The sequence below is a fragment of the Alteromonas sp. G5_S2_22_S1 genome, assembly GCF_054968525.1.
Genome location: NZ_JBQKUJ010000011.1, coordinates 115,344 through 162,399, shown reverse-complemented (window position 1 = coordinate 162,399; position 47,056 = coordinate 115,344). Strand labels below are relative to the sequence as shown.

At 44.6% G+C, this 47,056-nt stretch carries 38 protein-coding genes and 1 tRNA gene (1 of these 39 running past the window's edge); 26 read left to right on the top strand and 13 right to left on the bottom strand.

The genetic code is table 11. From position 1 onward, the window contains the following. Window positions 1–38: 38 nt before the first annotated feature. The 4 genes from ACTRWF_RS13185 to ACTRWF_RS13170 form a co-directional block, all read right to left on the bottom strand. On the bottom strand, window positions 39–638 hold the full coding sequence (locus ACTRWF_RS13185) for a PEP-CTERM sorting domain-containing protein (protein ID WP_012518813.1): 600 nt from the start codon (window positions 636–638) through the stop codon (window positions 39–41). A 16-nt stretch (window positions 639–654) separates the two neighbouring features. Beyond that, window positions 655–4,695 (bottom strand): ExeM/NucH family extracellular endonuclease, encoded by a 4,041-nt coding sequence (locus ACTRWF_RS13180; protein ID WP_462835681.1) that lies wholly within the window; start codon window positions 4,693–4,695, stop codon window positions 655–657. Between the two features lie 416 nt (window positions 4,696–5,111). Next, the gene (locus ACTRWF_RS13175) at window positions 5,112–7,031 is read right to left on the bottom strand and encodes a Cache 3/Cache 2 fusion domain-containing protein (protein WP_462835680.1); all 1,920 of its coding nucleotides are present in this window, start codon (window positions 7,029–7,031) and stop codon (window positions 5,112–5,114) included. Between the two features lie 197 nt (window positions 7,032–7,228). Then, on the bottom strand, window positions 7,229–7,480 hold the full coding sequence (locus ACTRWF_RS13170; RefSeq protein ID WP_462835679.1) for a hypothetical protein: 252 nt from the start codon (window positions 7,478–7,480) through the stop codon (window positions 7,229–7,231). 156 nt (window positions 7,481–7,636) lie between these two features. On the opposite strand from ACTRWF_RS13170, the gene ACTRWF_RS13165 reads away from it, so the two are divergent. After that, on the top strand, window positions 7,637–8,041 hold the full coding sequence (locus ACTRWF_RS13165; protein ID WP_012518817.1) for a type 2 periplasmic-binding domain-containing protein: 405 nt from the start codon (window positions 7,637–7,639) through the stop codon (window positions 8,039–8,041). A 66-nt stretch (window positions 8,042–8,107) separates the two neighbouring features. Here ACTRWF_RS13165 and ACTRWF_RS13160 read toward each other — a convergent pair whose 3' ends face one another. Beyond that, window positions 8,108–9,016, bottom strand: coding sequence for a LysR substrate-binding domain-containing protein (locus tag ACTRWF_RS13160; RefSeq protein WP_462835678.1), 909 nt, complete (start codon window positions 9,014–9,016; stop codon window positions 8,108–8,110). Between the two features lie 132 nt (window positions 9,017–9,148). Between ACTRWF_RS13160 and ACTRWF_RS13155 the strand changes: the two genes are divergently transcribed. Both ACTRWF_RS13155 and ACTRWF_RS13150 read left to right on the top strand, forming a co-directional pair. Continuing rightward, window positions 9,149–10,303 (top strand): iron-containing alcohol dehydrogenase, encoded by a 1,155-nt coding sequence (locus tag ACTRWF_RS13155; protein ID WP_012518819.1) that lies wholly within the window; start codon window positions 9,149–9,151, stop codon window positions 10,301–10,303. Between the two features lie 198 nt (window positions 10,304–10,501). Beyond that, on the top strand, window positions 10,502–12,394 hold the full coding sequence (locus ACTRWF_RS13150) for an EAL domain-containing protein (protein ID WP_462835677.1): 1,893 nt from the start codon (window positions 10,502–10,504) through the stop codon (window positions 12,392–12,394). A gap of 55 nt (window positions 12,395–12,449) precedes the next feature. On the opposite strand, the gene ACTRWF_RS13145 is transcribed toward ACTRWF_RS13150, so the two are convergent. Beyond that, the gene (locus ACTRWF_RS13145; protein ID WP_012518821.1) at window positions 12,450–13,121 is read right to left on the bottom strand and encodes a nitroreductase; all 672 of its coding nucleotides are present in this window, start codon (window positions 13,119–13,121) and stop codon (window positions 12,450–12,452) included. Between the two features lie 323 nt (window positions 13,122–13,444). On the opposite strand from ACTRWF_RS13145, the gene ACTRWF_RS13140 reads away from it, so the two are divergent. The 10 genes from ACTRWF_RS13140 (at window position 13,445) to ACTRWF_RS13095 (ending at window position 25,058) form a co-directional block, all read left to right on the top strand. Next, window positions 13,445–14,974: a DUF3369 domain-containing protein gene (locus ACTRWF_RS13140; RefSeq protein ID WP_462835676.1), complete on the top strand. Its 1,530-nt coding sequence runs from the start codon at window positions 13,445–13,447 to the stop codon at window positions 14,972–14,974. Continuing rightward, window positions 14,971–16,323, top strand: coding sequence for a GAF domain-containing sensor histidine kinase (locus ACTRWF_RS13135; protein ID WP_012518823.1), 1,353 nt, complete (start codon window positions 14,971–14,973; stop codon window positions 16,321–16,323). The genes ACTRWF_RS13140 and ACTRWF_RS13135 overlap by 4 nt, the downstream gene beginning before the upstream one ends. Window positions 16,324–16,445: 122 nt before the next feature. After that, window positions 16,446–16,682, top strand: a complete 237-nt coding sequence (locus tag ACTRWF_RS13130) for an alpha/beta fold hydrolase (protein ID WP_012518824.1) — start codon at window positions 16,446–16,448, stop codon at window positions 16,680–16,682. A 189-nt stretch (window positions 16,683–16,871) separates the two neighbouring features. Further along, window positions 16,872–17,768: a tyrosine-type recombinase/integrase gene (locus tag ACTRWF_RS13125; RefSeq protein WP_012518825.1), complete on the top strand. Its 897-nt coding sequence runs from the start codon at window positions 16,872–16,874 to the stop codon at window positions 17,766–17,768. A 138-nt stretch (window positions 17,769–17,906) separates the two neighbouring features. Then, window positions 17,907–18,167: a hypothetical protein gene (locus ACTRWF_RS13120; protein WP_012518826.1), complete on the top strand. Its 261-nt coding sequence runs from the start codon at window positions 17,907–17,909 to the stop codon at window positions 18,165–18,167. 375 nt (window positions 18,168–18,542) lie between these two features. Next, entirely contained in the window at window positions 18,543–19,409 is an 867-nt protein-coding gene (locus ACTRWF_RS13115; RefSeq protein WP_012518828.1) for a hypothetical protein, read from the top strand. 440 nt (window positions 19,410–19,849) lie between these two features. Then, window positions 19,850–20,701: an AbiJ-NTD4 domain-containing protein gene (locus tag ACTRWF_RS13110; protein ID WP_012518829.1), complete on the top strand. Its 852-nt coding sequence runs from the start codon at window positions 19,850–19,852 to the stop codon at window positions 20,699–20,701. A gap of 398 nt (window positions 20,702–21,099) precedes the next feature. Then, entirely contained in the window at window positions 21,100–21,684 is a 585-nt protein-coding gene (locus tag ACTRWF_RS13105; RefSeq protein WP_012518830.1) for a recombinase family protein, read from the top strand. A gap of 618 nt (window positions 21,685–22,302) precedes the next feature. Then, on the top strand, window positions 22,303–23,550 hold the full coding sequence (locus ACTRWF_RS13100) for a hypothetical protein (protein ID WP_250245376.1): 1,248 nt from the start codon (window positions 22,303–22,305) through the stop codon (window positions 23,548–23,550). A 101-nt stretch (window positions 23,551–23,651) separates the two neighbouring features. After that, window positions 23,652–25,058 carry an SNIPE associated domain-containing protein gene (locus ACTRWF_RS13095; RefSeq protein WP_023559752.1) on the top strand — a complete coding sequence of 469 codons (1,407 nt, stop codon included), beginning with the start codon at window positions 23,652–23,654 and terminating at the stop codon, window positions 25,056–25,058. A gap of 210 nt (window positions 25,059–25,268) precedes the next feature. Here ACTRWF_RS13095 and ACTRWF_RS13090 read toward each other — a convergent pair. The 4 genes from ACTRWF_RS13090 to apbC all read right to left on the bottom strand — a co-directional run bounded on the left by ACTRWF_RS13090 (window position 25,269) and on the right by apbC (window position 28,948). Then, window positions 25,269–25,345 (bottom strand) — tRNA-Pro (locus ACTRWF_RS13090). A 140-nt stretch (window positions 25,346–25,485) separates the two neighbouring features. Next, window positions 25,486–26,922, bottom strand: a complete 1,437-nt coding sequence (locus tag ACTRWF_RS13085) for an SLC13 family permease (RefSeq protein ID WP_012518478.1) — start codon at window positions 26,920–26,922, stop codon at window positions 25,486–25,488. A 169-nt stretch (window positions 26,923–27,091) separates the two neighbouring features. Further along, window positions 27,092–27,685 (bottom strand): dCTP deaminase, encoded by a 594-nt coding sequence (dcd, locus tag ACTRWF_RS13080; protein ID WP_012518477.1) that lies wholly within the window; start codon window positions 27,683–27,685, stop codon window positions 27,092–27,094. Window positions 27,686–27,841: 156 nt separating this feature from the next. Then, a complete protein-coding gene (apbC, locus tag ACTRWF_RS13075; protein WP_015067501.1) occupies window positions 27,842–28,948 on the bottom strand; it encodes an iron-sulfur cluster carrier protein ApbC in 1,107 nt (368 codons plus the stop codon). Between the two features lie 108 nt (window positions 28,949–29,056). Between apbC and metG the strand changes: the two genes are divergently transcribed. Together metG and ACTRWF_RS13065 are read left to right on the top strand one after the other, a co-directional pair. Continuing rightward, the gene (gene metG, locus ACTRWF_RS13070; protein WP_462835675.1) at window positions 29,057–31,084 is read left to right on the top strand and encodes a methionine--tRNA ligase; all 2,028 of its coding nucleotides are present in this window, start codon (window positions 29,057–29,059) and stop codon (window positions 31,082–31,084) included. A 345-nt stretch (window positions 31,085–31,429) separates the two neighbouring features. Continuing rightward, the gene (locus ACTRWF_RS13065; protein ID WP_012518474.1) at window positions 31,430–32,269 is read left to right on the top strand and encodes a mechanosensitive ion channel family protein; all 840 of its coding nucleotides are present in this window, start codon (window positions 31,430–31,432) and stop codon (window positions 32,267–32,269) included. Window positions 32,270–32,448: 179 nt separating this feature from the next. Here ACTRWF_RS13065 and ACTRWF_RS13060 read toward each other — a convergent pair whose 3' ends face one another. After that, a complete protein-coding gene (locus ACTRWF_RS13060; protein WP_462835682.1) occupies window positions 32,449–33,306 on the bottom strand; it encodes a methyltransferase domain-containing protein in 858 nt (285 codons plus the stop codon). A gap of 84 nt (window positions 33,307–33,390) precedes the next feature. Between ACTRWF_RS13060 and gloB the strand changes: the two genes are divergently transcribed. From gloB to ACTRWF_RS13040, 4 genes are all read left to right on the top strand, one after another. Next, window positions 33,391–34,182 carry a hydroxyacylglutathione hydrolase gene (gene gloB / locus ACTRWF_RS13055; RefSeq protein WP_012518472.1) on the top strand — a complete coding sequence of 264 codons (792 nt, stop codon included), beginning with the start codon at window positions 33,391–33,393 and terminating at the stop codon, window positions 34,180–34,182. A gap of 64 nt (window positions 34,183–34,246) precedes the next feature. After that, the gene (locus tag ACTRWF_RS13050; protein ID WP_020743832.1) at window positions 34,247–35,911 is read left to right on the top strand and encodes a lytic transglycosylase; all 1,665 of its coding nucleotides are present in this window, start codon (window positions 34,247–34,249) and stop codon (window positions 35,909–35,911) included. A 34-nt stretch (window positions 35,912–35,945) separates the two neighbouring features. Next, window positions 35,946–36,977: a hypothetical protein gene (locus ACTRWF_RS13045; protein WP_012518470.1), complete on the top strand. Its 1,032-nt coding sequence runs from the start codon at window positions 35,946–35,948 to the stop codon at window positions 36,975–36,977. Window positions 36,978–37,097: 120 nt separating this feature from the next. Then, on the top strand, window positions 37,098–37,523 hold the full coding sequence (locus tag ACTRWF_RS13040; RefSeq protein ID WP_231129113.1) for a halomucin: 426 nt from the start codon (window positions 37,098–37,100) through the stop codon (window positions 37,521–37,523). A 313-nt stretch (window positions 37,524–37,836) separates the two neighbouring features. Here the strand turns inward: ACTRWF_RS13040 and cysS are convergent, their stop codons facing one another. After that, complete coding sequence (cysS, locus tag ACTRWF_RS13035; RefSeq protein WP_012518466.1) at window positions 37,837–39,219, bottom strand: cysteine--tRNA ligase; 1,383 nt, start codon at window positions 39,217–39,219, stop codon at window positions 37,837–37,839. Between the two features lie 163 nt (window positions 39,220–39,382). On the opposite strand from cysS, the gene ACTRWF_RS13030 reads away from it, so the two are divergent. From ACTRWF_RS13030 to gtfA, 6 genes are all read left to right on the top strand, one after another. Continuing rightward, window positions 39,383–39,874, top strand: coding sequence for a peptidylprolyl isomerase (locus ACTRWF_RS13030; RefSeq protein WP_012518465.1), 492 nt, complete (start codon window positions 39,383–39,385; stop codon window positions 39,872–39,874). A 128-nt stretch (window positions 39,875–40,002) separates the two neighbouring features. Continuing rightward, window positions 40,003–40,728, top strand: coding sequence for a UDP-2,3-diacylglucosamine diphosphatase (lpxH, locus tag ACTRWF_RS13025; protein ID WP_012518464.1), 726 nt, complete (start codon window positions 40,003–40,005; stop codon window positions 40,726–40,728). A gap of 232 nt (window positions 40,729–40,960) precedes the next feature. After that, window positions 40,961–41,575: an OB-fold-containig protein gene (locus tag ACTRWF_RS13020; protein WP_015067511.1), complete on the top strand. Its 615-nt coding sequence runs from the start codon at window positions 40,961–40,963 to the stop codon at window positions 41,573–41,575. A gap of 19 nt (window positions 41,576–41,594) precedes the next feature. Further along, window positions 41,595–43,364, top strand: a complete 1,770-nt coding sequence (locus tag ACTRWF_RS13015; RefSeq protein ID WP_462835674.1) for a flotillin domain-containing protein — start codon at window positions 41,595–41,597, stop codon at window positions 43,362–43,364. Between the two features lie 108 nt (window positions 43,365–43,472). Continuing rightward, entirely contained in the window at window positions 43,473–43,658 is a 186-nt protein-coding gene (locus ACTRWF_RS13010; protein WP_278385575.1) for an oxidoreductase-like domain-containing protein, read from the top strand. Between the two features lie 309 nt (window positions 43,659–43,967). Next, window positions 43,968–45,464, top strand: coding sequence for a sucrose phosphorylase (gtfA, locus tag ACTRWF_RS13005; RefSeq protein ID WP_012518460.1), 1,497 nt, complete (start codon window positions 43,968–43,970; stop codon window positions 45,462–45,464). A gap of 102 nt (window positions 45,465–45,566) precedes the next feature. Here the strand turns inward: gtfA and ACTRWF_RS13000 are convergent, their stop codons facing one another. Further along, on the bottom strand, window positions 45,567–45,989 hold the full coding sequence (locus ACTRWF_RS13000) for a winged helix-turn-helix transcriptional regulator (RefSeq protein WP_462835673.1): 423 nt from the start codon (window positions 45,987–45,989) through the stop codon (window positions 45,567–45,569). A 174-nt stretch (window positions 45,990–46,163) separates the two neighbouring features. On the opposite strand from ACTRWF_RS13000, the gene ACTRWF_RS12995 reads away from it, so the two are divergent. After that, window positions 46,164–47,056 carry the 5' portion of a YhdH/YhfP family quinone oxidoreductase gene (locus ACTRWF_RS12995; RefSeq protein ID WP_278385574.1) on the top strand. Its footprint extends 97 nt past the window's final position, so 893 of the gene's 990 nt are visible here — the first part of the coding sequence; its start codon is at window positions 46,164–46,166; its stop codon lies beyond the right edge, outside the window.

Below are 47,056 nucleotides of genomic sequence, written 5' to 3'. Positions count from 1 at the left end.
CAGCACTTGGCTGGGCTTAGCTTTTAAGTATTTAAGGTTTACTGCTTTGCACGTTTGCGTGCGAAAACCATACCGCCTAGAGCTAAAAGAGATAGCGCAAAGGTACCTGGTGCAGGTACTTGGGCGATTTCAAAGCTTGTGCTCTCAGTTGAAACGTTTGGTAAAGCAACCCCGCCGTTATTGGTTATCACCGAACTTACAGGTGATAACTCTACAATGCCAGCATTAAGCGCTAGTAAATTGAACGAAAACAGTTCGACAGTACTTTTACCATTTTGCGCAAATTCAGCACCTTCAAATAAAGGAACTATCGCGGCAAGAAATGATTCAATTGAGATAATACTTAAAGTACTTTCGGTGCTTCCATTAGTACCTACAACTGGCTGATTACCTAATGCGCCTAAGTCAAAGATAGACGAAACATCAAGGCTTAAAAGTGTACTATCGAAATTAAAAAGTGCGTTATAGCCATAAAAGTAAGTCTGAACGGCGTTATCGTCGATCAACTCAGTTGCACTTACCGTGGCCATTATTGTTTCGCCAACGCTATAAGTGTCTTTATCTGTTGTAATCGAAATTAGTGCTGCGTTTGCGTTGAAAGTAGCGACAGCCATTATTAGTAAAAAGAATTTTTTCATTGTTATTTTCCTAAAATTAAATTGCACAGTTAGCGCGTGTACACATCGCCATTAATGCTTGAATATCGAAGAAGCTGATTTGGCCGTCGCCGTTAAAATCGTAGCTTTCAGCCGTCGCTTGCCCTTGTAAAAACAGTTGATAGAAGGCCATGATATCGTTGTAATCGACATCGTTATCACCATCAAAGTCTCCTACTGTCACTTCTTCTGGGAAGTTAAGCACAACCACTACCGGGTCATGATCTGACGAGCGATAAGCATCCGCGCCATAATAGCTAGAAAGCTGAGTTTCTGATTTGAATTCAACGTTATAGTCGAACACGCGAGGTTCATCGGCATTGATGTGCCATACCGTTGCGTCTACCACATATTCAGTTAACGATGGACTTGATAAAGCGTGGTCGAGATATCCCATTTCGCCGCCGAAGCTATACGAATAAGCACTATCGCCATCAAAGAAGTTAACTAAGTTACTGTAGCCAGCCTCTTCAAGCGCAAGGATAGGCTCTTCCTTCGCATAGGCATTTAAATCACCCATTACGATAACGCGGTCAGACAAAATATCGCTGTTTTGCTCAACAAGTGAAATAATGCCTTGTGCTGCTTGAGTACGCAGTTCGTTCCAGCAGCCTTGGCCGTCACCTAAATCGGCATTGTTACCCGTAGCACTGCCACAGCTTCCTTTCGACTTGAAGTGGTTTATCGCTAAGGTAAAGTCTTCGCCATTGCTGTTCACACTAAAGCTTTGTAGTAAAGGCTGACGGTTACCATAGTCAAACGGTGCGTTAGATGAAGTAACAGGGTTACCCTGAAGTGAAACTACCGCTGGCTTATAGATAATGCCTACAGCTATTTCATCTCCGCCTAGTTGAGACTCTAATGCAACATAGCTGTACTCATCGCTGCCTAGTTCAGCGTTAACGCTGTCAACTAATGTCGCAATCGCCGATTCACTGCTATAGCCATCGTTTTCAATTTCAACAAGGCCAAGTACATCGGCATTCATCGCTACAATAGCAGCAATGGTTTTCACTTTCTGACGTTCGAACTCGGCAACTGAATCTGCGCCGCGAGGGGTCGGGAACTCAGGGCCATTGAAGTAATTGAGCACATTAAAGCTAGCCACTTTTACATCACCGATAGCATTTAGCTGTGGTGCAGCAATTCGTGGATTAGTGCGCACGGTTTGAATATCACCAACAGGGATGAGGTTGTAAGCACCAAAGGCATAATGTAATACACCTTCTAAGGCCTCAACACTGTCTCCCAAACGCAGTGGGTTGTTATGCGATAATCCGCCAACAGGGAAAGGAATATCATCCAAATTCTGTGATGTTTTTCCGTCATCAACCAATAAGGTGTTTCGTGCATTGGCTTCAGCTAGCGCCAACGCTTCTTGTGAACCTGCTACAAACTGGTTAGTAGGAATCATTAAGCGCTGAGACGACACGTTGAACTGACCGTAGCGACCAAGATTGTAGATATCAGAGACTTTGAGCGTTTGCTCAAAACTAATATGCATGCCCTCTAGTGCTTCTAAATCAGTACCCGGGCTAAACGGCATAGCAACTGACGTGTAAAGCACGCTGCTACCAGACCCCGTAACCTCTACATCCGCAGATAAAGCGATTTGAGTTACACCAAAGCGCTCACCTACTGTACCTTGTAAACGCACCGCATCGCCCGCTACAGGTAGGCTAAATGAACCTGCGTAAACAAACACACCCTCAGATGTTGATGTATTGTCATCCGAATCAGCTGCTTCTTCCTGAACGAAAAACCCGCTCATATCAGGCACCACTTTTGTGACGACCGCTTCAACAATGACATCACTGCCAATAAGTGCCGACTCCTCGCCGTCGCCTTGAATTGCGCTGATGAGTACCACTTCAGGAGTGGGATCCGTTGGGTCGGTTGGGTAGGTTGGGTCTGTCGGGTCTGTCGGGTCGGTTGGGTCAGTAGGTTCACTTACTGAACCGTTATGGGAGCCAAAATTACTTAGCGTATCCTTAGGAAAGCTATCCCACTCATCAGTAGTAAAAGCAGGGTTTCGGTTAGCGTTTCCGCCTGTCACGGAACTCTTACGCACTAACGTGACGTCTTTACCCCAATTAGTCCTAACGCCGTAAGTACCTAGTGCATCTACCACTTGGCCGTTGTATACCAACTCAACGTAATCGTCGCCGTTAAAATTTATTACGAAGCTGCTAAGGGTAGAACCACTTGTCAGTAAGGCATCGGCATCTGCATGAGCAAATGTTGCCACACCACCTGCAGGAATTTCGCCTTCTAGCGCTAAAACTTTACGGTCTGCATCGGCGGTATCGCCGTTTGAAAGTAGTACCAACTCATAGCCAGATAGGCTTACAGGCTGAGTAGAACTATTGAAAAGCTCTATCGCTTTGTTAAAGCTACCACCCTCAATATACTCTGAAATGTAAACGCTATTGGTTGATGGTGCTGTGTCGCCTCCTGTATCGCCACCTGTGTCACCACCGGTATCACCACCTGTGTCACCACCGGTATCACCACCGGTATCACCACCTGTGTCACCGCCCGAGTCTCCGCCTGTGCCATCGCAGCTTTCGTTGAAGATAAGCGAGGCCAGTTCCGGCTTGTCAATAAACGGGTTTCGATTACCTTGGAATTCATAAACGCGTTCATTACGGCGACGTTCGAATTCATCTACTGGGTCGCTTTCATGCCACTGAAGCAAAACACAAAGCTTGCCGAAGGCCGCTTCGTCAGTAGTGGTTAAGCGATTCAGCAAGACTAAGTCTTCTTCCGTATCACCCGCGGTATTGCCATCGTATCGCACATCCATGTAAAGCATAGAGCGCGCAACGTCACCTTTTACCGCGTCACGTGGTTCAAACGAATCACTGTCTACGCGGTTTGCTGGCGCTTCATTAAGTTCGTTATCGCTGAAGTCAAAATCTAGATTCCCGCGTGAGCTGTTAACTGAAATGTCAGTAGGACGTAGGTGCAGGATGTCGCTATAAGCCGTTAAACTTGTGCTTGAGAAGCCATGACTTTTCGCCCAAACATGCTCGCGGTTCCAATTGTCTTGGTTAGTACTTTGACTACCGCTTCCGTTAGTAAATTTATCTTGCGATATGCCCTTGTAAAACAAAATGACGTTTTCAGTATTTGAAGGGTCTTCATCAGTGTAAGTTAACGCGGTCCACACCTCTGAATACGATAGCGTACGATGGCCATTTTCAATGATTGTGTGCGTTGTTTCTTTTAATGTTTGTGCACTTTCACCATTGGCAATGGCCGTATCGAGCGTGGCGTAATAGTCTGAAGCAACAAAGTCGCTCGCTAAATTAATCGCTTCTAGATCTGGACAGTTAAAACAGGTGCCGCTTAAGAAAAGCAGTTCGCCTGAAGGTTCACCGCCCTCGTCAGGTGTATCGCCGCCGTCTGTCGCCCCAGACGAGCTAACTGAAATGCTTTCAAGGTTGAGATACTCGGTTCCTGCGTTGTTTGCCATAGCAACTTTAAGAACAAGGCTGTTCCCGCTGCCAATAGCAGCCGAAACGTTGCCGTTCTCAAAATCGTCTTTTACTGTGTGGGCACTACCAGCAATAGGCGCAATAAGTTCAAACGCCCCACCGTCGATGGAATAGAAAACGTCAATATAGTCAGCCTCCTCCATGGTACCGCTTTTAGATAACAAAGCGTCGATAATAATGTCACCCTGACCAGTTATGTCTATAGACTCACTTTGCCACACCACTTCGCCATCAACATCACGCGCTTGCATTGCGCCATTTGCTACGCGAAACCAGTCTGACGTTGCCGTTAATTCACCCGTGGAAACATCAATTGACCAGCGACTGACATCTTCAATAGTGACATTAGTTCCTATTTCGATGGGGCCAGTGGCGCCCTTGCCTTGCAGCTCACTGGCTTCGAAATCTTCTTGCCATAGCGTATCTGCACCTGCGTTTAGCGATATTACGCCCAAGGATAATGCCCCGGCTAATAGTGCATTAACCACTTTTGCTGATTTTCTCAGCGTGTACTTTTGTGTGTTACCCTCATTAATCATTTTGCTTTCCGCTTTTTGTATAAGGAAGGTATAAATTCATATACATACGTATACACAGCAAGCAGTTAACGAAAATAATAATATAAACGTCACACTTCAATAAATTCATAAACTTAAGCGTTTAAAATAAGTTTACTTGTTTATTAACTCTACTGAACCTTGGTACAGGGGAAGTTGATTTGTCACATATCTAAAATGTTTCAAAATTGAAACATTTAAATGGTTTATCGTGGTGCATATTACCGTTTTATGCACAAAAAAAGAGCGCACATCAGGCGCTCTTTTTGGCGTTATTTATTAAATAGTTAAGACGAGGCTGCCTTTACCATACCTTTATTTTAATGCTCAGAATGTAAGAAGCTCCCAACGATTTTTTGAGACGCAAGTTTCCGCCCCATACATTGCTGCGCTATCACTTAAAAGTGATAACGGCGCAGCTGCATTTGCATTTCTTTTATTTGCTGAACTAGGGCGTCACAGTTATCAACCACTTCTTTTGCGTAATCACTATTCGCGTTGCCTACAAGCTGAATACTATTTAACCCTTTGTTTACATCATCAGCCACCGAGGTTTGGCCTTCTGCCATCGTCGAGGCATCTTGGTTAAGTGCGGTAATGCGCGCGACCGCGTCTAGCGCTTGCTTTAACGAATCACCGGCGTTTTTAGTCGTTTCCACGGTTTTAAACGCTGTTTCTTTGTTTTGCTGCATTTTTTCAGAGGCCACACGGCTGCCCTGCTGTAACCGTTCGATCATAATACGAATTTCTTCGGTCGAGGATTGCGTTCTACTGGCCAAAGAGCGTACTTCATCGGCCACGACCGCAAACCCCCTTCCCTGCTCACCCGCCCGTGCGGCTTCTATCGCAGCGTTTAACGCGAGAAGATTCGTTTGTTCGGCAATATTTCTAATTACTTCCATTACACCGCTAATTTCTTCGCTTGCCTGCGCTAACTCGGCTATCACCTGCACAGAAGCGTCTACATCATTCGCTTGCGATTGAATATCATTAATGGTTTCAGCCAACACGCTCACGCTACTTCTTGTATCTTGATCGGCCGCGTGCGCAGCTTCACTTGAACTGCGTATTGTCGAAGACACGGTTCTTGCGTTTTCTTGCATTAACGAAATAGCATTGTCTATTGAGTCAGATTCCTGACTAAGCTGAGAGACAGACTCTTGTGAACGCATGGCGGTAATATTGAGAGCTTCTGACTTGGCCAACATATGGTCAGTGGCCACATCGACACTTTGTAGCGTGTCTTGCAGTTGACTTAAAAGGCCATTAAATGCGCGGGCCATGATGCCAAATTCATCACTCCGGGAGGCTTGAAAACGAAAGGTTAAATCTCCTTCGCCTGAAGAAAGGTTATTCACTACACCAATAAACTCATCTAGAGGCCGTCCGACAATATATTTCACTAAAAGCCAAATGGTAATAAGCACACCAGCACTGGCTAGTACTATCTTAAAAACCACGCTAAGAACGGCATTTCTTACCATTGCAGATTTTTCCGCGGTAGAAGCCGTGAGAATGATGTCATAGCCCCATGGAGAAAAAGGAACCTCCGTCACCATCCAGTTGTCATTGTTCGCTAGCGCATTAGCAACTTCTTTACTATCCACGTGGGATGAATGCATTCGAATATTGCCCTTGGCATCGCGTAGCGCTACAAACCCCTCTTTTAATACGTGACTTTGCTTTATTGCTTGCTCGAGCACCTGCAAATCGGCGGAATACCCGACGTACCAAATACCAATAACCTCGCCGGCGTCATTAAACATGGGCTCATAACCGGTAAGATAGGGACTGCCAAGTATATCGACTGCACCGTAGTAAGCCTGTTGTTGGTTTATTTTCTTAATGGCTTTGCCATTTGGCGCTAACTTTGTGCCTATGGCACGTTCGCCATTTTTTATCACGTTAGTGCTAATGCGAATATAATCGTCACCAGTCTTACTGAAAATGGTAGCCGTGCCGCCCATAACCTCGGTTAAGCTATCCACTAAATCGAAAGAGTTGGCCTGAGGGGCCGAACCTAATCGCACCTGGCGCGCCTGTGTATTCTTCACACTTACATAGTCACCTTGATTTGGCACGCCAAGCGCGTCTGCGCGCAGTTTAAGCAGCGACATACTGCTTTTTACACGCTCCAGCATTATGGCATCGGTGATCGTGAGAATATTTACCAGCCTATCCGCAGTATTGGATTTTTGTTCTTGGACCTGATCAGATATAGTTGACGACCTTGTTATGACCGTCGCCGTAGCGACTATTAACGCGAGCAAAGCAATGACAGCAGAGATAGAAAATAAAAACTTTCTTTGAATAGACATGTATGTTCTCAGTTTAACAAGGTTTAAAACTCTTCACTCCTTTGAGTAGCACTAAATCCAACGACCTAATAAAAAGCCAGTATTACACGCAAAATTGCCTTTATTGAATTTAGGCTATTTTGACATTAAGGCAAATTATCCAATCGTTTATAATTTCATGAAAAATTGAGAATTTGACAGCCTATTAACGTCTACAACTACTTCATGTGAACTTTCCCACCCACGATTTTAAATGCCTGCGCGCCCCGAATCATTGCGTTTCTAGCAAACTGCCCTTTGCAGGACGGGCAAATACCCTCTTTTTTGGTGTAATCCTCAACAATGCGCTCTTTGAAACATTTAACTAAGGCCCCTTTGCCGCCTTTACGATACTTAAACAACTGAAACTTACACTTAGCGCAATAAATTTGTACGGTTCTTACGGGACCTTTTGGGTTAGGTTTTGCCATAGCTAACTTAGTTGCTCCATTTTTAAATTTCATCTTTTGTCGAAGTGCGACAAATTACTAATCTTGGTTATACTCTATATTGGGTAGTCCGCCCTAGTGTAACAACGACTCCTCAACACAGCATCCGTTGTCGAGTAGCGAATGAAGGTAATATCAATGAAGATAATTGCAGCCCTGTGTTTTTTGTTGTCAGCCCCACTCTATGCCGGTACCGCAGTAATTGTTAACGCTAACAATAATTCTGGAATAGACATCGATACGGTAAAGAAAATCTATTTAGGTAAGGTAAAAGCGTTTCCTGACGGCAGCCGTGCTATTCCGCTTACATTTGAACAAGGCAATAACACAAGAAACGCATTCAATAATAATGTACTGGGTAAATCTGAGTCTCAATACTCTGCATTTTGGTCAAAGCTTGTTTTTACGGGTAGGGGTACACCACCAGAGATGATAGCGACCGAAGACGAAATGCTTAACCTTGTTGCTACTAACCCAAATACCATCGGCTTTATTGACGAAAGTAAAGTGGACAGTAACGTCAAAGTAGTGGGTACATTTTAGGTAGTTTCACATTTGCAGTAAAAGCGACGCCACATTATTTATTCGCGTCGCTTCGATTCTGCTTATTCAATCGGGGTAGTTAGCGAAATGATTGATGTTGGCAAATGCCATAATCACGTCTTTAGCAAAATCTACCCTAGGATTGCCTAACGCCCCTTTCTTCCACACAAGATAAATTTCATTTTCAGGCCCGCTTTTACCAAGCGGTGTTAACTCGCCTTTCGCTATCCCTTCTTTACACAGATAGTCTGGTAACACTGAGTAACCAATACCGGCTTTTACAATGCTGCTTATTGCACGAATATCTGGGCATACAGCAGCAACCGGCGACTCGCATGGCGCGTTAAAAACCTCTGAAAAATAACGGCGAATCAGTGGAAGTTGCTCGTCGTAGGTTACAAGTTTATGCTGATTTAATAGCGCTGCGGTTATTTCTTCATCTTTGAGAAGTTTTCCTTGAACTCGATTCATAACCAGAATTAAACGCTCTTTATCTAACATTTGGTATTCATACATTGCATCCGTCGGTTCTGATGCGGTGATAGCAAGTTCGGCAACATCATTTTCCAGTAACGCATAGGTGTTTTTTTTATTGCCTGTATGAATAACTAAGTTCACCTTATCGGCCTGTAGTAGGTTAGCGAGCGCTGGCCCCGCTACCGAACTTAGATATTCTGCCGGCCCGGCGAGATGTAATGTGCCGTGGTCGGTGGATGCTCTACTGCGTATAGACGCTACTTTTTGCTCTAACGTATCAATATGACTGGCCACCTGAAGGGCTAAATCGTCGGCAATTGGTGTAGGCTCCACTCCCCGCGCTTTTCTCACAAAAAGCTCTTTGCCAACAATATTCTCCATGGCTTGGATGTGTGATGTCACTGCCGGCTGTGACATATGCAGGCGCGATGCAGCACGTGTAATATTCCCACTTCGATATACTTCTACGAAGGTTTTAAGCTGAGTTAAATAAGACATTACTCATTACCCATCAGATTTTTGATGACTCATACTAATTTATCTGACTTCTGCATTTAAGCCAATCACTCTAAGATGCCATCAAATTCTATACACAGCGAAATTCGCTAAATAATTAAGGACAGGCAACATATGCTTAATTTTACATTTAAAAATCAAACCGAAATTTTATTCGGCAAAGGCCAGCTTAGTGAAGTGTCTTTGCGCCTGCCGGCAAAAGCAAAAGTTCTGTTTTTATACGGCGGTGGCTCTATAAAAAAGAATGGTATTTACGACAAAGTTAATACCGCACTGGAAGGTGCCGACGTTATAGAGTTTCAAGGCGTTGAGCCCAATCCTGAGTTCGAAACCCTTATGAAAGCGGTTCAGGTTGCTCGCGAAAACGACGTAAACTTTATCTTAGCGGTTGGCGGCGGTAGCGTTATTGACGGCGCTAAATTCATTGCCGCGGCGGTAAATTTTGAAGGCGATCCGTGGGACATATTGATAAAAGGCGCGGCATTTGAAAACCCATTACCAGTGGGCGCAGTATTAACACTTCCTGCAACGGGCTCAGAGAGCAACGGCAATTCAGTAGTAAACCGTAAAGAAACCTCGCAAAAACGCGCTTTTTCTTCAGAAACAGTACAACCTGTTTTTGCGGTTCTTGACCCAGAATTCACGTATTCACTGCCACCGCGCCAGGTATCGAACGGTGTGGTTGATGCCTTCGTTCACGTAATTGAGCAGTACCTTACATACCCTGTGAATGCGCCGCTTCAGGACCGTTTTGCTGAAGGTATTTTACAAACACTGGTTCAGGAAGGGCCTAAAGCGCTGGCTACGCCAGAAGATTACGATGTACGTGCAAACGTCATGTGGTCAGCCACAATGGCGCTTAACGGGCTAATTGGCAAGGGCGTACCACAAGATTGGGGCACGCACATGATTGGTCACGAACTTACTGCGCTGCATGGTCTTGATCACGCGGTAACCCTAGCAATTGTCTTGCCTTCACTGATGTTCGTGCAGCGCGACAAGAAACAAGAAAAAATCTTGCAGTTAGGTGAGCGCGTATTTGGTATTAAAGAAGATGACAAAGACAAAGCTATCGACCTAACCATAAAAGCCGTACAGGACTTCTTCGAATCTATGCAGATTAAAACTCGTCTATCAGACTACGACATTGAAAAGTCTGCCATTGATGGGCTTGTTGAAAATCTAGAGCGCAATGGTTTGACTGCCCTTGGTGAACACGGCGACATTGACCTGGTAAAAGCCCGTGAAATCCTAACACTAGCCGCCTAAATAACGAGTTAAGTTGTAGTAGCGTGTGAAACTACGCACCTCGTTAAGACAGCAAAGCCTACGAGCTTTGCTGTCTTTTTTTTAACCTTGCACTTAGGTGTTTTTAATTGCCCTGCTGTCGCCCCCAGCCTGCTTCGACACTTGCTTTTTTGTAAGTTACGATTACAGTTGGTTAGAGCCTAGTTTACAAATGGAAGAATGCAGGTTATTAACTTATTCCCCTCCACAGTGAATATCACTGATCTACTCTCAATTCGCAGACAACGTGTTATTCAGATAAGCGTTGTAACCGGCTGTGGGCTATTTGCGTCACTACTTGCAGCGAGAGGGATAACCTTCGACATCTTTCTTGTGGGTATATTATCTTTATTACTTAGTGCAGTTCTCGCTTACAAGCGTTATGTGGCCACCAGCAGTTACCTTCTTCTAAGCGCCATGTCATCAATGTTGTTCGCGCTTTCAGCAACGGGAGCCGGCGTGTTTGATATAGCCATGCTTGGCTACCCTGGCGTAATTATTTTTGCGGCATTGTTAGGCGGCGTAGCGCTATTTGGCACAGTTCTCTCGCTGGTCCTGCTGCAATGTATCGGGCTTACTTGGCTAATTATGCACGGTGTAGTGGCCCCCCATCCTCCTGTACTCTCGTGGTCTCATCTGCTTTTCGTCATCGTTATCTTTGTTGTAACGGGCTTTAGCGTATTTGTTTTAGTTCAGGATATACGACGGCTAATGGCTTCGCTGCAGCGGGAGTACACAAAAGTCGAGCAGAATAGAGCCCATATTCAACACCTTGCGCACCACGACCCACTAACCAATTTACCAAATAGGGTTATGGGGGAACGTTTGTTTAACGAAAAACTGCGCGAGAGCGAAGAAAGTGGTTTGCAGCTTGCGGTATTGTTTATCGATTTAGATAATTTTAAGCCCGTCAACGACGCATTAGGCCATGCCGCCGGAGACCGTTTTTTACAAAAAATATCTCAAACTATTACCGACAACCTGTCAGCGAACGAATGCCTTATTCGGTTTGGTGGTGACGAATTTATTGTTCTCGCGGCACAGATAAAGACGCGCTCTCAAATTGAAAATTTGTGTCAGAACTTAATTCAATGGTGTTCGTCGGAATTTGAAGTACTACAAACAAAAATCGTTGTATCGGGCTCTATAGGCGTAGCGCAAGCGCCTTACGATGGCGTCAAGTTTAAGCAGTTATGCCGAAAGGCCGATATCGCCATGTATGAGGCTAAACGCAATGGCAGAAATCGCTTTGAGTTTTACGATGTGCGTTTTGACGAAGAAAGTGATGAAAAGTTTTCGCTAATTCAACGATTGCGCCCTGCAGTTCAAGCAAATGCGTTAGCGGTGTATTACCAGCCCCTCATCGATTTAAAGACGGGTAACATATGTGCACTTGAAGCCTTGCTGCGCTGGCCTCAAGAAGATGGCTCTATGATCTTCCCCGATAGATTTATCCCGCTAGCTGAAAGCAGCGGTCTCATAGACACGCTAGGTGCATGGGTTTTAAACCAAGCCTGTATGTTTTGCGCTAAGCAACAACAAAATGGTAATAGCGAGTTATCCATTGCGGTGAATTTATCATTTGCACAGTTCAAAGACGGTAATCTGCCACAAATCGTAAAGGGTGCGTTAGAAACTTCCCAGCTAGCTCCAGAACATTTAGAGCTTGAGCTAACAGAATCTATTTTGGCCGACGACAATGGCAATGTTATTCAACAGCTTGAGCAAATAAAAAGCCTTGGCGTTACGTTCGCAATTGATGATTTTGGTACTGGGTATTCCAATCTTAATTACCTTCGTACATTCAGTGCCCAAAAATTAAAAATAGATCGTATTTTTATCAATACATTGGGCTTTGACGAAAAAGATGTGCCCTTAGTCACAGCAATAATAAGTATCGCTGAAAGTTTAGGTATGGCAACCGTGGCAGAGGGTATTGAGAATGAAGCTGCGCTAAAAAAGATTACTGAAATGGGCTGTGACATTGGTCAAGGATACTATTGGAGTAAGCCTGTACCAGCGGAACAAATTGAAAGGCTAATTGAAGCGCAATCCCCCACTAACCAGCGGTAAAAAGTTATTAGGCTACGCCGGCTAGTGATATTGGAGCGTTGCTTTTACTGCCTATTTAAAAGCCATGATAAGTTACAAACTCTTCGTTATCGGCGCGGGTAGAGCGCACGTCATTAGCAGGAAAATCAGGGTCGGGATAGCCTAAAGCAATACAAATCATAATGGCTTCATCATCTGGAATGTTAGCGCACTGGTGTACCACTTCAGACTGCATGATACCCTGACCGTTTATCACACAACCTAACCCTAAATCCCACGCTGCTAGAACAATGCCATACGCTAGTGACCCTAGGCCAAATTGGGTTATTCCAGCGGGCTCTAGAGACCTATCATATGTGAGAACCAGCGAAACGGGTGCATCAAACTGCCTGAAGCCTCGCATCATCCAATCCATACGCTTTTCTTTGTCTTCACGCGATATTCCCATCACGTCGAACAATTGAATAGCCACATCAATTTGGCGCTGACGATGAATACCTTCGTAGTCTTCCTTATAAGGAAAGTCACGAACGTGCGGCTTACCTTCAAGCGTATTTTTGGTGTTGCCTTCGCGAATTCTATCGAGGACATCGCCAGTTACCGCATGAATTTTCCATGTTTGTGTGTTGTAAGATGACGGCGCCCACTTTGCGGCGTTGATAATTGCGTCTACCGTTTCTTTTGTAACGGGCTGTTTTGTGAACCCTCGTACACTTTTTCTCGATGCTGCAAATTCCGCAAAATTCATGAACGTCCTTAAACCCTATGTTTTTCAAGCCAAATTGTTAAAATAGAGTAAACAGTAGGACTTGAGTGTTCAATAGCGTCAGCACCTTATTAAGATTGTTTGTTTTTATAGATGTATATTCAACAACTCAAATTAAGGTGGCTTTCCCTTTTTAACGCATTGAAGAATCTACAACTGTCTTCGACATTCTATTTGCTTCCCTCGATTAACGCTCTCGGACGACAGAGAAAAGTTAAACTTTCGATTAAATCGGGCTTTGGCAATTTGCGATAATCGCATTCGTAGCATACGTTTAAACTAAAAATAAGCCTTGTTGTTTACGTATGTCCCTATTTAAGAAATCAAAAACTGAACAATCCGCTCCGCGTCTAGCCCCTTGGAAAATAGCGATTATCGACGATGAAGAGGGAATACATGAAATTACCAAGTTAACGCTGCGCAAATTTACTTTTGAAAAGCGTGGCGTAGAGTTTTTATCTGCCCACAGTGGAGAAGAAGGTTTAGCCCTCTTCAAAGCACACCCCGACATCGCGCTGGCGTTTGTAGATGTAGTGATGGAAACCGACGATGCTGGGTTAAAACTGGTAGACGCCATTCGAAACGAGCTTAATAACCATGTTAGCCGCCTTATATTACGAACTGGTCAGCCCGGCCAAGCCCCAGAAGAAGATGTTATCCGTCGGTACGATATTAATGATTACAAAGCAAAGACTGAGCTTTCTTCTTTAAAACTGAAATCCTGTGTTTACACCGCCATTCGCTCTTATCGTGATATCCAGACCATAGAGCAAGGTAAACGTGGAATGGAGGACGTGCTTAAATCCTCTTCATCTGTATTGGCCAGCCAGTCTTTGGCCCAATTTGGGACAGCGGTGCTTAAACAAACGCTGACCCTTTTAAATTTAAATAATTCAGTGCTCTACCTGTCTACCCAGCACACTGACCTCTATGGTGATACCACTATGACGGTGTTAGGGGCCAGTGGCGATTTAATTGGGCTGTGTGAGCCCGGCATCTCAAAGCAAATTCCAGAAAGCATTGCTGATGAAGTCAACCAAGTTCTGTTAAGCAAAACGCACCTTCAAACGAAAGACCGTTTTATTGGTTATTACCCTACAGGGGAAGACAGCCACAACATTTTGTATGTGAAGCTTAATGAACCGTTAGACGCCCTTCAACGCAAAACCTTGGAAATGTTTGCATCTAACGTGGCTATCATTTTTCAAAATCTCACACAAAAAGAAGATATCCAGCAAACCCAGAAAGAGCTAATCATGGTGCTTAGCGACGCCATTGAAATGCGAAGCAAAGAAACCGGCGGCCACGTTAGGCGGGTTATTTTAATGACTGAGTTTTTGTCAGAAAAACTCCACATGAGTAGAGAGTTTATTGACACCATTCGATACTCAGCGGCGCTTCACGACGTGGGTAAAATCAGTATTCCTGAAACCATTTTGCACAAGCCGGGCAAGCTTGACCCAGAAGAATGGGAGATTATGAAAACCCATGCGCAAAAAGGCTATGATTTGCTTGCCGACTCGGATCGCATTGTTGCAAAAATGGGGGCCATCATTGCCAAGACTCACCACGAACGATGGGACGGCAATGGCTATCCCGAAGGTTTATCGGGCGATGATATTCCCATTGAGGGCCGAATTATGGCCATTGTTGATGTGGTTGACGCCCTACTATCTAAGCGCTGTTACAAGCCCGCCTGGAGCGAGGAAGACGTAAAAGCTTACCTTGAGGAAAACGCAGGCAAACAGTTTGACCCACTAATTACCCATATCATGCTTGAACATTTCGACAGAATACTAGAAATACGCGCGCTAGAACCGGACGAAGATGAATGAAAGAAGCATTAGAGTTAATTTTACTACGTGTTAGCCAAAGCGAAGATATTGATAAAGGTGAATTGAATGTTGCGTCACGGCTTATTATCAACTCGGTCTGCGAAGGGTTGAAAATTACGCGAGCAGGTATTTGGCTATACGACCAACTGCAAACACTTGTTCAGTGTACCTTATTAATCGATAAAGGGAACGACCTAGATAGCGAAAGCTTGGTGCTCACCCGTAAAGATTTCCCACACTATTTCGAAGCCCTAGATTCAGGGAGAACCATAGCCGCTCACAACGCGCTAACAGATGTTGCCACGTTTGAGTTTGCTGACGTCTACCTCGGCCCTTTAAATATTAGCTCAATGCTTGATGTTCCTATTCGACACAGAGGTAAAATGATAGGAATAATTTGCTGTGAGCATCAAGGTGAAGCGCGACACTGGGAGGCTGATGAGATGGTATTTGCCGCCTCTTTGGCCGACTTATATGGCCGCGCGGTAAGCGCTAATGAACGCGCTGATTATGAAGCGCAACTACTCGAAGCGAATCAAACGTTAGAACAAAAAGTAAAAGATCGCACAGCAGAGCTCGAGGCCGCCCAAGAAAAACTTATCGAGTCAGAAAAAATGGCCGCCTTAGGTAACCTTGTAGCTGGCATCGCTCACGAAGTTAACACACCTTTAGGTATCGCACTCACCTCTGTCAGTAACTGCAAAGAAGAGCTAAAAGACATTTATCGAGACTTTGAAAATGATGAATTGACTGAACAAGGCTTTAAAGATTTTGAAGCAATATGCTCTGAAGGATTAACTCTAGCGGAAACAAGCCTGGTGCGGGCCGCGCACTTAGTTCAAGACTTTAAGCGAACCTCTGCCGATCAAACCTCGCTGGAAATTGAGGAAATTGCGCTGGATGAATATATTCCACGGGTTTGTAATCCATTAAAACCCATGCTTCGCAAGGAGCAAATCGAGCTTTCTATAGACGTCACGCCCAAATTAGTAATTACCACTTGTCCGGGCATTATTGCCCAGCTATTAACGAACTTAATATCGAACGCGCAGCGTCACGCCTTTGGTCCGTCAGTAGACAACGATATAAACAAAGTTGCTGTAAGCTGTAGCCAAAATGACAAAGGTGTTGTAATAAGCGTTCAAGACAATGGAAAAGGCATTCCTGAAGAGCTTCATACAAAAGTGTTCGAGCCGTTTTATACAACTGCACGCGATAAAGGTGGCACGGGTTTAGGCTTGAATATTTTATACAATCTTGTTCGACAGAAGTTTAACGGAGAAATTGACTTAATCTCAGCCCCAGGGGAAGGAACTACGTTGACGGTTTGTATACCTGTTGAAAGTTAGTGCTATTTTACTTTATAAACCATTTGCGTTGATTGAACCAAAACAAGAAGCGCGGCATAGTTTAAATGTCGTGCTTACGACAGACCTATGGCCACCAATACATGTAGTTGCTTTTGGGCTATATGAAACAAAGAAAACAATACCGAGAGCATTGGGTAGTTGCACTTCAAAATGCCGACGTTCCGGTTCGACTAACTGCTGGCATGATAGATCCTATTTCTGGCGCACACATGATGGCCAGATACAAAGCACTTATTCCAAACGCTGACGTGGTTGAGGTTACTGATATTGGGCATTACCCGCAGATTGAAAGTGCTGAGTTGGTTTTAGAATCAATTTTTGGATTTATTGAAGATTAGGTGCGTGGGTGTCGCTTCTTAGAGAGAGAAGTTGGTCGGTGTGAGAGGATTTGAACCTCCGACCCCTGACACCCCATGCCCACCCGCGCGATAACGCTGCGAACTCTACGCGCACCTCCCAAAGTCAATACTGGCAAGGGCTCAAGAATTTCACTTCCATTAACCTTTAAGTATTTTGGAGTGAACGAAGTGGCAACTATCCGTCAATTAAAATCAGGCAACTGGAACGTACAGATTCGTGAGCAAGGTAAGCGAATCTCTAAGACTTTTCCAACTCAACAAGAAGCAGAACGTTTCGCCTTAATGGGCTCAAATGAATTGTCTTTTCACGAGGTCTGCGACAAATATCTTGAGCACATGGGCGATTCTGTGCGTTACCGTGTGCGATGCTTGAAGAAAAACTTTAAGTCGCCTCCTACCCTAGCAGAAATCGAAGCATTTAAGCGTCAGAGACTCAAAGAAGTAAAGAGCAGTACCGCGAGATTAGACTTACAGATGCTGTCTCGCATCGTTAAGTTTGGCATTAAACACTTCGAGTTAGATTGGCCATTTCCTTTCAACGACTTCAAATATCCTCCTGAATGCCAACCACGAGACAGAGTAGTAACACAGAAAGAGTTAAAGCTATTGCTTGAAGATTTACCTCCATTAGTTGCATCTGCTGCTGAACTCTCTTACGAGACTGCTATGCGTAGAGGAGAAATTGTAAAGATACAAAAGCAACATATAGAGTTTCACCAAAACAGACTTTATGTTCCTGAAGCCAAGAATGGCTATTCACGCTACGTTCCGTTAAACGCAAAGGCAACTCAGATTTTAAAAGACAGGCTTGTGTCATGTAATAATCATCAAATCCTCTACAACGTTACAGCAGAAAGTCTCTCGAAGGCTTTTAGACGAGCATGTAAACGCCTAGAAATAACCGGACTATCGTTTCATTCAATGAGGCATTCAGCTATCACTAAGTACGCTCAAAGAGGCCTTTCGGTTAACCAATTAAAAGTTATTTCAGGGCACCGTTCAACTGAGATGCTGGAGCGATACACACACCTTGGGGTTAAGGACGTGGTTTCTCTGATGGACTGAGTAGTGAAAGTGGCAAAGTTCTATTCATTGTCACTCATTCTGGGAAATAACCACAACTAACCATTACTCACAAACGACCATTAAGTTGCTGATTTTATTACAATAAATTACCATTCAGATGAATAACTGGAGCGTGTAATGAGTAAAACAGTAGAAAAGAGAGTTTCCTTAACCCAAGGACAACTAAATAAACTCGGCAACTTAAAAATCAAGAGCGGTGACACTATTAATTCTATTGTCGGAAAAGCAATTGATGAATACCGCTTCACACCCGATGACGCAGAAGTAAGTAAACACGTCAGAGTGGTGTTGTCAGTCCTTAATAGTTTGGAGATCGAATCTCACCTGAAGGCGAAGGTTATTAAAAGCCTTATGAGTGAGTTGGCATGGATGATTTAGAGCCTCTTATTATTCTGTATGAAGAACATGAGCTTTGTAGAAAAAGCAACGTCTTGCAGTATCTCATGCGCTCCAACGGAATCGAGTACCTTAAAATAACTGTAGGAAATAATTGGGTGAGCAAAAACCAACGCAAATACAAACTACCGACAATGTTCATGGGTAAGGTGCATTTTGGCTCGCTACAACAATTTAAGGACTTTTTGAATCGTTAGCTACTGCAAACCCTCTTTACGAGACTTTAACAGCGATTATAACTTTTACAAAATAAACGAGAAGCTTAATTGTACCACCTAAGAGTACTACCTTATCAAGATGTCTTGCCCTCAAGATTGAGCATTGTAAACTGAACAGAATACTTAGACAGGAAGCCTGATGACAACAAGAGTACTTGTAGATAACTGTATTTTCAGTGATGCGAACATGCTTCAAGGAGCAAAGCTAACTACATATAAGGATAGAGAACAAACCGAAGTCTCTTCGTTTATCGTGGGTTATATAAGAAAACCTCCTTTACCGGAAAAACAAGCTCGACGTCAAAATGAAATTGATTGGTTTCCTACTATTGCTCAGCTCTCTGAATATGAACATATAAAGCTTTTTACTTATGATGAGCTTAATTTTGAGAGTTGGTTCAGGTCTGTAGATTCAAAGATTGGTAACGTTTTCAGCGAGAGTAGTGTGACGTTTGTAGAACCCGCAATATCAAGAAGCCACTTTCGCCAAGGAGATTTGCTGGAGCAAATTCGTTCTGAAAATAAAGTAGATTTTTTCGAAAGCCTCCTAAAGTGGACGCCAGACCTTTTTCAGTCAACTGAGTTTGAAAGTTATTTACCGAAATTGACTCTAGATTCCATTAAAAATATAGACCGCTTTAAAAAAATAGCTGAAGCCCTGACTGCTGAACAATTGCAAGATGCTTTTCATCTATGGACAGCTGAAGTGAATGATATTCCCTACTTTCTAACCATTGACTTCAAGTTTATTAATGCAATTCGTAATAAAGCCAAATCAAAGAAGAAGCCATTCGATATGGTTTGTGAACCCATCACACCACAGGAATTAAGCAAGAAACTAGGCATAAAAACTCCTTATGCTTACAAGTATTCCCATGACGAATTTATCGGTTATGGCGGTGGCACTTTTAAAATTGAAGACTACGGCAAGCCTCGCCGTAAAGAAAATGGACTGCATCGGTTATTTAAATGGGTGCGGCAAAGAGTTTTCACTACAAAACTCTGAAAGGACAAATCGTCAGTGACGAAGTCCCTACTCCCCCTAGGGCGTTTCTGCACATTGCGGAAAACCGGATATACAACCTTCAAACCAGTCGTAACGTTCATTTGAACAAACACGAAGATAATGCAAGGTCGTCAAAGTCTACAAGACATGCTTACTCTCGTTTAGAGGTCACTTTGCGACAGCACTAGAACAAATTGGTAGTCCTGAAGACATCGCTACGAAACTAGCAGGACACAAGCAGTTGTCCTTGACGTATAACTTGTATAGTAAGTATAAGAACAAGGACGAACTGTGGCAGTATGTCGAGAGGATTCACGAGGCTGACTGCTTGAGATTGCTCAGTTAGAAACGTAATTACAATCAAGCTATGCACTTGACTAATTCTTTACTCACACAGAAACTACCAAGCCACTGTATCCGATGGAAGGTTTAATAACAGGATGAAATTTAGTCAGCGAATAGGTATTACCCCAGTTGAGACAGCACTTCAAACTGATGGTATGACACCAGAACTCAGAAATACGCTGTGGAATATACTCGATTTACATGTCTGGTCATCTGTCGGATTTATGCGCTCAAATAGTGGACATCCAAAAATTATGAGTTTGGGGAAGGTGCTATGGTTTGCCTACTTCAAAATGCCCATAGACAATATGCCGAACAACCCGCACGCAACTCTCGCTTATATCAGAAAGCAGTTCTTTGGCTGCCTGTGGTACCAAGTATATGACATGCTGGAGTTTTTATTCAGTGCGCTCAAGACACTAGTCTCTGAAAGGATAAATAATGAGCTGGTGAGTAATTTGAATACAGTGCTCGAAAAAGAACTTTCAGGGTTTCGAGTCATAAATTTAAAATTTGTGCAAGTCACTGATGAAGTAGAGTTGGAGTCCTTGCGGTATGCATTATCGGAGAGTCCGTTCAAAGGCGTTGAAGTTCACATGAAAAGCGCACTAGAGCATTTGTCTAGAAGAGGGAACCCTGATTATCGCAATTCTATTAAAGAATCAATTTCAGCCGTAGAGAGCATTGCAAAAGAAATTACAGATAATCCTAAAGCAACATTAGGTGCTGCCCTCAGTAAATTAGAGCGCGACCAAAAATTGCATCCAGCTTTAAAACAAGGATTTTCAAATATATACGGTTACACTAATGATGAGGGTGGAATTAGGCATGCCATGCTAGAGGAGCCCAACTTGACCGCTTCAGACGCCAAGTTCTTTCTTGTCTCCTGCGCCTCTTTCATTAACTATCTCAAGTCAAAGGTAATACAAGGTACAAACGTCGATTAAACAGTTGCCTTACTTCAGGTGTTGGCTCATCGAACATCACGAATTAAGATAAGTTTTCACTACATACAAAAATCTGAGAGGCCAAATCGACTATGATGAAGCCTCAACTCCCCCCCATAGGGTGCCTCTACGCACCACAGGAACACCGCTAAGACAATCTTCAACCCAGTCGCAACGTTCATCTTGACCAAACACGAAGACAACGCACAGGCTCTGCTGGTGGCTCAATGTCCTCACTCCGGAAATTTGCGGACTGACTACGAGACCGGAAATATCAGGTTTCGTAACCGTCCACCAAAGTAAACTTTTTTGAACTTACCTATTGACCGTTCACTTACCGTTCATTATCTTATTGGTCACTTAACCTTTAGACTTTATTGAACAGGATGGATTTAATCATGACAGGTCAACTTATCGGTTACGCACGAGTATCAACCACGGGTCAGAAGCTAGACGTACAGCTAGACGCATTGAAGGCGAAAGGCTGCGCTAAGATTTACCAAGAGAAGCGCTCAGGTAAGACAGCAGACCGCCCAGAGCTAGAGAAGATGCTTGATTACGTGCGTGAAGGTGAAGCCATTGTTGTGACCAAGTTAGACCGTTTAGGTCGTTCTGTGGCTGACCTAGCGAACATCTCGAAGTTACTCGATGATAAAGGCGTAGGTCTCATTGTGATTGACCAAGGCATCGACACGACAACGCCACACGGTAAGCTAATGTTCCACATGATTGCTGCTGTAGCTGAGTTCGAGTTGTCTCTACGTTACGAAAGACAGATGGAAGGTATTGCTAAGGCGCAAGAGAAAGGCGTTAAGTTCGGGCGTAAGAAGTCTGTAGACCGTGAGAGAGTCCACCAGCTACGAGAGGAAGGCTTGAGCATGGCTAAGATTGCTGAAGAATTAAGCTGTAGTAAGGGAGCGGTGCATAAGATAATCAATGAGTTCATTAAGCAAAATAATAAACCGAGTAAATTCGAATTATAAAGCCAAGGATTCATGTGGTCTACTACTCCTCTGTTAGACATCTTCAGCACTATCACATCGGAGTCTCACGCTTAACTGTTTGAGGCTCTGTAAAGCTTTCTCAGATCGAGTTAACTTACCCAATGCAATCGTATTAATTGTACCCAGAAAAGCTCATAGAAAGCCGTTGTCGATCTGTAATGATGCTTTGTATCCGCACTTCTCGCTTATCAGTTGTCTAGAGCTAACAACCTTAAAGCTCTTCAGATTTTTTAGATTTACCTAATATTCACTAAAGCCAATAAAATCAAGGGATACACGACTCCCTGACATAAGGGAGAAGCCATATAGAAACTGAAATAGTTTGTCTATCCGTTTCTCATACCCTGTTTTTATCAAATTAAAGCAGACAGTAGTCGACTAACACGTAGTTGCTACATTTCATTCAATTTACTTCCCTTCTTAAACTGTGCCACCTTGAAGATTCGATTCAGACGCACTCAATTGTATTTACTCACTAGCTAACCAGTAATGATAACTTGGTTGGTTATTGGTAAATGGACATTAGAGAACGACTTAGCGACAGACGAGGAGACCACCAGCAGCACTATAGGGGGGAATAAGACAAGGAGAACACTTATGAACCAACTTATGGTTACACCGCAAGAAAACTTCCAGTGGACACAAACCCTCAAGGGGAAGTCCAATACGCCAAATGCAAACCCAATATTCACCTTCCCACTGAGAACCCATAAGGGAGTAGATTCAAAGTTTACCGACTGGCTCACCGAACAGCTGACACAAGGGCGACAACGTATTACCAAGCCAACCATCCAAGCGGTTAAGTGTATAGCTGTCAATCTTGCCTGTGCGATGAACTTAGGCACCGATACAGGTTTCGTATACTCGCTAGGTAAGCGCCTAAAAGCTATCCCGAAGAGATTTCGTAGGGAGCCGTACAGCAGAGACACGATGAACACCTTGCTGGCGCAAGGAGAACAGCTAGGCTTGATTAAGATTGAGCGAGGATTCAAAAGCGAGAACTACACGTCTGGCATTCCGTCACTTATTCTTCCGACTGAGACCTGTATCAATCAAGCTCGCCTTCTGGAAGCAATTGAGGTAACTGACATCTCTGTTCCTATTGACCCGCTCATTCTTCGCAACAATCCTTATGATTACGTTAACTACAGCGACGAACCAAGCACTCTTCGCATGAGAAAGTCGATAATGGAACATAATGAGGTACGCACAAGTTACAACTGGGTATATACATCTGAAGACAACAGAACCATTCAACTATCGCAGTCTGACCTCTCATGCAGACGGATATTCAAAGGGCAATGGTGCATTGGTGGCAGGTTTTACTGTGATGCGCAGAACCTACCTCAAGTTGTCAGAAGCAACATTACGATTAATGGAGAGCCTTGTGTTGAACTTGACTACAAGTCGATGCACCCTCGCCTTCTGTATCATTTATCAGGCGCAGAAGCTCCGAGTGATTGCTACGACATCGAAGGAGTAACAAGAGACAAAGTTAAAAAGATAGCCTTGATTGCGACCAGTACCAGCAGCAAAAACCAAGCAGTCAGAGCGGTATCTTTCCATCTTAAAGTCAACGCTAAAAAGGCGGGTAGCCTTCTAGGGATGTTTGAAGCCAGACATAAGGCTATTTCAGACTTACTTTACCGCAATGCTTGGCAAACACTTCAAAATATCGATAGCAAGATTGCAAATGATGTTATGGATTCATTAACGCAAGAAGCTATTCCTGTGATACCTGTTCATGACAGCTTTATAGTTCCTGAGTCAAAAGCTCATCAGTTACGACAAGCTATGCACGAACAGTATGAAATAAATACGGGGATGGAGGCATCTATAGCCTGATAACACCAAAGGGAAAGGACTCCCAATAATGACTTGATTTTGTATTGAATGAGCACTTGTTATAATGTTGTCAGAAGGATTAGCAGACACGGATTACAGTTATGGGCTCGATTGAAGCTCTTCCAAGTGATTATGGACATATCATTACCTACGCTTTGATTTTCGCAGTCATATCGTTGCTAGTGTTTTCACTATTAAAATCTCGCGAGCTAAAGTCAGAGCTCAACAAAGTCAAATCTCACCTTCAAGACTCGAAGCAAAGAACGACAGAGCTGCTTGAGAAGTACCAACCGATAAGCTCTATTGAAGCTCGTGTGACGGAGCTTAACGCCGAGTCAGAAGCAATCACATCAAACATCCAGACGCTTCGGGCGTCTTATGCGACTAAACGAAAGCTATTTGATGAACTTGAAAGAGAGCTGGCTGTATTTGATGAAAAAATTGAGTTGTCTACATTGGGGTACTATGAACCTCACTTCGACTTTGGAACGTCAGATAGATTCAAAGCTGAAATCACTGCTGTGCGAGAGCAGCAGAAAGATATGCTGAAAGCCAAACAAGCGGCCGTTTGCCATACTGAGTGGAAAGTTAATAACAGTGCCAGAGAAGGTCAGACGATGACAAACCGAGCACTTAAACTAACGCTGAGAGCTTTCAATAACGAATGTGATGCAGCAGTATCAAACGTAAGATGGAATAATATCCGCAGAATGGAAGAGCGCTTATCTAAAGCGAGAGATGCAATAGACAAGCTCAATAAGTCTAACAACATCCAAATCACAGAACCCTATTTCCAACTCAAGTTGCAAGAGCTCAGGCTAACTTATGAATATGCTGAGAAGCTCAGACAAGAGAAGGAAGAACGAGCAGAAGCGAAGCGCCAACTCAGAGAAGAACAACAGCTAATAAAGGAACAAGAGGCAGCGGCAAGAGAACAGCATAAATACGAAGAGCTTGTTGCTAAGGCCAATGCTAAAGCCAATAAAGCTACTGGTGACGAGCTGGAGCGCTTAAAGTCTGAACTTGAAGAACTTGAGGCACAACTAAACGAGGCCAGAGCAAAATCAGAACGGGCTCTATCGATGGCACAACAAACCAAATCTGGTTACGTCTATATCATCAGTAACATCGGTTCATTTGGTGATGGGGTATTCAAAATTGGGATGACCAGAAGGCTGGAGCCCCTAGACCGTGTGCGTGAGCTTGGGGATGCCAGTGTACCATTCACATTTGACGTCCATGCTCTTATTTACTCCGAGGATGCGCCTGCACTTGAAGCTGAACTGCATCGTCATTTCAATGAACATCGACTCAACTTAGTCAACAACCGTAAGGAATTTTTCAGAGTAGATTTAGCTGAACTGAAGGGCAAGCTTGAGGAGTTAAAGCCTGATGTAGATTTTCTGACTGATGCTGAAGCTCAGGACTATCATCAAAGTCTATTAATCACTCAAGACAAAATCAAAGAAGACAACACTGTCAACCGAAAGCTACCTGAAGAAATTTGAAGGAACTCCCGAAGTCAGCAATCGGGCAACTTCACGATTACTTGATACTCTGAACGTATTTAGCAAGTGTGAACAAGATTGTGAACGTTCACAAATTTGACTATCATTGAGCCGAAAGTGAAGTTTGTGTGCAGTCTTGAAGATTGATTTTAAGAAATGCTGTAGAGTACGCCAGATAAGGCTTTAGGGTGTCGCTTCGAAGAGAGAAGTTGGTCGGTGTGAGAGGATTTGAACCTCCGACCCCTGACACCCCATGACAGTGCGCTACCAGGCTGCGCTACACACCGACCGAAAGAGCGAGTAAGTCTACTCAATTTTACTCACAATGCAACGAGAATTAGCAATTAGACGGTTCAAGCGCTCAATTGCTAACCACCTTGTTAAATATCCCCGTAAAACACAGCGTTACAAATGCCGCTAATAGGTGCTAAGCCAATGTCACGTAGCACACTGCGGTAACAACCAAGGCCACCAACACGTTCAGCATCACACCTTCTCTCGCCATGGTTTTTATATCGAACTTTTCGGTTGAATAAGCAATGGCGTTTGGCGCTGTGGCTACGGGTAGCATAAACGCACAGCTTGCGCTTATGGCTGCGGGTATCATTAGCAATTTCGGGTCAACCCCAACCGCCATTCCTGCTGCAGCTAAAATAGGCATAAGCAATGTGGATGTTGCCGTGTTAGACGTGATTTCCGTTAAAAACGTAACGAACAAGCAAATACCAAGCACTATTAAGATAACAGGTAACGTAGCTAGCCCCGTTAGCCAAGACCCCATTAGAACGCTTAGCCCCGATGCCATAAACGCCTTAGCAATACAAATACCGCCAGCAAACAGTAACAACATGCCCCACGGTATATCGTTAGCTGTTTTCCAATCCAGTAACTTGTCGTTATTACCCTTGGCATCAACGTGGCCATTGTCGTTACCACTATTGGTAAAAAACATAGCCGCAACGCCCGCTACGGCAATAGTGCTATCGCTAATTGTGCTTACGCCTATCCACGCTGTCCAAAAGGGCCTGAAGATCCACGCCAGCACTACAGTTCCGAATATCGCCAGCACTCGCTTTTCTGCCCTACTCCACGTGCTTGGCACTGGCAAATCTATATGACCAACTTCTTTGATTCCCCTTGCCAGCCACAACGCCATAATGGGAACGCCAAGAATCACAATAGGTACGCCTGTTTTCATCCAATCGATAAAGCTGTACTCAATGCCTTGCGTTTCCTCATATACACTCATGAAAATAATATTAGGCGGTGTACCGATAGGTGTTCCCACACCCCCAAGGCTTGCCGAATAAGCTATACCAAGAATAAGCGCCACACCAAAGCGTGGGTTATCTACCGCATTGATAATGGCGATAGCCATGGGCAACATCATTAAAACGGTGGCGGTATTACTGATCCACATACTCAGTACGGCAGTGGTTAGCATAAACCCCAGGACCAGCTTTAACGGGCTTCCGCTGCCGGTTAACCGCAGCATATAAATTGCGAAACGCTTATGGAGGTTAGCGCGCTCTAACCCTTTAGACAGCATAAATGCAGCCATTAAAAGAATAATAACGTGGCTGCCAAGCGAAGACGCAGCCTCGCTGTGAGAAAGCACACCAAACAAGGGGAATAACGCGAAGGGTAATAACGATGTGGCCGGAATGGGTAGCGCCTCTGTAACCCAAAGAATGGCGACAAATAGGGTAATGGCTGCGGTAAAGATGATCTCGTTTGGCTGGCCGGCCGTCCACAAGCCAAGGCCGCTAATTACAGACACAATTAGCGCAATCAAGATAATGGTGTTCTTGCGCGTGGGTGTGCGTTGTGTTTTTTCTGACGTAGGTTGAGGGTTTGAGTGCATTGCGCTTCCCTTTACTGATAGCTTTCTTATAAGTGCTAGGGATTGTTGACTTTTTACTGTAACGCAAAGGTCAACAGGCCCTTATTATTTGCTCTTATAATATCTATCAGTAATTCGAGTAACGCACTAGGCTTTTTTTAAAAACGGCGCTTTTATTGTGCAAGTGAGCCTATTTACTTTGGTCATCCGAAGAAATTCGGCTAGCTACAGCACCGGCTTGGCCCTTGTATTTAGCATCAACCCTTGCGTTGTAAGGCTTCTCAGCGGGCGCTGATAACACCTCAAAGCTAAGCGCGCCAATTTTCATTTTTGGTCGAAGCGCTAGGGGCAGTTTACCGCTGTTGTAAAACTCAAGCACGATATTACCCGACCAACCCGGGTCAATACGATGAGCCGTGACGTGCACCATTAGGCCTAAGCGCGCAAGCGATGAACGCCCGTCTAGCCATCCTACGATGTTATCTGGCAAGGTTACCGACTCGTGCGTAATTGCCAGCGCAAGTTCTCCAGGATGCAAGAAAAAGGCTTTACCTTCTTCTAGTTCAATTTCGTCGCTCATTACGTGGTCGAGGGCTTCTTGAACCTGCGCTTTAGGGCCGCTTAAATCAATAAACGGCGCTTGGTGATCTTCAAACACGCGAAATTTATTGCCTAAACGGATATCTACCGTTACACCACTAATCTGATCGTAGTCTGGTGTTGGGTCAATTTTGATTTTTCCATCTTGAAGATGTTGATAGATATCGCGGTCGCACAAGCGCATGGTGTATTCCTCATTTCAGTAGGCCGCTATTATGCGTATGTCACCGCATGCATTCAACTGCTCAAAGGCTTGTTTTCTCTGCTTTTGCGCAATTTTTATAAGGTTTTACCAAATTTAAGCTAAAGCCGTGAGAACGTACATCACGTTAGCAACTCACTAGGCTTTGCCTACTATACCAATAGGGTCGCCTTTTATGTGTTTTGCAGCCCCTTCGCGGGGCTTAACAGTTAGGGCTAATTGCATAGATAGTGCACGTGCCGCCTCGCGATAGCTCTCGCTTAAGGGGCTATCTGGAGAGGTTATCAAAAGCGGCGTGCCGGCATCACCGTGTTCACGAATGTGGATATCAAGCGGCAATTGACCTAAAAGGGGCAATCCGTGACGTTCTGCCAATGCCTCTCCACCATCTTTAGCAAACACGTAATCTTTGGTGCCGCAAGCCCTGCACTGGTAATAACTCATGTTTTCGATAAGCCCTAACACCGGCACGTTAACCTTCTCAAACATGCTTATACCTTTTTGGGCATCGGCCAGCGCTAAATCTTGCGGTGTTGTTACCACCACAGAAGCCGTTAGCGGCACCTGTTGGGCCATGGTCAGCTGGATATCGCCAGTGCCTGGTGGCATGTCAACAATTAAGTAATCCAGCACAGGCCACAATGTTTCATCTAATAACTGTTTAAGTGCCCTACTTGCCATTGGCCCTCGCCACACCGCCGCGTCTTCCTGCGGTACTAGGTAGCCTATCGAGTTAGCCACCAGCCCATGTGCCGATAGCGGCTGCATGTGCTTATTATCTTCGCTTTCAGGGTGCGCCTCCGGGTTGCCGAGCATAATAGGAATAGACGGGCCGTAAATATCGGCATCTAGAATGCCCACTTTCGCACCTTCCTGCATAAGCGCAAACGCAAGATTAATGCTGGTTGTAGACTTCCCTACCCCACCCTTGCCGGAGGCAACCGCTATAATGTTTTTAATATTGGTAACCGGCGCAACTTCAGTTTCCCCACTAGCAACCTTGTGTTTAAACGTGAGCTTGCTCGCATCAAACTTACTTTCAAGCTGCTCAAGCACGGTTTGTTTAAGCGCGTCTAGCTGTGTAGCAATGCAAAACGGTAGAGTAACGGTAATGCCCGCGCTTTCATTGTCGGGGTGAGTGAATGCACACCACGGCAAGGTATCTTCTACGTCTACGCTAAAATACGTGGCCAAAATAGCAGCAACTTTTTGTGTTGCGGGCTTTGCTTTACGAGAAAAGAACATAAAATGCCTTACTAGTAGTAGAATTGTGTGAATTACGTAATGCAAAAAACGCGGTTTTCCGCTAGTATTTGCAGCCATTTTGAAACGCAAAGAATCAATAACGTCATTATGTCAGAAAAACGCCGAATTCTGGTAACCAGTGCGTTGCCATACGCAAATGGCTCTATTCACTTAGGTCATTTGCTAGAACACATTCAAACCGACATCTGGACTCGTTTTCAGCGCCTTCGCGGAAACGAATGTTACAGTGTTTGCGCCGACGATGCACACGGTACGCCGGTTATGCTTAAAGCCCAAGAGCTTGGCATTACGCCAGAAGAAATGGTGGCTAGAACCCGTGCTGAACACCATCAAGACCTTGTTGATTTTCATGTTAACTACGACAATTACTATGTAACTCATTCGCCAGAAAACAAGGCGTTGTGTGAAGAAATTTACACTCGTTTGGATAACGCAGGTTACATCAGCAAGCGAACTATTAATCAATTGTTCGACCCTGAAAAAGAAATGTTCTTACCGGATCGTTTCGTTAAGGGCACATGCCCAAGTTGTGGCGCAGAAGATCAAAACGGCGACAGCTGTGACGTATGTGGCGCAACGTATAGCCCGACTGAAGTTAAGAACCCGCGCAGCGTTGTTTCTGGCGCTACACCGGTACTACGTGAGTCTGAGCACTTCTTCTTTGACCTGCCAAAGTTTGAGGGCATGTTAAAAGAGTGGATCCGCTCAGGTGCCCTTCAAGAAGAGATGGCAAACAAGCTACAAGAATGGTTCACCGAAGGTCTTCAGCAGTGGGACATTAGCCGTGATGCGCCTTACTTCGGCTTTGAAATTCCAGGTGCGCCGAACAAGTTCTTCTACGTGTGGGTAGATGCGCCTGTTGGCTACATGGCAAGTTTCAAAAACTTCTGCGACCAAAACAACCTAGAGTTTGATGATTTCTGGAAGGCCGACTCAGAAGCTGAGCTTTACCACTTTATCGGTAAAGATATTACTTATTTCCACTGCCTATTCTGGCCTGCCATGCTAGAAGGTGCGGGATACCGTAAGCCTACTGGCGTAAACATTCACGGTTTCGTAACCGTAAACGGTGCGAAAATGTCAAAGTCGCGCGGTACCTTTATTAAAGGCCGCACCTACTTAGACCACTTAAACCCAGAATACTTGCGCTACTACTTTGCCTCTAAGCTGGGTGACGGTGTTACCGACATCGACCTTAACTTTACTGACTTCGCACAAAAAGTGAATTCAGACCTGGTAGGTAAAGTGGTTAACATTGCAAGCCGCTGTGCAAGCTTTATCACAAAGCGCTTCGATGGAAAGCTGTCTGACAATGTGATTGAACCAGAACTGATTGCTGAGTTCCAAAACGCATCAGAAAGCATTGCTGCCCTTTTTGAAAAGCGTAAGTATCACCAAGCTGTGCGCGAAATTATGGCTCTTGCCGACAAAGCGAACCAGTTCATTGATAACAATGCGCCTTGGGTTACCATTAAAGACGAGACTAAGCAGCAGTTCACACACGATGTGTGCTCGCTAGGTATTAACATGTTCCGTCTGTTGGTTATTTACTTAAAGCCTGTACTGCCAGTACTGGCAGAAAAAGCAGAAGCATTCTTAAACGACAAGTTCGACTGGAATTCACTGCAAACCCTATTGAAAGGCCACGCCATCAACAAATTTAAGCCAATGATGCAACGTGTAGAAATGGAGAAAATCGACGCCATGGTTGAAGATTCAAAAGAAAGCCTAGCGCCAGCAGCACCGGCTATCGACCCAGACAGCCCGCTTGCTAAAGACCCTATCAGCGACACTATCTCGTTTGATGATTTCGCAAAGGTAGATCTGCGTATTGCACGCATTGCTAACGCCGAGCACGTAGAAAAAGCAGACAAGCTTTTACGTTTAGAGCTGGATTTAGGCGGCGAGACCAAACAAGTATTTGCAGGTATTAAATCGGCCTACTCGCCTGAAGCGCTTATCGGTAAGCACACGGTAATGGTGGCTAACCTAGCGCCCCGCAAAATGCGTTTTGGGATGAGTGAAGGCATGGTATTAGCCGCGGGCCCTGGCGGCGACGAGCTATACATTCTTGAGCCACACGAAGGTGCAAAGCCGGGTATGCGTGTTAAATAACGCCTAAAAGCGCTTCGCATTAAAGCAAGGTGACATTCAACGTTATAAAGCGAAAGGATGTCACCTTTTTTATTGAGCGGTTGATGAAGCCCTCTCATTTGTGAAACCCAAAATCACATAGATAGGTTCATAATGCAAACATACTGGCTTTTAATCTCAGTAAGGTTATCACGCACTATGCAACTCAATCATCACTTACACATTCTTTAAACCACCCGCCTTTCAGTAAAATAGGCTAACGGCCTCTAGTCAACAAAAGAGCCAATGCCACTTGAGTTAATTTACGGCGATCTAACATTCTTTCTTTAACGTAATCAACGTGTTTGATTAACGAAAGAGGTATTTATGGAAGATTTCTTCGGGACTAATATCGATTTATCGGAATTAACCGAAAAAGCGATATCACTGGTGATGACTTATACCCCCAAATTGCTATTGGCTATTCTTACTTTGGTGGTGGGTCTTTGGTTAGTGAATCGTTTTGTAAACCTATTGGATCACCGATTAGGTAAAAAGGACCCCACGTTAAATAAGTTTTTATGCGGACTTATAAGCGCCGTTTTAAAAGTGATGTTGTTGATTTCTGTTGCCTCTATGATAGGTATTGAAACCACCTCATTTATCGCCGTAGTGGGTGCAGCAGGTTTGGCAATCGGTCTTGCATTACAAGGTAGCCTGGCTAATTTTGCTGGCGGTGTGCTAATACTGATCTTTAAACCCTTCAGAGTGGGTGACACCATTGAAGCAGAAGGTTATCTCGGGTCGGTTGCCGAGATACAAATTCTTTATACGGTACTTAACACTTTCGACAATAGGCGTGTTGTTATCCCCAACGGTAATCTGTCTAATGCCACGTTGACTAACGTTAGCGTATACGATAAACGCCGCTGCGACATGACATTTGGTATTGGCTACGATGATGATATCGACAAAGCAAAGAAAATTTTGCAACGTCTGTTTGAAGAGGATGAACGCTCATTGACCGAACCTGCACCTAGGATCTGTGTAGGGGGATTAGGTGATAACTCGGTCGATCTGATGTTTAGACCTTGGGTCGGCACAGATGATTTGTGGCCTTACTACTGGGATATGCAGGAAAAAGTTAAAAAAGCCTTCGATGAAGAAGGTATTAGCATCCCTTATCCGCAGCGAGATGTACATCTGTATAACGCAAGTAACGATTAACCCCCTAAAAGGGAGATAGCTTTCTAAGCTATCTCCAATTTTTCTTTTAAAATTGGCTTATTAACTCGAAAGTCTGGCGACATCGACTATCGCAGCGCAGCACATATCGAAAATAGTTAGCCACTTGTCATCACCACATGCCTAATAGCAAAATGCGTTGCACGTGTATGACGTATACTTTAACGCAGCGAACGGTTCACGGCTGAAGTTCTTGCACTTGCCCCTACTGCAGAAAAGCGCGGTTTTAAATTACGTTTAGGCTTTATAGCAGTCATAGGGATGACCCGTTTTTTAGCCAATATAACGTATACGGCGCTGCACCAGGGCAAATAAGACGCTAAATAGTGCTGAATCTTAGCGGCCCCTTTCCACCGTTGCTGAAAAAATAGCGTAGAGAACAGCACCTGGCGCTGCTCAACAATTTCAAACCCAAGTAGTTGTAGCCAATCTTTCATGCGGTAGGACGTGAAAAAGCGTGCATCGTGTAAAATATTTCCACGCTTAACGGGCAAAAACTTGGCAATTCCGGCAAGGCTTAAAGGGTTAAAGCCGCTAATAATGACGTAACCGTTTTGTGTAATAACGCGGTCTACTTCTCTTAATATTTCATGGGGATCTTGGGCAAAATCTAGCTCGTTAGCCAATAAAAAGCCGTCAATACTGTTTTCAGCAAAGGGTAAGGAATGCGACTCCCCTACGACCATATTTCCTTTGTTGATTGTCGACTCGCTGCTTTTTTCATGTAACTGTGAAGGTGAAACTTTATTGTCGGCGATATCTTCAGATGCGTTATTGGCGTCTAATTGGCGGCCAAACTGGTTATCAAATGGCACTTGGTTAATATGATGCCTTATAGGGCTAGTGTCTAAATTAATCTCGGCACTTAAAGAGCCTAGCTTAGCAAAGTGATATCCAAATATGCGCTCGGCATAATCGTCGCACACCGTTTTAACAGCATCGCGTATGTGCTCGCCCGCGGGGAAGTCTTTCCAACTTGTTGGGTAGCGGGGAGGTTTGGCTCTAAACGCCGATTTCATTATCACTGCGCGCTCTTTGGTTGCTCTGCTGTCCACAAGCCCCTATAGTAACGCATAATTCTACCTACACAAGCAGGTACAAATATGACGGCAGAAACATTTCCTTCAGGCATCACCATTCACCCCATTCCCGCTTTTACCGATAACTATATTTGGTGTATTCACGATGATACCAACGCGATTGTGGTAGACCCGGGTGACGCTGAGCCAGTATTGGCATTTATTAACGCGAAAGGCCTAACGCTGAGTGCGGTGCTCATTACCCATCACCATAGAGACCATACTGGTGGTATTGCCAAACTGGCTACCGCGGTGCCAGAGTTGCCGATTATAGGCCCACGAGGCAATCATATCCGTGGCATCACCAAGTCGGTGGCCCAAGGCGATACGGTATCACTGCCTATATTGAATCTGTCGTTCCAGGTAATGGAAGTGCCTGGACACACGCTCGATCATATCGCCTTCTTTGGCCATGGCGCGCTGTTTTGCGGCGATACACTGTTTTCGGCCGGATGCGGTCGTTTATTTGAAGGCTCGCCCGAACAAATGTATCACTCTTTAAATAAACTCAAGCGCCTTCCCGATGACACCAAAGTGTACTGCACGCACGAGTATACTCAAGCCAACGTTAACTTTGCGTTAGCCGTAGAGCCTGATAATGGCGCACTTAACCACTACGCAGATTGGGTTGCATCGATGCGTGAGCAAAACCTTCCCACGTTACCCAGCAATCTTGAAGAGCAAAAAAACATAAACCCATTTTTACGCGCCCATGAACTTTCTGTAAAAACTGCTGCCGAAGCCTATTGCGAAAATAACCTGGCCGACGATGTAGCAGTCTTTGCTGCAGTTCGCCGCTGGAAAGATGAGTTTTGATGCAATAGTAAACCGTTTATCGTAATATTGACGGTTTGCAGTGCTCCAAGAGGTTTCTTCATATATGCAGTTGAAGTTTTTCCCACTATCGCCGCTGATATTAGCGATAGGTTTAACGGGTTGTCAGTTAACCGATAATAATAACGACAGTGCGCAATTAGAAAGTAACGAGAACGCTTTATTAGAAGCGTGTAGTGAAATTCACAATACCGAAGAAGCCATTTCCGATTGCGAAATTGCAAGAGACGGCGTTATTGATGTTGTTCATCCTAATGACGACGTCTTAGAAGAAGGTGCAGAACTTACCGATACGCCAGATTTACACACGCAGGCCGTTGTCACTAATGTGTGGGAACGGGCCAGCACCAATTTTGCGCTGCCTATTCCAGATGAAAAGCGGATAAGCTCGCAAAGAAAATGGTATCTAAAGCACCCCGAATACATGGCCCGCGTAGTCAAGCGTGCCAAACCTTTTTTGTATTACATTGTTGAAGAAATTGAAAAGCGCGACATGCCTATGGAGCTTGTGCTTTTACCCATCGTAGAAAGTGCGTTCGACCCTTTTGCCTACTCTCACGGACGTGCAGCGGGAATGTGGCAGTTTATACCTGGCACAGGCAAACGCTTCGGTATGCCTCAGAACTGGTGGTACGATGGCCGCCGCGACGTGGTTGCTTCTACAAAAGGGGCGTTAGACTACCTCACATATCTAAACGATATGTTCGACGGAGACTGGCTTCATGCACTTGCCGCGTACAATAGCGGTGAAGGCAGAGTGCAAAGAGCGATTAAAGCGAATATACGGGCGGGTAAACCTACTGACTTTTGGAATTTGAACTTACCGAAAGAAACCCGTGCATACGTGCCAAAGCTGTTAGCCCTAGCCGACATTCTTAAAAACAAAGACGAATATGCCTATTCATGGCCGGAAGTGGAAAACGTAGCGGTTATTGAAGTGGTAGATATTGGTTCTCAGGTAGACCTTGCCTTTGCCGCAGACCTAGCCGGCATGTCGTTAAAAGAGCTACATGCACTCAACCCTGGCTTTAACCGTTGGGCCACATCGCCAGATGGACCACATAGGCTTGTCTTACCCTTAGTAAAAGCCGCCGCGTTTTCTCAAGCTCTGGCCAAAATCGATCAAAAAGAGCGCCTAAACTGGGTTCGCCACACGGTGAAGTCAGGCGACAGCTTGAGTAAAATTGCTAAGCAATACCACACTACGGTGAAAGTGCTAAAAAGAATTAACGAGCTGGATAGCTCTATGATTCGAGTGGGCCAAGCGATTATGGTACCCGTTGCACTGCAAGAACTCGATAGCTACACGTTATCACAGGAACAGCGCCTTGCCAGTTTGCAAAGTGGCAGTGGGTCTAAACAGAAAGTACGCCATACGGTTAAATCAGGTGATACGCTTTGGGATATCGCCCGTAAGTACAAAATAAGCACCAAACAACTTGCTAAGTGGAACGGTATGGCGCCTGGCGATATGCTTCATCCAGGTAAAACATTAGTAATATGGCAACAAGGAACGCCTCAAAACGGCGTTACCAAGAAGCTAACTTACACGGTAAGAAATGGTGACTCCTTGTCTCGTATTGCCAGCAAGTTCAATGTTAAAGTAAGCGACATAGGCAAGTGGAACTCACTAAATACCAAACGTTATTTACAGCCAGGCCAGAAGCTTAAGCTTTACGTAGATGTAACTAGGTCTAGCGCCTCAGGCTAACCCTTGTTCGACTAGCACCAAACAGGATATGGAAATGCTAAGAATTAACCGAGAAAATCTGCGAAACAGTCACGAAACGCCTTGGTTAATTTTAGACTTAGTCATGTTAGGTATACTTTTTGTGAACCTAACATGGCTTATTTTCGATGCGCTTTATGCTACAGACTTTGTATACGGTCTATTAGGTACATATTTCCCCGCCTTTCTTAACGCTTACGACCCAATTCACGCCAACTTCCTGTTGGTCGACTTAGTGTTTATTGCCATCTTCTTTACCGAGTTCTGTTTTCGTTGGGCCGTTGCTATTGTTCGTAAAGAGCACTTACGCTGGTACTTCTTTCCGTTTTTGCATTGGTACGACATCATAGGCCTTATCCCTACTGGGCCTACCCGCCTATTTCGTTTCTTGCGCATATTTTCTATTTTGCACCGCCTGCACAAATTCGAAATCATCGACTTAAATCAAACCGCGGTCTTTCGCTTTTTTGCGTTTTACTACGATGTATTTGTTGAAGAGTTAAGCGACCGAATTGTTGTAAAAGTGCTCAGCGATGCGCAAAAAGACATCTCAGCAGGTTCGCCTTTATTAGACGACATCAATGCTCAGGTGCTGGCACCACGCCGTCCTGTGATTACTCAATGGATGGCAGGTGTCATCAATCATTTAGGTCAGTCAATTCAAAGCGAAGAGCACGGCGAAGTGATTCGCGAACACGTGAGAAAAAGCGTGGGCAAAGCGGTGAGAAGTAATGCACAAGTTTCTTCCCTGCATTACCTACCTGTTATCGGCAAAACCATTGAAAATACGTTGGAAGAGTCAGTCACCGATATCGTTACCACATCGCTAGTGAACCTGTTAAGCGACTTAGACGCAGAGCGCATCGACCATTTCATTTCAGTCGGCATACACGACTATACCCCTACCGCCGATGCACTTGATAAAGAAGTACTTAACGTTGTAAACGAATGCTTAGAACTGGTGAAAGCGCACGTTGCACAGCAGCGGTGGAAGTCACATCTCACCGAAAAAGAATCGGCTATCCCCACTGGCAAGCCCGAAATTTAATTAATTTGCAAAGCGGTAGAGTCAAGGTGAACGCTAGCCAGTATTCTATTCAGCCATTGTTCATACAAATAAGCTAATATAAAGTCCTTACGAATATAATTATAACGATTAGAGGGACTTATGATGAAAATGAAACGCTGCAGAATGTTCAGCCGCTCATTTAACCACGCAATACTAGCAAGTTGTATAACGGCATTTGCTTCAGGCTGCATGGTGATCTTGCCGACCTCTTCTATTTCCACCAACCAAGAACCTGAAAAAATAGTTGAGCGCATTGAATACAATGCAAACCGATGCTGGTCCACACTGCATCAGCCAATCCATAGCGATATAGTCGTAAACACGTACACAATACAAAACGGCTACAAACTCACGGCCAGTCGTAAAGAAGGGAGCACCCCGCAATATCCTTTTTTACACGTCACCGTTACCCACTCAACCTACGGCAGCGAGGTATCTGTTCGAGAAGGTGAGTTTAACTTGGGCACAGACTTAAATTTAAGTGATGATGTAAATCGATGGATAAATGGCGACAATAGCTGTTAAGAATAAAAGTTAGCGAAGGTACTGGGTTCGTCACCGAGAGTAAAATTAAGCTTATCGCCACGTTAAGCCAGCCTTTTTATGCAATGATGGCAGAAACCGAAGAACAAGACGAAATAGCTGTTATTTCTCGCAAAACAGCACAAGCATTAAACGTTAGCTCGGGAGATACCATTTTACTTTCAAATGTTTAGCTTCGTACGTATATCCAAAAACCGCTGTTCAATGACGAAAACTCGGTGTGCGCTTTAAGCTTAACTAAAAAGAAAACCCGCAAATGCGGGCTTTCATTCTGTTAAAAAGTATTGGCTGCTAATTATGCTTTACGCCACGTAGTACCGCTTGGGCCGTCTTCTAACACTACGCCTTTTGCGTTTAACGCATCGCGTGCGGCATCTGCCGCTGCCCAATCTTTGGAGGCACGGGCATCGTTACGCTGTTTAATTAACGCTTCAATTTCAGCCGCTTCATCGTCATTGCCTTCACCGCCTTTAAGGTAAGTATCTGGGTCGCTTTGAAGCATACCCAAAATTGCGCCTAGGCCTTTAAGAACAGCAGCCAGTTTACCGGCTTCTTCAGCATTGTCTTTTTGGCGGTTAAGCTCACGTGCCACATCGAACAATACCGAAAAGGCTTCAGGTACGTTTAGGTCATCGTTCATAGCCGCTTCGAAACGCGCTAGGTAGCCACCGTAGCTAAGGTCTGTGCTCTCATTTACTACAACACCACGCAGCGCAGTATATAAACGCTCCAGCGCCGCTTTCGCTTGGGTGATATTGTCTTGAGAGTAACTTAACTGGCTACGATAATGCGCCGACATCAAAAAGAAACGCAAGGTTTCTGAATCGTGCTCTTTTAGCACATCGCGTAAAGTAAAAAAGTTACCCAACGATTTAGACATTTTTTCGTCGTTAACTTGAACCATACCCGCGTGCATCCACACGTTTACGTAAGGCGTATCATATGCGCAGCACGACTGAGCCACTTCATTTTCATGGTGCGGGAAGGTTAAATCTGAGCCACCGCCGTGAATATCAAAGTGCGCACCAAGATGCTTATGATTCATTGCAGAACATTCAATGTGCCAGCCCGGGCGGCCTTCGCCCCATGGCGATTGCCATGCAGGCTCTCCAGGCTTGGTGGTCTTCCACAGCACGAAGTCTAGCGGGTCATCTTTACCTGCCGCCACTTCAACACGGGCACCGGCTTTAAGCTGATCTAAGTCTTGTTTGCTTAGCTTGCCGTAATCTTCATACTTACTTACGTCGAATAGCACATCGCCGCTTTTAGCTTGATAAGCGTAGCCTTTATCCATCAGGCGCTGAATGATTTCTATAATTTCATCCATGTGGCCGCTTACTGTCGGCTCAACATCTGGCTCTAGTAGGTTAATCGCTGCAAAGTCTTCGTGCATCATGGCGATAGTACGTGCCGTGAGTGCTTCGAAGCTTTCGCCGTTTTCATTAGCGCGAGCAATAATTTTGTCGTCTATGTCTGTGATATTACGCACGTACTTAACGTCTAAACCAAGGTGGCGCAAATAGCGTACTAACACGTCGAAACTTAGGTAAGTACGGGCGTGGCCCATGTGACTTAGGTCATAAACGGTGATACCACACACATACAAACCCACTTTCCCTTCTTGAAGCGGAACAAACTTCGCTTTTTCACGGGTTCGGGTGTTGTAAAGATGTAGCATGTCTATATTTCCTATTTGTCATAATTTTTGGGCCGCAAAGTTTAGCACTGTCACCATGCAAATGGTACAAGGCTTTTGCGCTGTAGTAGTATTTTGCGCTACCGCCCTCTTTTGCGCTAAAATCGGCGCACTTTATATATGCTAACACACAGGACACACCACAATGGTTACGTTGAAAACAAATTTCGGTGATATCACCCTAGAGCTTTTTGAAGATAAAGCGCCTAAAACCGTAGCGAACTTTCTTTCTTATGTAGAAGACGGCTTCTTCGACAACACTATTTTCCATCGTGTAATTAACAACTTCATGATTCAAGGTGGTGGTTTCACCCCTGATATGGAACAAAAAGACACCAAAGACCCTATTGAAAACGAAGCTGACAACGGCGTTGCAAACGAAGTTGGCACCATCGCGATGGCGCGCACTCAAGACCCACACTCAGCCACAGCTCAGTTTTTCATTAACGTGAACAACAACGACTTCCTAAACCATACAAGCAAGTCGATGAATGGCTGGGGCTACTGTGCATTCGGTAAAGTAACTGAAGGCATGGATGTTGTAGAGAAAATTAAAGCGGTTAAAACAGGTAATAACGGCTATCACCAAGACGTACCTGTAGAGCCAGTGATCATTGAAAAAGCAGTGGTTGCTTAATTAGCGGCTTAAACTATAGCCTTATTGATCGTATGGCTGGCATGTTTTTCAAAACATGCTTGAAATATTAAGCTAAAAGCAAGCCGCGTTTTTTTAACGCGGCTTTTTAAACTACGTTAAGAAGAATTATGTCGTTCACCTACTTCATCGCTGATTTACACCTAAGTGCCGATCGTCCAGATATCACAGAATGCTTGATGCGCTTTTTAAAAGAAGATGCAATTAATGCTGACGCACTTTATGTTCTTGGCGACCTATTCGAAGTGTGGATTGGCGACGACAATGTCACGCCCTTTAACACTGCCATTGCGTCAGCCTTTAAAGAAGTCAGTCAGCACTGCCCTATTTACTTCATTCATGGCAACCGCGATTTCGCCATACGGGAAAAGTGGCTATCGAAAGCCGGTATGACTCTCTTAAACGAACAAGAAGTTATTGATTTGTACGGCACACCTACCCTGCTCACGCACGGTGATGAGCTTTGTACTCGCGATGTTGCCTATCAAAAGTTTCGCAAAAAATCTCGCGGGTGGTGGTGGCCACGCTTAATGCTAGCCTTGCCCTTGTGGTATCGACAGCGTGTAGCAGATAACGGCCGTGCCGAAAGCAAAGAAAAGCAACAGAACCTAAAACCTGAGATTATGGATGTCACCCCTGAAGAGGTGGTGAAAGTGATGGAAAAGTGGGGCGTACAGCGCATGATCCATGGTCATACGCACAGACCAAACATTCATAGCCTCAAAGCAAACGGAAAATCAGCGACGCGCATAGTCCTTGGCGACTGGTACGATCAAGGTAGCGTATTACGGGTTACCGCCGATGAAGTGCTTCTGGAAAAGCACAATTTCAACTGAGCATTTTCATGTAGAAAGGGCTTTAAAAGTTTAGCCTAAGCCGTTTTCTATATCGACCATGATTTGTGGCGAAAAGGCTGCAGCATCCCTTTCGCTCACATTAAATAGAATAACAGATAATCTGATAATTTATTGTTACAAACTAGTCGAAAGTACATAAGTTATTCACTAGCTTAATTATTGTTCTGTGGTATAACGTAAGAAAACGAGTTAGTCATCATGGATGGTGTAAATGACAGATGTTCTTCTTTCCCCCTCAAACTTCTGGTTCAGCATTGCGCTTATAGCCGTTTTCATTGTTTTTGTGTTAGAGCTTATTGGCACGATTTTCGGTGCAAGCGTGTTAGGTGTAGGCGACGATTTTGGCGAGTTAGATAGCGAAGGTTTCCTTAACACAGCCTTTGCCAACTTTTTAAATATCAATAAAGTTCCGTTTCTAATTTATTTAATTGTATTACTGACCGTTTTTGGTCTTAGTGGGTTACTTATAAACGGCCTGTCAGCTACGGTTTTAAGTGTTACTCCTCCTTCACTCATCTCAGTGCCACTTGCATTTTTATTAGGGTTATTTATTACCGCTAAAACGGTACACATTATTTCGAGTTTGCTTCCCACGATAGAATCGAGCGCAGTTAACAGCGACGAGTTTGTAGGGTCAGTAGCAGAGATTACCATCGGCAAAGCCAGTAGAGGTAACCCCGCAGAAGCAAAGTTCACTGATTGTTATTCACAACCTCATTTCGTGCTAGTAGAGCCTTTTGAAGAAGAAGAACTTTTTTCGCAAGGAGAGCGCGTAATCTTAATTCAAAAAAATAAACACAGTTGGTTAGCAACACGCTACCTATAACCTAAAAAGAGATAAAAGTATGGATACAATTCAACCATCTAGCTTGCCGTCAATACTCTTTATTGCCGGTGCTATTGTTGTAGGGCTTATCGTTATTGGCCTTATTTTCGCTAAACTCTACACCCGAGCAACTAAGGAAACGGCGTTTGTAAGAACCGGCCTGGGCGGTGAGAAAGTTATAAAAGACGGCGGCGCGCTTGTGCTCCCTGTTGTTCACGAAATAATTCCTGTAAACATGAACACCCTTCGCATAGAAGTGGAGAAAATTCAAAAAGACGCCCTGATTACTAAAGATCGCATGCGCGTTGACGTTAAAGCCGACTTCTATCTGCGTGTGGCACCTAATGCCAACGGCATCTCAATGGCGGCGCAAACGCTAGGTACCCGTACCACCCGCGCCGAAGAAGTTAAGAAATTGATGGAGTCGAAATTCGTTGACGTACTTCGCGCCGTAGCAGCTGAAATGAGCATGACCGAAATGCATGAACAGCGTGCTGATTTTGTGCAGAAGGTTCAACAAAGTGTTGCTAACGACCTTGAAAAGAACGGTTTAGAGTTAGAGTCGGTAAGCTTAACGGGCTTCGACCAAACTGACTTGCAATTCTTTAATGAAAATAACGCGTTCGATGCCGAAGGTCGCGCACGCTTGACCAAAATCATCGAAGAAAAACGCAAAGAAACCAACGATATCCAGCAAGAAAATCGCATTTTTATTGAGCAGCGTAATTTAGCCGCAGAAAAGCAGTCTTTAGACGTTAAACGGGACGAAGAAGAAGCTCGACTCGCCCAAGAACAGGTGCTTGCTTTTAAGCGTCAGGAACAAAAAGCGGAAATTGCTAAACAGCGTGAAATGAAAGAGCGTGAAGAGCGCGAGGCAGAAATTGCTAAAAATCGCGCTATAGAAGCTGCGGAAATTGAAAAGTCGCGAGAAATTGAAACCCAAGAAATTGCCAAACGCCAAGCGCTAGAACAAGCGCGAATTCGCCAGCAACAAGAAGTAGAAGTTTCCGAGCAAGTGAAACAAATTGCCGTTGCGACCAAGTCTGAAGAAGAGTCTGCAGCGCGTGCAAAAGCCGCTGAAGCGGAAAAACAAAAAGTTGAAAAAGAAGAAGCCGTACTGACCGCGAAATCAGTAGCAGAGGCTGAACGTAAGAAGCAAATTGAAGTTATAGACGCCCGTAAAGAAGCTGAACGTGAAGCGGTAAGTATTACCGTTGAAGCACAGGCTAAAAAAGAAGCGGCAGAAAACACCGCTGAAGCGATCCTAACCGAAGCGAAAGCCACCGCTGATGCGAAAATGCTGCAAGCAGAGGCCGACGAGAAGGTACTTGCGGTTGAGGCACAAGGTAAACAGGCCCTTTACGAAGCTGAAAATACCCTAAAAAATGAGCAGATTGAGCTACAGAAGTCGCTTGCCATGCTTAAGGTATTGCCCGAACTGGTGGCGCATGCCGTTAAGCCACTTGAAAATATTGATGGTATTAAAATTCTTCAAGGGTACGGCCAGGGTAGTGGCGTTAAAGGCGACCACACCGTTGCTACTGCAGGAAGTGGCTTAGCAGAGCAAGTTACTCAAGCAGCACTTAATTACCGCGCTAATGCACCTCTTGTAGATTCAATGTTGCGCGAAGTAGGTTTAGTCGATGCCGACAAAGGCACCTTGGAAGATTTAGTGACGGGCAATAGTGACGTACTATCGCAAGCCAGCGCAGTAAGGCCTAAGCCTGTTGTAGCAGAACCAAGGAAACTTACCCCAAAAACAGTAACTGAAGAACGCCCCGCTGAATAAGCATCTGCAAACTGACTACCCGTATAAAGCCCTGTTCTAAACAGGGCTTTTTGTTGGTACGCCCCCACTCTTCGTTTATAATACCTACTGGCTTAGAGGATATTTAGTATGGCAACGCTACCTGAAGAACCAGAAAAACCGCTACGTGATGACTGTTGCGGTGGCGGCGCTTGCTGCCCTTGTATCTGGGATGTGTATTACGAAAAGTTGGATAAATGGAAAGAAGCTAAAAAAGCACAAGAAGTATCTCAACAACAGCCGTCCGACACATCTAAGCTAGATAGAGGCGAATAAAAAACACTCGCCACAACTGTTAACCAATTGTTAAGCCTGCGTTATACGTGCCCTACCGCCTCATTTCATAAACTTTTCATTTACAAATGCGCATTCTACTGTTACCTTATCTTAATCGATTAAGAGTTGAGTTTTTTGTAAATCTCGCCCCATGTGGCTGAGTTTGAAAAAGCAGGTTAAGAATTAAGCTAAGCCCGTTAACAATTCACTGTGAATGAAAAAGACTGGTAGCGCTTAATTCGAGGTAATGCTCGCTCGATAGATGTAAAGAAGTACGAGCAAGCACATGCTGAATTTTGGAGAGTTATCATGTCTATACGCAATGGCGTTCAGTTAATTACATATGCGGACCGACTAGGCGACGGCAACATCGAAAGTCTAACCAATCTACTGGATGGCCCCCTTAAAGGCTTGTTTAAAGGTGTTCATATTTTACCTTTTTACTACCCTTACGACGGAGAAGATGCAGGGTTTGACCCCATCGATCACACCACAGTAGACGAACGTCTAGGCGATTGGAACAATATTAAAAAGCTTGGTGAGTCGGTAGATATTATGGCCGACCTCATTGTGAACCATATGTCAGGTCAAAGCGAAGCATTTACAGATGTGCTAAAAAAGGGACGAGAGTCTGAATACTGGCCACTATTCCTTACAAAAGAAGATGTTTTCTCTGGCAACGATCAGGCTGAAATTGACGAACAGATCGCAAAAGTCTTCCGCCCTCGCCCTACGCCATTTTTCAGCGACTACGAAGTTGGTATAGAGACAGACTCGACAGAAACGGTACCATTTTGGACAACATTTACATCGAACCAAATTGATATTGACGTTGAGTCGGAGTTAGGGAAAGAGTACCTTTCTTCTATCCTTCAGTCGTTTACCGAAAGTAACGTTGATCTAATACGTTTAGATGCAGCCGGTTACGCTATTAAACGCGCGGGTTCAAATTGCTTCATGCTTGAAGAGACATTTGAATTTATTGAAGCCCTTTCTAAGCGAGCTCGCACCATGGGCATGCAATGCCTGGTTGAAATTCACAGCCATTACCAAACGCAAATTGATATCGCGGCGCGTTGTGACAGCGTTTATGACTTCGCACTACCGCCTTTGGTGCTGCACACTCTATTCACCAAAGATGCGAGCGCACTAGCGCATTGGTTGTCTATTTCTCCTCGCAACTGCTTTACAGTACTCGATACGCACGACGGTATCGGTATTGTTGATGTGGGTGCAAGCGGCGACAAACCAGGCCTGATTAGCGCCGACGCTATCAACGCATTAGTTGAACAAATTCACGTTAATTCAAATGGCGAGTCTAAAAAGGCAACCGGCGCGGCAGCCAACAACGTTGACCTTTATCAGGTCAACTGTACCTACTATGACGCGCTAGGCAAAGACGACTTTGCTTACTTAGTAGCGAGAGCTATCCAATTCTTCAGCCCAGGTATTCCTCAAGTTTATTACGGTGGCTTACTTGCTGCGCACAACGACATGGAGCTACTAGCAAACACGAATGTGGGTCGCGATATAAACCGCCCTTATTTAACAACAGCGATGGTTGAAGACGCTATTCAAAAGCCAGTTGTTAAAGGTTTAATGCAGCTTATTACGCTTAGAAACGAAAACAAAGCGTTTGGCGGCGCTTTTGACGTTACGTATACGGATAACACTCTTGTACTGTCGTGGAGCAACGACGGTGATGCAGCATCATTAACCGTAGATTTCGCTGCAATGGACGCGACTATTAACACGGTTAGCAATGGCGAAGAAAGCACGCTTTCTATAGGCGCTCTATTAGCCTAAGCCGTGAGAGGTACATCCTCACTTATACATTGAAGGCGAGCATTGGGAGGGTCTCTTTTCAATGCTCGCCTTTTTTATTTATGTGTAGGTGATTGGTATTCTTTACGGTTTATGTTCGTCATTATACGTTCTTCCCCAATCGCATAGTTGACGCAGGGTTGGCTCTAAAGTGCGACCTAATTCGGTTAGCGAATACTCCACCCGCGGCGGAACTTCGGCATACACCTTTCTATTTACCAGCCCGTCTCGCTCTAACTCTCTAAGTTGCTGTGTCAGCATTTTTTGCGTCACCCCCTGAAGCCGTCGCCTTAACTGGCTAAAGCGAAGGGTTTTATGGCAAAGATGCCAAAGGATCACCCCTTTCCACTTACCGCCAATAATTTCTAGCGACACCGCAACACCACAAATATATTGCTTCGGTTCGCTGACTGTTCCGCTCGGTTTTTCGATATTTTCATCTGTACTCAGTGAGCCGACAGAACCATTCTCTGGGGTACTGTCTACGGATTTTAAACTTGCTGTCATCTTTCCTCCGAGACTGGCGTTCTCGCTTTGGGTTATGTCTAAACCTTGAAAGTTATGTACGGGAAAGCCCAATAGTATCTTTTAGGGTACTACCCTACTAAAAAGTGCATACTTGCGCAAAGTTTATATATCGTCACAATGGGTAGCGTAAATTTTCGACCAACGGAGACAGGTATGACATCGTTTAAGGCTTTACTTGTAGAAAAACAGGAAGACAAATCATTCACTCGTGGCATCACAGAGCGCTCACTCAATGATTTGCCAGACGGCACTCTTCTCATCAAGGTAGAGTATTCATCACTCAACTATAAAGATGCCTTGTCTGCAACAGGTAATCCTGGTGTTAGTAGAAATTTTCCCCACACCCCAGGCATAGATGCAGCAGGTACAGTGGTGTCATGTGATGACGGCCGGTTTAAAGAAGGCGATGAGGTTATCATTACAGGTTATGATTTGGGCATGAATACTCCAGGCGGCTTCGGTGAATACATTCGAATTCCTAGCGAATGGGCAGTAGCCAAACCTGAAGGCTTATCTTTAAAAGAGTCGATGGTAATTGGTACGGCTGGCTTTACAGCTGGGCTGTCAGTACAAGGGTTAGTTGAACACGGCATAACGCCTGATAAAGGTGATATCTTGGTAACAGGCGCCACGGGTGGCGTTGGGTCTGTGGCAGTTGCACTGCTTGCCAAAGCTGGCTTTTCTGTAGTGGCATGTACTGGCAAAAAAGAACATGAGTCATTTTTAAAAAACCTCGGCGCAAGCAAAGTAATAACTCGTGATGAGCTGTTGGAAAGTAAAGAGCGCCCTATGTTAAAAGAACAATACGCGGGCGCAGTTGATACCGTAGGCGGCGAATACTTAGCGCAGGCTATTAAGTCAACCCAATATGGTGGTTCGGTAACATGTTGTGGACTGACTGCTTCAGCCGATCTTAATGTAAGTGTATTTCCGTTTATTTTACGCGGCGTGTCTTTGCTAGGTATCGACTCAGTACAATGTCCCATGCCGCCTAGATTGAGACTTTGGGATAAATTAGCCAGTGAATGGAAATTAGAATGTCTTAA

What these genes read in the sequence shown, in the direction of transcription:
- lpxH (WP_012518464.1), top strand. Translation starts at nt 40,003, where the DNA reads ATGTCGTTCACCTACTTCATCGCTGATTTACACCTAAGTGCCGATCGT.
- ACTRWF_RS13065 (WP_012518474.1), top strand. Translation starts at nt 31,430, where the DNA reads ATGGAAGATTTCTTCGGGACTAATATCGATTTATCGGAATTAACCGAA.
- ACTRWF_RS13140 (WP_462835676.1), top strand. Translation starts at nt 13,445, where the DNA reads ATGTCCCTATTTAAGAAATCAAAAACTGAACAATCCGCTCCGCGTCTA.
- cysS (WP_012518466.1), bottom strand. Translation starts at nt 39,219, where the DNA reads ATGCTACATCTTTACAACACCCGAACCCGTGAAAAAGCGAAGTTTGTT.
- ACTRWF_RS13040 (WP_231129113.1), top strand. Translation starts at nt 37,098, where the DNA reads ATGATGAAAATGAAACGCTGCAGAATGTTCAGCCGCTCATTTAACCAC.
- ACTRWF_RS13165 (WP_012518817.1), top strand. Translation starts at nt 7,637, where the DNA reads ATGAAGATAATTGCAGCCCTGTGTTTTTTGTTGTCAGCCCCACTCTAT.
- ACTRWF_RS13045 (WP_012518470.1), top strand. Translation starts at nt 35,946, where the DNA reads ATGCTAAGAATTAACCGAGAAAATCTGCGAAACAGTCACGAAACGCCT.
- dcd (WP_012518477.1), bottom strand. Translation starts at nt 27,685, where the DNA reads ATGCGCTTGTGCGACCGCGATATCTATCAACATCTTCAAGATGGAAAA.
- ACTRWF_RS13160 (WP_462835678.1), bottom strand. Translation starts at nt 9,016, where the DNA reads ATGTCTTATTTAACTCAGCTTAAAACCTTCGTAGAAGTATATCGAAGT.
- gtfA (WP_012518460.1), top strand. Translation starts at nt 43,968, where the DNA reads ATGTCTATACGCAATGGCGTTCAGTTAATTACATATGCGGACCGACTA.
- ACTRWF_RS13015 (WP_462835674.1), top strand. Translation starts at nt 41,595, where the DNA reads ATGGATACAATTCAACCATCTAGCTTGCCGTCAATACTCTTTATTGCC.
- ACTRWF_RS13115 (WP_012518828.1), top strand. Translation starts at nt 18,543, where the DNA reads ATGACAACAAGAGTACTTGTAGATAACTGTATTTTCAGTGATGCGAAC.
- ACTRWF_RS13145 (WP_012518821.1), bottom strand. Translation starts at nt 13,121, where the DNA reads ATGAATTTTGCGGAATTTGCAGCATCGAGAAAAAGTGTACGAGGGTTC.
- ACTRWF_RS13020 (WP_015067511.1), top strand. Translation starts at nt 40,961, where the DNA reads ATGACAGATGTTCTTCTTTCCCCCTCAAACTTCTGGTTCAGCATTGCG.
- ACTRWF_RS13175 (WP_462835680.1), bottom strand. Translation starts at nt 7,031, where the DNA reads ATGTCTATTCAAAGAAAGTTTTTATTTTCTATCTCTGCTGTCATTGCT.
- ACTRWF_RS13010 (WP_278385575.1), top strand. Translation starts at nt 43,473, where the DNA reads ATGGCAACGCTACCTGAAGAACCAGAAAAACCGCTACGTGATGACTGT.
- gloB (WP_012518472.1), top strand. Translation starts at nt 33,391, where the DNA reads ATGACGGCAGAAACATTTCCTTCAGGCATCACCATTCACCCCATTCCC.
- ACTRWF_RS13110 (WP_012518829.1), top strand. Translation starts at nt 19,850, where the DNA reads ATGAAATTTAGTCAGCGAATAGGTATTACCCCAGTTGAGACAGCACTT.
- ACTRWF_RS13120 (WP_012518826.1), top strand. Translation starts at nt 17,907, where the DNA reads ATGAGTAAAACAGTAGAAAAGAGAGTTTCCTTAACCCAAGGACAACTA.
- ACTRWF_RS13050 (WP_020743832.1), top strand. Translation starts at nt 34,247, where the DNA reads ATGCAGTTGAAGTTTTTCCCACTATCGCCGCTGATATTAGCGATAGGT.
- metG (WP_462835675.1), top strand. Translation starts at nt 29,057, where the DNA reads ATGTCAGAAAAACGCCGAATTCTGGTAACCAGTGCGTTGCCATACGCA.
- ACTRWF_RS13150 (WP_462835677.1), top strand. Translation starts at nt 10,502, where the DNA reads ATGCAGGTTATTAACTTATTCCCCTCCACAGTGAATATCACTGATCTA.
- ACTRWF_RS13100 (WP_250245376.1), top strand. Translation starts at nt 22,303, where the DNA reads ATGAACCAACTTATGGTTACACCGCAAGAAAACTTCCAGTGGACACAA.
- ACTRWF_RS13030 (WP_012518465.1), top strand. Translation starts at nt 39,383, where the DNA reads ATGGTTACGTTGAAAACAAATTTCGGTGATATCACCCTAGAGCTTTTT.
- ACTRWF_RS13095 (WP_023559752.1), top strand. Translation starts at nt 23,652, where the DNA reads ATGGGCTCGATTGAAGCTCTTCCAAGTGATTATGGACATATCATTACC.
- ACTRWF_RS13135 (WP_012518823.1), top strand. Translation starts at nt 14,971, where the DNA reads ATGAAAGAAGCATTAGAGTTAATTTTACTACGTGTTAGCCAAAGCGAA.
- ACTRWF_RS13170 (WP_462835679.1), bottom strand. Translation starts at nt 7,480, where the DNA reads ATGGCAAAACCTAACCCAAAAGGTCCCGTAAGAACCGTACAAATTTAT.
- ACTRWF_RS13000 (WP_462835673.1), bottom strand. Translation starts at nt 45,989, where the DNA reads ATGACAGCAAGTTTAAAATCCGTAGACAGTACCCCAGAGAATGGTTCT.
- ACTRWF_RS13105 (WP_012518830.1), top strand. Translation starts at nt 21,100, where the DNA reads ATGACAGGTCAACTTATCGGTTACGCACGAGTATCAACCACGGGTCAG.
- ACTRWF_RS13130 (WP_012518824.1), top strand. Translation starts at nt 16,446, where the DNA reads ATGAAACAAAGAAAACAATACCGAGAGCATTGGGTAGTTGCACTTCAA.
- ACTRWF_RS13185 (WP_012518813.1), bottom strand. Translation starts at nt 638, where the DNA reads ATGAAAAAATTCTTTTTACTAATAATGGCTGTCGCTACTTTCAACGCA.
- ACTRWF_RS13085 (WP_012518478.1), bottom strand. Translation starts at nt 26,922, where the DNA reads ATGCACTCAAACCCTCAACCTACGTCAGAAAAAACACAACGCACACCC.
- ACTRWF_RS13155 (WP_012518819.1), top strand. Translation starts at nt 9,149, where the DNA reads ATGCTTAATTTTACATTTAAAAATCAAACCGAAATTTTATTCGGCAAA.
- ACTRWF_RS13180 (WP_462835681.1), bottom strand. Translation starts at nt 4,695, where the DNA reads ATGATTAATGAGGGTAACACACAAAAGTACACGCTGAGAAAATCAGCA.
- ACTRWF_RS13060 (WP_462835682.1), bottom strand. Translation starts at nt 33,306, where the DNA reads ATGAAATCGGCGTTTAGAGCCAAACCTCCCCGCTACCCAACAAGTTGG.
- apbC (WP_015067501.1), bottom strand. Translation starts at nt 28,948, where the DNA reads ATGTTCTTTTCTCGTAAAGCAAAGCCCGCAACACAAAAAGTTGCTGCT.